Annotated in this window: 40 protein-coding genes, 1 tRNA gene and 2 pseudogenes (1 of these 43 running past the window's edge); 22 read left to right on the top strand and 21 right to left on the bottom strand. The window is 63.7% G+C overall.

Going from position 1 to position 57,671, the window contains the following annotated elements; all coding sequences use genetic code 11:
- Positions 1 to 116 precede the first annotated feature (116 nt).
- The 4 genes from XcyCFBP4188_RS06425 to XcyCFBP4188_RS06450 all read left to right on the top strand — a co-directional run bounded on the left by XcyCFBP4188_RS06425 (position 117) and on the right by XcyCFBP4188_RS06450 (position 4,920).
- The gene (locus XcyCFBP4188_RS06425; protein WP_428977229.1) at positions 117 to 3,299 is read left to right on the top strand and encodes an RHS repeat-associated core domain-containing protein; all 3,183 of its coding nucleotides are present in this window, start codon (positions 117 to 119) and stop codon (positions 3,297 to 3,299) included.
- Positions 3,300 to 3,936: 637 nt separating this feature from the next.
- Positions 3,937 to 4,338, top strand: coding sequence for a SymE family type I addiction module toxin (locus XcyCFBP4188_RS06440; protein WP_104591810.1), 402 nt, complete (start codon positions 3,937 to 3,939; stop codon positions 4,336 to 4,338).
- Between the two features lie 97 nt (positions 4,339 to 4,435).
- The gene (locus tag XcyCFBP4188_RS06445; RefSeq protein ID WP_006448358.1) at positions 4,436 to 4,621 is read left to right on the top strand and encodes a hypothetical protein; all 186 of its coding nucleotides are present in this window, start codon (positions 4,436 to 4,438) and stop codon (positions 4,619 to 4,621) included.
- A gap of 2 nt (positions 4,622 to 4,623) precedes the next feature.
- Positions 4,624 to 4,920 (top strand): type II toxin-antitoxin system RelE/ParE family toxin, encoded by a 297-nt coding sequence (locus XcyCFBP4188_RS06450; RefSeq protein ID WP_225306997.1) that lies wholly within the window; start codon positions 4,624 to 4,626, stop codon positions 4,918 to 4,920.
- Positions 4,921 to 5,055: 135 nt separating this feature from the next.
- Here the strand turns inward: XcyCFBP4188_RS06450 and XcyCFBP4188_RS06455 are convergent, their stop codons facing one another.
- The 3 genes from XcyCFBP4188_RS06455 to rimK all read right to left on the bottom strand — a co-directional run bounded on the left by XcyCFBP4188_RS06455 (position 5,056) and on the right by rimK (position 8,280).
- A complete protein-coding gene (locus XcyCFBP4188_RS06455) occupies positions 5,056 to 6,390 on the bottom strand; it encodes a sensor histidine kinase (RefSeq protein ID WP_167393506.1) in 1,335 nt (444 codons plus the stop codon).
- Positions 6,383 to 7,060 carry a response regulator transcription factor gene (locus XcyCFBP4188_RS06460; protein WP_006448355.1) on the bottom strand — a complete coding sequence of 226 codons (678 nt, stop codon included), beginning with the start codon at positions 7,058 to 7,060 and terminating at the stop codon, positions 6,383 to 6,385. The genes XcyCFBP4188_RS06455 and XcyCFBP4188_RS06460 overlap by 8 nt, the downstream gene beginning before the upstream one ends.
- A gap of 344 nt (positions 7,061 to 7,404) precedes the next feature.
- Positions 7,405 to 8,280 carry a 30S ribosomal protein S6--L-glutamate ligase gene (gene rimK / locus XcyCFBP4188_RS06465; protein WP_104591811.1) on the bottom strand — a complete coding sequence of 292 codons (876 nt, stop codon included), beginning with the start codon at positions 8,278 to 8,280 and terminating at the stop codon, positions 7,405 to 7,407.
- Between the two features lie 536 nt (positions 8,281 to 8,816).
- On the opposite strand from rimK, the gene glgX reads away from it, so the two are divergent.
- Positions 8,817 to 10,949: a glycogen debranching protein GlgX gene (gene glgX, locus XcyCFBP4188_RS06470; protein WP_104591812.1), complete on the top strand. Its 2,133-nt coding sequence runs from the start codon at positions 8,817 to 8,819 to the stop codon at positions 10,947 to 10,949.
- A gap of 383 nt (positions 10,950 to 11,332) precedes the next feature.
- Here glgX and XcyCFBP4188_RS06475 read toward each other — a convergent pair whose 3' ends face one another.
- The gene (locus XcyCFBP4188_RS06475; RefSeq protein ID WP_006448352.1) at positions 11,333 to 11,725 is read right to left on the bottom strand and encodes an H-NS histone family protein; all 393 of its coding nucleotides are present in this window, start codon (positions 11,723 to 11,725) and stop codon (positions 11,333 to 11,335) included.
- Positions 11,726 to 11,813: 88 nt separating this feature from the next.
- Positions 11,814 to 12,209, bottom strand: coding sequence for a hypothetical protein (locus XcyCFBP4188_RS06480; protein ID WP_046932215.1), 396 nt, complete (start codon positions 12,207 to 12,209; stop codon positions 11,814 to 11,816).
- A 332-nt stretch (positions 12,210 to 12,541) separates the two neighbouring features.
- On the opposite strand from XcyCFBP4188_RS06480, the gene XcyCFBP4188_RS06485 reads away from it, so the two are divergent.
- Positions 12,542 to 13,651 (top strand): PI-PLC domain-containing protein, encoded by a 1,110-nt coding sequence (locus tag XcyCFBP4188_RS06485; RefSeq protein ID WP_160113176.1) that lies wholly within the window; start codon positions 12,542 to 12,544, stop codon positions 13,649 to 13,651.
- Positions 13,652 to 13,814: 163 nt separating this feature from the next.
- A complete protein-coding gene (locus tag XcyCFBP4188_RS06490; RefSeq protein WP_006448349.1) occupies positions 13,815 to 14,084 on the top strand; it encodes a hypothetical protein in 270 nt (89 codons plus the stop codon).
- On the opposite strand, the gene XcyCFBP4188_RS06495 is transcribed toward XcyCFBP4188_RS06490, so the two are convergent.
- Positions 14,081 to 14,353, bottom strand: a complete 273-nt coding sequence (locus XcyCFBP4188_RS06495; protein WP_228996060.1) for a hypothetical protein — start codon at positions 14,351 to 14,353, stop codon at positions 14,081 to 14,083. The genes XcyCFBP4188_RS06490 and XcyCFBP4188_RS06495 overlap by 4 nt on opposite strands.
- Before the next feature lie 464 nt (positions 14,354 to 14,817).
- On the opposite strand from XcyCFBP4188_RS06495, the gene XcyCFBP4188_RS06500 reads away from it, so the two are divergent.
- The gene (locus XcyCFBP4188_RS06500; protein ID WP_104591814.1) at positions 14,818 to 17,064 is read left to right on the top strand and encodes a methyl-accepting chemotaxis protein; all 2,247 of its coding nucleotides are present in this window, start codon (positions 14,818 to 14,820) and stop codon (positions 17,062 to 17,064) included.
- 160 nt (positions 17,065 to 17,224) lie between these two features.
- Here the strand turns inward: XcyCFBP4188_RS06500 and XcyCFBP4188_RS06505 are convergent, their stop codons facing one another.
- Both XcyCFBP4188_RS06505 and XcyCFBP4188_RS06510 read right to left on the bottom strand, forming a co-directional pair.
- Positions 17,225 to 17,647, bottom strand: a complete 423-nt coding sequence (locus XcyCFBP4188_RS06505) for a YqaA family protein (RefSeq protein ID WP_006452193.1) — start codon at positions 17,645 to 17,647, stop codon at positions 17,225 to 17,227.
- Between the two features lie 98 nt (positions 17,648 to 17,745).
- Positions 17,746 to 18,666, bottom strand: a complete 921-nt coding sequence (locus tag XcyCFBP4188_RS06510) for a LysR family transcriptional regulator (RefSeq protein WP_104591846.1) — start codon at positions 18,664 to 18,666, stop codon at positions 17,746 to 17,748.
- A gap of 97 nt (positions 18,667 to 18,763) precedes the next feature.
- Here XcyCFBP4188_RS06510 and XcyCFBP4188_RS22505 point away from each other — a divergent pair, with 97 nt between their 5' ends.
- Together XcyCFBP4188_RS22505 and XcyCFBP4188_RS06515 are read left to right on the top strand one after the other, a co-directional pair.
- Positions 18,764 to 19,048, top strand: a complete 285-nt coding sequence (locus XcyCFBP4188_RS22505) for a hypothetical protein (protein ID WP_139051617.1) — start codon at positions 18,764 to 18,766, stop codon at positions 19,046 to 19,048.
- Complete coding sequence (locus XcyCFBP4188_RS06515; protein WP_104591815.1) at positions 19,045 to 20,259, top strand: MFS transporter; 1,215 nt, start codon at positions 19,045 to 19,047, stop codon at positions 20,257 to 20,259. The genes XcyCFBP4188_RS22505 and XcyCFBP4188_RS06515 overlap by 4 nt, the downstream gene beginning before the upstream one ends.
- Before the next feature lie 121 nt (positions 20,260 to 20,380).
- On the opposite strand, the gene XcyCFBP4188_RS06520 is transcribed toward XcyCFBP4188_RS06515, so the two are convergent.
- Both XcyCFBP4188_RS06520 and XcyCFBP4188_RS06525 read right to left on the bottom strand, forming a co-directional pair.
- Positions 20,381 to 20,454: transfer RNA gene (locus tag XcyCFBP4188_RS06520), tRNA-Gly, on the bottom strand.
- A 121-nt stretch (positions 20,455 to 20,575) separates the two neighbouring features.
- Positions 20,576 to 22,360 (bottom strand): autotransporter domain-containing esterase, encoded by a 1,785-nt coding sequence (locus XcyCFBP4188_RS06525; RefSeq protein ID WP_046932213.1) that lies wholly within the window; start codon positions 22,358 to 22,360, stop codon positions 20,576 to 20,578.
- Between the two features lie 190 nt (positions 22,361 to 22,550).
- Between XcyCFBP4188_RS06525 and thiS the strand changes: the two genes are divergently transcribed.
- The 4 genes from thiS to XcyCFBP4188_RS06550 all read left to right on the top strand — a co-directional run bounded on the left by thiS (position 22,551) and on the right by XcyCFBP4188_RS06550 (position 26,562).
- Positions 22,551 to 22,751, top strand: a complete 201-nt coding sequence (thiS, locus tag XcyCFBP4188_RS06530; RefSeq protein ID WP_006448448.1) for a sulfur carrier protein ThiS — start codon at positions 22,551 to 22,553, stop codon at positions 22,749 to 22,751.
- 49 nt (positions 22,752 to 22,800) lie between these two features.
- A complete protein-coding gene (locus XcyCFBP4188_RS06535; RefSeq protein WP_006448449.1) occupies positions 22,801 to 23,595 on the top strand; it encodes a thiazole synthase in 795 nt (264 codons plus the stop codon).
- 250 nt (positions 23,596 to 23,845) lie between these two features.
- Positions 23,846 to 24,631 carry a tRNA (guanosine(46)-N7)-methyltransferase TrmB gene (trmB, locus tag XcyCFBP4188_RS06545; RefSeq protein WP_006448450.1) on the top strand — a complete coding sequence of 262 codons (786 nt, stop codon included), beginning with the start codon at positions 23,846 to 23,848 and terminating at the stop codon, positions 24,629 to 24,631.
- A gap of 68 nt (positions 24,632 to 24,699) precedes the next feature.
- A complete protein-coding gene (locus XcyCFBP4188_RS06550; protein ID WP_104591816.1) occupies positions 24,700 to 26,562 on the top strand; it encodes an SLC13 family permease in 1,863 nt (620 codons plus the stop codon).
- Positions 26,563 to 26,696: 134 nt separating this feature from the next.
- Here the strand turns inward: XcyCFBP4188_RS06550 and XcyCFBP4188_RS06555 are convergent, their stop codons facing one another.
- A complete protein-coding gene (locus XcyCFBP4188_RS06555) occupies positions 26,697 to 27,038 on the bottom strand; it encodes a Rieske (2Fe-2S) protein (protein ID WP_104591817.1) in 342 nt (113 codons plus the stop codon).
- A 262-nt stretch (positions 27,039 to 27,300) separates the two neighbouring features.
- Between XcyCFBP4188_RS06555 and XcyCFBP4188_RS06560 the strand changes: the two genes are divergently transcribed.
- From XcyCFBP4188_RS06560 to XcyCFBP4188_RS06580, 5 genes are all read left to right on the top strand, one after another.
- A complete protein-coding gene (locus XcyCFBP4188_RS06560; RefSeq protein WP_104591818.1) occupies positions 27,301 to 27,576 on the top strand; it encodes a hypothetical protein in 276 nt (91 codons plus the stop codon).
- A gap of 88 nt (positions 27,577 to 27,664) precedes the next feature.
- Positions 27,665 to 28,378, top strand: coding sequence for a fumarylacetoacetate hydrolase family protein (locus tag XcyCFBP4188_RS06565; RefSeq protein WP_006448454.1), 714 nt, complete (start codon positions 27,665 to 27,667; stop codon positions 28,376 to 28,378).
- A 60-nt stretch (positions 28,379 to 28,438) separates the two neighbouring features.
- The gene (gene mscL, locus XcyCFBP4188_RS06570; protein ID WP_104591819.1) at positions 28,439 to 28,870 is read left to right on the top strand and encodes a large-conductance mechanosensitive channel protein MscL; all 432 of its coding nucleotides are present in this window, start codon (positions 28,439 to 28,441) and stop codon (positions 28,868 to 28,870) included.
- Between the two features lie 110 nt (positions 28,871 to 28,980).
- Positions 28,981 to 30,399, top strand: a complete 1,419-nt coding sequence (locus XcyCFBP4188_RS06575) for a M20/M25/M40 family metallo-hydrolase (protein WP_104591820.1) — start codon at positions 28,981 to 28,983, stop codon at positions 30,397 to 30,399.
- 194 nt (positions 30,400 to 30,593) lie between these two features.
- A complete protein-coding gene (locus XcyCFBP4188_RS06580) occupies positions 30,594 to 31,646 on the top strand; it encodes a LacI family DNA-binding transcriptional regulator (RefSeq protein WP_006448457.1) in 1,053 nt (350 codons plus the stop codon).
- A 238-nt stretch (positions 31,647 to 31,884) separates the two neighbouring features.
- Here the strand turns inward: XcyCFBP4188_RS06580 and XcyCFBP4188_RS06585 are convergent, their stop codons facing one another.
- Positions 31,885 to 34,821, bottom strand: coding sequence for a TonB-dependent receptor (locus XcyCFBP4188_RS06585; RefSeq protein WP_006448458.1), 2,937 nt, complete (start codon positions 34,819 to 34,821; stop codon positions 31,885 to 31,887).
- A gap of 140 nt (positions 34,822 to 34,961) precedes the next feature.
- Positions 34,962 to 38,429 (bottom strand): glycosyl hydrolase 2 galactose-binding domain-containing protein, encoded by a 3,468-nt coding sequence (locus XcyCFBP4188_RS06590; RefSeq protein ID WP_104591821.1) that lies wholly within the window; start codon positions 38,427 to 38,429, stop codon positions 34,962 to 34,964.
- 219 nt (positions 38,430 to 38,648) lie between these two features.
- On the opposite strand from XcyCFBP4188_RS06590, the gene XcyCFBP4188_RS06595 reads away from it, so the two are divergent.
- Both XcyCFBP4188_RS06595 and XcyCFBP4188_RS06600 read left to right on the top strand, forming a co-directional pair.
- Positions 38,649 to 40,613 carry a glycoside hydrolase family 97 protein gene (locus XcyCFBP4188_RS06595; RefSeq protein WP_104591822.1) on the top strand — a complete coding sequence of 655 codons (1,965 nt, stop codon included), beginning with the start codon at positions 38,649 to 38,651 and terminating at the stop codon, positions 40,611 to 40,613.
- 446 nt (positions 40,614 to 41,059) lie between these two features.
- A complete protein-coding gene (locus XcyCFBP4188_RS06600; RefSeq protein ID WP_006448461.1) occupies positions 41,060 to 42,409 on the top strand; it encodes a neprosin family prolyl endopeptidase in 1,350 nt (449 codons plus the stop codon).
- Positions 42,410 to 42,473: 64 nt separating this feature from the next.
- Here XcyCFBP4188_RS06600 and XcyCFBP4188_RS06605 read toward each other — a convergent pair whose 3' ends face one another.
- From XcyCFBP4188_RS06605 to cysD, 8 genes and pseudogenes are all read right to left on the bottom strand, one after another.
- Entirely contained in the window at positions 42,474 to 43,985 is a 1,512-nt protein-coding gene (locus XcyCFBP4188_RS06605; RefSeq protein WP_428977230.1) for a carboxylesterase/lipase family protein, read from the bottom strand.
- The gene (locus XcyCFBP4188_RS06610; RefSeq protein WP_046932217.1) at positions 43,985 to 44,908 is read right to left on the bottom strand and encodes a TrmH family RNA methyltransferase; all 924 of its coding nucleotides are present in this window, start codon (positions 44,906 to 44,908) and stop codon (positions 43,985 to 43,987) included. The genes XcyCFBP4188_RS06605 and XcyCFBP4188_RS06610 overlap by 1 nt, the downstream gene beginning before the upstream one ends.
- Before the next feature lie 243 nt (positions 44,909 to 45,151).
- Positions 45,152 to 45,312, bottom strand: a pseudogene (locus XcyCFBP4188_RS23545) (GNAT family N-acetyltransferase); the annotation flags it as partial.
- Positions 45,313 to 45,379: 67 nt separating this feature from the next.
- Positions 45,380 to 48,059, bottom strand: a pseudogene (locus tag XcyCFBP4188_RS06620) (M1 family metallopeptidase).
- 745 nt (positions 48,060 to 48,804) lie between these two features.
- Positions 48,805 to 51,930 (bottom strand): efflux RND transporter permease subunit, encoded by a 3,126-nt coding sequence (locus XcyCFBP4188_RS06630; RefSeq protein WP_046933692.1) that lies wholly within the window; start codon positions 51,928 to 51,930, stop codon positions 48,805 to 48,807.
- Positions 51,927 to 53,012, bottom strand: a complete 1,086-nt coding sequence (locus XcyCFBP4188_RS06635) for an efflux RND transporter periplasmic adaptor subunit (RefSeq protein ID WP_006450709.1) — start codon at positions 53,010 to 53,012, stop codon at positions 51,927 to 51,929. The genes XcyCFBP4188_RS06630 and XcyCFBP4188_RS06635 overlap by 4 nt, the downstream gene beginning before the upstream one ends.
- A 118-nt stretch (positions 53,013 to 53,130) precedes the next feature.
- The gene (gene cysN / locus XcyCFBP4188_RS06640) at positions 53,131 to 55,047 is read right to left on the bottom strand and encodes a sulfate adenylyltransferase subunit CysN (protein WP_172839274.1); all 1,917 of its coding nucleotides are present in this window, start codon (positions 55,045 to 55,047) and stop codon (positions 53,131 to 53,133) included.
- Between the two features lie 59 nt (positions 55,048 to 55,106).
- The gene (gene cysD, locus XcyCFBP4188_RS06645; protein WP_006450707.1) at positions 55,107 to 56,015 is read right to left on the bottom strand and encodes a sulfate adenylyltransferase subunit CysD; all 909 of its coding nucleotides are present in this window, start codon (positions 56,013 to 56,015) and stop codon (positions 55,107 to 55,109) included.
- 178 nt (positions 56,016 to 56,193) lie between these two features.
- Between cysD and XcyCFBP4188_RS06650 the strand changes: the two genes are divergently transcribed.
- A protein-coding gene (locus tag XcyCFBP4188_RS06650) for an assimilatory sulfite reductase (NADPH) flavoprotein subunit (RefSeq protein WP_006450706.1) crosses the window boundary here: on the top strand, positions 56,194 to 57,671 show its 5' portion. It continues 370 nt past the right edge of the window; the window shows 1,478 of its 1,848 coding nt (coding positions 1–1,478); the start codon lies at positions 56,194 to 56,196; the stop codon falls past the right edge of the window.

The raw sequence follows: 57,671 nt of genomic DNA on the forward strand, positions 1-57,671 counted from the left end.
AACTGGCGACCTGTCCCCTGTAGAGTTTGAACGGCGCTACGCGCAACGAGGGTCTTGAGTGTCTACGGAACCCTGGGCGTATCACAAGCGCGCTAGGCGCTTCCTCTTCGTTTGCCATGAACGTTAGCTACGGGCGGGCCAAATTTGCGTCGGCGACTGCCAATTGCCCCGCATGCGGTACCTCGCAGAGCATCAAGAGCCAAACCTACGATGTCTTTGGCTATGCCGATGTCAAGCAGTACTTCAATGGCACGAAGGTAGATGAAGATTACAACGCGCGCGGACTTCGCACCCTGGAAACAACATCGCGCGACGGCCTCACCATAAAAACTGTTGCAGTCGACTGGCATCCCACCCTCCCCACTCCTGTCGCCAGATCGATTTATTCTAGCGCTGGCGACCTCTATCAGAAGCAAGAGTGGACGCTCACCCAACGTGGACAGATCCTGACTTCCACTATCACGGATGGTAAAACCGGTACTGTCAGAAAGGATATGAGCAGCTTCTGCGAACAGTCAGATGTTGATACGGGCTCTAGTTGCCCACGCATCGGACTGCAGCTGACCGCTCAGCACTACGATAGTGCTCTATGGCAAACCACACGCTCCAACTATTACATGGCCGATGACGCAGGCTGCGCTTCTACCACCAACAGCTGCCCGCACCGCAAAGGCGACTTGTGGAAAGTCACCAATGCCCTCGGCCAGGTCAACGAATACCTCGCCTACGACGGCGCCGGCCGCCCGCTTTCCATCAAAGACGCCAATGGCATCGTCACCGACTACACCTACCACCCGCGCGGTTGGCTGACCACAACCAAGGTGCGTGGTGCCGATGCATCCAGCGAGGCCGATGACCGCATCACCCGCATCGACTACTGGCCGACCGGGCTGGTCAAGCAGGTCACCCAGCCCGATGGCGCGCTCACAGCCTTCACCTACGATGCGGCGCATCGGCTGACCGACATCGCCGACAACGCGGGCAACACCGTCCACTACACGCTGGACAACGCCGGCAACCGCATCAAGGAAGACACCAAGGACGCGGCCGGTACGTTGAAGCGCACGCTCTCGCGTGTCTATAACCAGCTTGGGCAACTCAAGACGCAGGCCACTGCGGGCAGCGACCCCACCGATTTCGAGTACGACGCCAACGGCAACGCCACCAAGGTGACCGATGCGCTGGCAACCGCAACGCAGAGCGAGTACGACCCGCTGAACCGCCTCTCGCGCACGCTGCAGGATGTAGCCGGCATCAAGGCCGACACCACATTCGACTACGACGCGCTGGACAACCTCACCAAGGTCACCGACCCCAAGGGCCTGGATACCAAATACGAGTACAACGGCTTTGGCGATCTGGTGAAGCTCACCAGCCCGGATACCGGCGTCACCAGCTACACCTACGACAGCGCCGGCAACCGCGCCACCCAGACCGACGCGCGCGGCAACACCACCGCCTACGGCTACGACGCGCTCAATCGCCTGACCAAGGTCACCTACCCCACCAGCAGCCTCAATGTCGCCTACACCTATGACGTGACGCAAACAGTGTGTGCGAGCGGGGAGACCTTCTCCATCGGCCGCCTGACCAAAATGCAGGACGGCGGCGCCATCACCCAGTACTGCTACAACCGCTTCGGCGATCTGGTGCGCAAGGTACAGACCAGCAACGGCAAGGCGCTGGTGCTGCGCTACGACTACACCGTCGGCGGCCAGTTGCGCCGCATGACCTATCCCGATGGGGCGGTGGTCGATTACGTGCGTAACGCGCAAGGCCAGACCACCGAGGTCGGCGTGACCCCGGCCGGCGGCAGCCGGCAGGTGCTGCTGGGCAACGCCAGCTACTACCCGTTCGGCCCGGCTGCCGGCTGGACCTACGGCAATGGCCGCACCCTCGCCCGCCGCTACGATCTGGACTACCGCCCGCAGGCAATCCAGGACACCCGCCCGGGCGGGCTCGAAGTCGGCTTCGGCTTCGACCCGGCCGGCAACCTCACCGCATTGACGCCAGCCGGCAATGCGACGCCGGAGATCGGCCTGGGCTACGACGCGCTGGGCCGACTGACCGGCCTAAAGGACGGCCGCACCGACACCCTGATCGATGGCTACAGCTACGACGCCACCGGCAACCGCCTCAGCGCCAAGGTCGGCACGGCCACGCAGGCCTACACCTACCCGGCCGACAGCCATCGCCTCAGCGCGGTGGCCGGCGTGGCCCGCAGTTACGACGCCACCGGCAACACCACCGCCATCGGCGGCACCGCGCGCCAATACACCTACGACACCACCGGCCGCATGACCCAGGCCCGCCGCACCGGCGCGGTCACCATGAACTACCGCTACAACGGTAAAGGCGAGCAGGTACGCCGCCTCCTCGGCACCACCAACACCTACACGCTCTACGATGAAGCCGGCCACTGGTTGGGCGACTACGACAACAACGGCGCGCCCAAGCAGCAGGCAATCTGGCTGGACGACCTACCGGTCGGCCTGCTGGCCAACGCCAACACCCTGTACTACATCGAACCCGATCACCTGGGCAGCCCACGCGTGGTGATCGACCCAACCCGCGATGTGGCGGTGTGGACATGGAGCTTGAAGGGCGAAGCCTTCGGCAACACCGCGCCGAATCAGGATCCTGATGGGGATGGTGCAGCGCTGGTGTTGGATATGCGCTTCCCGGGGCAGCGGTTTGATGCGGCGAGTGGATTGAACCAGAACTACTTCCGGGACTATGAGGCGACTACCGGGCGGTACGGGCAGAGTGATCCGCTTGGCTTGAGAGGTGGCATCAGCACTTTTGGATACGCATTGCAGGCTCCTTTTGTCCACATGGATTTTTATGGCTTGGCAACTTGGAAAGGCTCTACTTTTGGAGTTGGTGTCGGGGCAGGAAAGTTCGGCTTGAACATAGACTTCTATCAAGTCACCTCCCCCTGTCCGGGTGGCGGACTCGCATCTGCCTATGTGATGGCAGTCGGAGGCGCAGGTGGATTAGGGGTACCAATTTCAATGGCTGGTTCGCAAGTAGAACTCACGGATTCCAATGATGTGCCAGACCCTGATGTATTCAACGGTCCTTATGCGAAATTCTCTGCAGGATCAGTTTCATTTGGCTTGGGCTATCAGATGTATCAAAAGATATCGATTGGCGGAGCCTGGTGGAACTTCGGCGCTGGAGCTGAGAGCACAGGATGGCACCAGCGCCAAGGCGGATTTGACGCCACTATTTATGGCGCTGCTGCAGGCAATGCCGTTGTTATCCAGCAGAAAAAATGTTCATGTGAAGCGCAATGAAGCTGGCTTATATCCTAGCGATGCTTGCAGGTGGATTTTTTCTTGGGCTAGGGGGCCTGATTCGATGGGGGTCGTTCTTAGCTGCGCCTCAAGCGAAGCCTTTCCGATCAGCATGGGACAAGAGAGGTTTAATAATGGCAATTGCAGGCGCGTCGTGGATGATCCTTGTTACGGTAATTTACGAATCACTCCGCTAGCGTTTTAGTTCTGCATGTCAGTAAAAATGAACTATTCAATGGCTAACAGAAGTATCTATGTCTAGCCACTGTGGCGGCTAGACATAAGGCAAGACTGCTTGTCGTCCAACAGTTGACATCCCAAGCAACCAGTAGCAACCTCCACCTCAAGGAGCGTAGAAACTCCGTGCATAGCGGTACCCACCTCCGTCAAACCGGTGGGTTTTTTGTGCCTGCCTGCAGGTGCAAGCCGACGCGATGCCTGCGTCGGGAGGGCGGCTAATACAACACTCCTTCGGGAGAAATACGCCCGCCGACTATGCACGGTTTCTAACCTCCCGACATCCCGTCGCCGGCCGGCGACGGTGCCTGTTCTTCGAAGGAGGCGTTGTCATGGCAAATGTATCGATAGTGCAGGTTGGTGGGCGGCGTCGCCCCATGGTGCTGACGGAGGTGAGGCGATGAGCCGGGCGCGGTCTCCAACCTCGAAGCGGTCCAAGCCGGATGCCAAACGCACCGCTATCGCCAAGCAGCCTGAGCGCGCGATCGATGCACAGCCCGTGCGGCTGGTTCCATCGCCCACGTTCGATGTGGACAACCTCGACTTCGACCGTCGCCCCAAGCGTCGCGTGGACGATCTGCCGCCGCGCCCACCCCGCAAGGCGCGCACGCCCACGCGCTGCACGGTGGGCTATGCGTTCTACGAGGCCGAACCCGGCCGGCCACAGAGCCAGCGCATTCCCAGCGTGCGCTTGCGCGGGCTATGGCTGGAGCAGTTGGGGTTTGCGGTTGGCTGCAAGCTGCAGATCACCGCGCGCGAGGGAGAATTGGTTGTGACGGTTGTAGGCGCTCACACGTCATGAGCGACTGCCCTCTGCATACGGCGATCGTCCCTAGCGGTTCTGGTTCTCCCGCAGCTGGGGGACTAGAATCAAACCCACTCTTCGTGAGGTGCCTGCCATGTCCGCTCTCTTCAAACAGCAAGCTCACCAACTGGTGGATGCGTTGCCGGAAGATGCACGCTGGGAGGACCTGATCTACCAAGCTGCACTGCACCGGGCTATTGAAAAGGGGATCGAAGAGGCAGATGGCGGGCAGTTGATTGCTGCTGAGGATGTGCTTCGGCAGCTTGAATTGTCTGCGTGAGGGTGTATTGGACACCAAGCGCCCACGTCAGGCTGCTGGAAATCCAGGCCTATCTGAAAGAGCATTCACCATCCATGGCGAAAGCGGTGACAGTCGCCCTGGCGCGGCGTGCGTTGGAGTTGGGTCATTCGCCCGCGATGGGCAGAGCGCTGCCACGCTACGCACCCGCTGAAGTGCGGGAGTTGCTGGAACGCCCTTACCGACTGATCTACCGCGTTACGCCAACGCAGGTGGATATCCTGACGGTGCTGCACTACCGCCAGCTGATGCCATCGGACCTGACCGACCTGCAACGTTGAGTGCCTGTGGACTGGTCTGAACTGCCGGGCAATGCGTTGCGGGTCGAGTAGGGAAAGATATTATCTATTGCGTCGCTGGGCCATGCTTGTAAGGCTGTCGCGCCCGGGTGCGCTCCTACGCAAGCGGGTGGTTGGTTAGCGATGGAAGGCCAGTGTTGCGATGACGCCGCGCTCCTGGCCTGGGCGCACGCTGACGCGCCAGCCGTACAAGTCGCACAGCCGGCTGACGATCGACAGGCCGATGCCGCCGCCTTGCGAGTGGCCGGCGTGGGTGCCGCGGTAGCCGCGTTGGAACAGTTTGGCGGCATCCTCTTCGCTCAGGCCGGGGCCGGAGTCGATCACCTCTACTGCATCGCTTAGCACGCGCACACGCACCTGGCCGTCCTGGGTGTACTTGACCGCGTTGCCGATCAGGTTGCCCAGCGCCACCGACAGTGCTGATTCGGGCGCGTCGATGACCAGGTCGCGTTCGCCTTCCAGCAGCAGTTCCAGCGGCTTGCCGCCGAGCTGGGCACGGTGCGCGTCGATCAGTTGTTCGGCCACCTTGGCGACATTGCTGCTGCCCTGCCCGCGTTCGTTGCGCGAGAGCAGCAGCAACGAGCCGATCAGATCGCTGCACTGCAGTTCGGCGCGCTGGATGCGCTGCAGGCGTTGCAGCATCTTGTCGTCGAGATTGGGCTTGCTGAGCAGCAGTTCGGTGGCGCCGCGGATCACCGCCAGCGGGGTGCGCAGTTCGTGGCTGACGTCGGCGTTGAATTCGCGGTCGCGCTGGACGACTTCGGTGAGGCGGGCCGAGTAATCGTCCAAGGCCTCTGCGAGCTGGCCGACTTCGTCATCGGGGAAGTGCGCTGCCAATGGCTTGGGCTCGCTGGTGCCGCCACGGTAGGCACGCAGGCGCGCGGCCAGATCCGACACCGGGCGCATCACCTTGGACGCCGACCACCAGCCGATCACCAACGAAAACCCGCTGAACACCAGCACCGAAAGCATCAGCGTGCGCTTGAGCTGGATCTCGCCCTTGAGGGTCTGGGTCATGTCATAGGCGAGGAAGAACCACTCGCTTGGCGTCTTGCGCACCGCCAGTTTGTACGAGTAGGCGTTGCCGCCCTCGTCCACGCCGGAGATGGTGTGAATGCCGTCGGGCAGTTGGTACCACTCCGGCTGTTCCAGCCGCAGCGCATCGAACTTGTCGCTCTTGACCACGCGCCCGCGCATCTGCTGCACCGGCAGGTCGGGGTTACGCAGCGGGTCGGAATAGAAGCGCTGCGCGAAGGCGTCGATATTGCGGTTCATCACGTCTTCGACCAACTGGGTTTCCACGCGCGAGCGCGCCCAGTTGGTGGCGAAGGCGAACAGTGTGGTCAGGCAGAAGCCAAACAACACGAACGAGAGGATGATGCGGCTGCGCAGGCGCCGCCGGTAACGGCCACGCCTGCGGGCGGGCCGCGCGCCGTTATTGCTTTCAGGCATCGGGCGAGGCGATGCGGTAACCGATGCCGTGACGGGTCTGGATCATCGGCACGTCGAACGGCTTGTCGACCACCGCGCGCAGGCCGTGGATATGCACGCGCAGCGAGTCCGAATCGGGCAGTTCTTCGCCCCAGACGCGGGTTTCCAGCTCCTGGCGGGTGACCACGGCCGGCGAGGCTTCCATCAGCGACTGCAGGATCTTCAACGCAGTGGGGTTGAGCTGCAGCAGCTTGCCGCGGCGGCGCACTTCCAGGGTATCCAGGTTGTATTCCAGATCGCCGGTTTCCAGCACGCGGGTGTGCACGCCCTTGCCGCGACGCGACAGCGCGTTGAGCCGCACTTCCACTTCCTGCAGCGCGAACGGCTTGATCAGGTAGTCGTCGGCGCCGGAGTCGAAGCCGGCCAGTTTGTTGTCCAGCGAATCGCGCGCGGTGAGCATCAGCACCGGCGTCTGCTTGCGCGCTTCGTTGCGCAGCTTGCGACACACCTCGATGCCATCCATGCCGGGCAGGTTGAGGTCGAGCACGATGGCGTCGAACTCGTGCACCACGGCCAGATGCAGGCCGGTGACGCCGTCGGCGGCGAAGTCCACCGTGTGGCCGCGGTCTTCCAGATAGTCGCCAAGATTGGCGGCGATATCGCTGTTGTCTTCAATTACTAGAATGCGCACTGGAACCTCATTGTTGGGTCGTGTACCCGGCTGCGGGTGGCAAGGTGCCGCTGCAGCCGCGCTGTCGTCTTGGTTGTTTCAGCAGTTGGCGCCATTCGGCCGCCGAACGTACTGCGTGATGCTCAGCGTTGCTGGTCGTTCCGTCGCTGATTGAGCAAGGAAATGTAGACGTGAACCCCAATCCCGGCAAGCCATCACAAAAAGGCCCAGGTGCCGCTAAGCACCCGGGCCAAAAATGCATCCCGATCACCGTCACTGCCGAGAGCGGAGCTACGGTCGGGAGAGGCTAGCGGGGCAAGGATTAGAGTTTCGTTATTTTTTTGATAAAAATGTTAAATCCCCGATCAACGGGCCGTCTGCTCCAGGTGCTCGATGATTGCGGCGGCCACATCCACGCCACAGACACCTTCCACGCCTTCCAGGCCGGGGGTGGAATTGACCTCCAGCACCAGCGGGCCGCGGTTGGAGCGGATCAGATCCACGCCGGCCACCGCCAGGCCCAGCGCGCGCGCCGAGCGCACCGCCACCTCCTGCTCCTGCGGCGTGGCTTCGGCCACGGCGGCGGTGCCGCCGAGGTGCAGGTTGGAGCGGAAGTCGCCTTCGGCGGCCTGGCGGCGCATGGAGGCGACCACCCGGTCGCCGACCACGAGGCAGCGCAGGTCGGCGCCCTCGGCCTCGCCGATGAATTCCTGCACGATGAAGTTGGCATACAGCCCACGCAAGGCTTCGACCACGCCGCGCGAGGCGCTGGCCTTCTCGGTAAGGATCACCCCGGCGCCCTGGGTGCCCTCGTTCAACTTCACCACGTGCGGCGGCGGGCCGAGCATGGAGAGCAGGTCCTGGGTGTCGTCCGGGTTGTCGCCGAACACCGTCACCGGCATATCAATGCCCTGGGCGGCCAGCAGTTGATGCGCGCGCAACTTGTCGCGCGAGCGCAGGATGGCGTCGGAGGGATTGGGCGTGTAGCTGCCCATGAATTCGAGCTGGCGCAACACCGCCGTGGCATAGCGCGTGACCGAGGCGCCGATGCGCGGGATCACTGCGTCGAATCCGGTGATCGGCTTGCCCTTGTAGTGCAGGCTGAAACCATCGGCGGCGATACGCATGTAGCAGCGCAGCGGGTCGAGGATGCGCACCGTGTGCCCACGCTTGCGCCCGGCCTCGATGAGCCGGCGGGTCGAATACAGCTTGCTGTTGCGGGAAAGAATGGCGATTTTCATCGCGGAGGGTGCGCGGCGCGGCCTGGACATGGTCGGAGTCTAGTGACGAAGTGACCCAAGTCCGTACGTCTGCCGGTCGATCGCGCGTGCGGGCTGCAACCCTGCCCTGCACGCTTCGATCCAACTGGTGTGCGACGGCCCCGAGGAGGGAAAGGCGAAAGCTGCTCGGCAACGCTATTGAAGCGACGCGGGTGTTGCGCAACCTCAGTGGCCTGGATGCTAGCAGGGCGGCCGCGCGGCGCTCAAGCAATGCGCACATGCGTTGCACTAGATGCTGCGCGCATGCACCTTGTCTTTGCCTATGTCTGTGCCGAATGCGCCAACCAACACCGACGCCAGTGATGCTAAACCCAGTCGGCGCAGCATTGCGTGGGCACGCCCACGTCCAGCCGCGCTGCGCAGTGATCAGGCGAGCGCAGCGGCTGCCGCATGCTGCCCTCACGCCATGCCCCTGTGGCCGTGACGCGTTTTGCACAGGCAAAACCGCAATGCTTGAGTCCCCTAATGCCGGCATGCCGGCGCACCCGAGACTCTCAATGCGACGTCCAGCAAGCGCGGCCTATGCCAACCCCTCCCGCATCCGCCAGGGGCGCCCGTTCCCGCGTGGCACGCTCTTCGATGGAACAGGCACCAATTTTGCGCTGTTTTCTGCGCATGCCACGCGTGTGGAGCTGTGTCTGTTCGACGAACAAGGCACCGAGACGCGGGTCGATCTGCCCGAATACACCAACGAGATCTGGCACGGCTATCTGCCCGACGTCAAACCGGGCCAACGCTACGGCTACCGCGTGCATGGCCCGTACGAGCCGACCGAGGGACATCGCTTCAACCACAACAAGTTGCTGATGGATCCCTATGCGCGCGAGCTGGATGGCGATCTGGTCTGGGCGGACGAACTCTACGGCTACACCGTGGGTCACCCGGATGGCGACCTGAGCTTCGACGAGCGCGACAGTGCGCCCTTCATGCCCAAGTGCGTGGTGGTCGAAGACACCTACGACTGGGAAGACGACGCACGTCTGCTCAAGCCGTGGAACGAAACGGTGATCTACGAAACCCATGTGCGTGGTTACACCATGCGCAACCCGCAGGTGCCGGAGGCGGTGCGCGGTACGTTTGCCGGCCTGGCGCAACCGCAGGTGCTGCAATACATCAAGGACCTTGGCGTCACTGCCGTCGAGTTGTTGCCGGTGCATGCGTATCTGGACGACCAGCATCTGCTGGACAAGGACCTGCGCAATTACTGGGGCTACAACACCATCGGCTTTTTCGCATTGAAATCGCGCTATCTGGCCAGCGGGCATCGCGATGAATTCCGCGACATGGTCAAGGCCATGCACAAGCAGGGTCTGGAAGTGATTCTGGACGTGGTCTACAACCACACCGCCGAAGGCAGCGAGCTGGGCCCGACGCTGTCGTTCAAGGGCATCGACAACGCCAGTTACTATCGCCTTGCCGAAGACAAGCGCTACTACATCAACGACACCGGCACCGGTAACACGCTGAATCTGAGCAATTCGCGGGTGATCCAGATGGTCAACGACTCGCTGCGCTATTGGGCCGGCGAGATGCATGTGGACGGATTCCGCTTCGACCTGGCCACCATCCTGGGGCGCGAGCCGAGCGGTTTCGATCAGCGTGGCGGCTTCCTGGATGCCTGCAACCAGGACCCGCTGCTCACGGAAGTGAAGTTGATTGCCGAGCCGTGGGATTGCGGCCCCGGTGGCTATCAGGTGGGTCATTTCCCGCCGGGTTGGTCGGAGTGGAACGACAAGTTCCGCGACAATGCGCGCGAGTTCTGGAAGGGCGAAGAGGGCAAGCTCGCCGAATTTGCCACCCGCTTTACCGGCTCGGCCGATCTGTTCGATCGGCGCGGTCGCCGCCCATGGGCGTCGGTCAACTTCATCACTGCGCATGACGGTTTCACCCTGCGCGATCTGGTGAGCTACAACGAGAAGCACAACATCGCCAACGGCGAGGACAATCGGGACGGTTCGTCCAACGATGGCTCGTGCAACTACGGCGAAGAAGGCGATACCGACAACGCCGAGATCCTGCAGATTCGCGAGCGGCAGATGAAAAACCTGCTCGCCACCTTGCTGCTTTCGCAAGGCACGCCGATGCTGCTGAGCGGCGACGAGCGCGCACAGTCGCAAGGCGGCAACAACAACACCTATTGCCAGGACAACGAGATCACCTGGCTGGATTGGGGAAACGACCCGACCGACGGCCGTCTGACCGAATTCGTCAAGGCGCTCACCAGTTTGCGCAAGCGCTACCCGATCCTGTCGCGTGGTCGTTTTCTCAACGGCCAGTACAACGAAGAGGCCGGCCTGCGCGATCTGACCTGGCTCAATCCCGGCGGCACCGAGATGGACGACGCGCATTGGACCGATGCCGGTGCACGCTCGGTGGGCCTGCTGCTGGAAGGCAAGGCCCAGACATCAGGCGTCAAGGAACTGGCCAACGACGACACCTTGCTGATCGTCATCAATGCTTACCACGAAGGGGTGACCTTCACCCTGCCCTCGTCCGACGAGCCGGTGCACTGGAAGCTGGTGCTCTCCACCGACGAAGCATTGGAAGTGGACATGATGCCGGCCGGCGCCAGCGAGTTCCTGGCTCCGCCACGCAGCGTGTCGGTATTCGAGTGCAAGAGCGACCAATAACGTTGTTCAAGAGGCGACACACGCTCGCTGTCTGCTGATATCTGGCAGACAGCGAGCTTTTTTGTGCGCTTTAGAAACCAGCCATATCAACGATGCCAGGATCCAAATGGCTGGCGGACTTTTAGAACGACCGACAAAACTACTGCTACGTTTTGTCAGCCGCTCTCAGTCCTGCTGATACCGCGACGGCAGTTGGACCTGCTGATACTGCGACGGCAGTTGGATGAAGGCACGCGAGAATTCGGTGACGCGCTCTCTTTTGGCACTTTAAACAAAGCGGTCAAACTTTGGCGCAGCAAAATTCAATCAATCATTGCAACGACCAACAAGCTTTTATCGAAAAAACAGACAAATTCAGACAGCGCTCAAGCTGGAACAGAGCTTCAACCTGGATAGAGCGGAAACCGCTTGTCCGGATGATTGGCTTTCCATTCCTTGTACGAGCTGGTGCCCTCCCAGGCCTTGAAGGCGCGCGGGGTGCGACCACGCCCGGACCAGGTCTCGCCGGAATGCGGAATCCAGTACTTGGCCACGACTTCGCCGGTGGACGATAGCGGGCCCTTGGACTTGCCGGTCATTGCGAGGGACGCGATCTGGCTTTTCTGTTTTGCGTTGAAGCGGCCACCAAACTGGGTCAGCACTTGGACGACCTGGTCGAAGGCTTCCAGCGTCTGGGCATATTTCAGCTGGGCTTCTTCCTGTTCGAGCTTACGCAGCTCTTCCAGCAATTGGGCTTTGGCGGCGGCGGAGGGTGAAGCAGGCGGAACCTGGCGCATTGGCAAAACTGAGGTTGGGCGGATCAACGAGTATTGCCGTTGCGCCGGCTAGCGTAAAGCGCTGTGGCCTACGCGAGTCTGGAAGCGGTCAGCGAGGGCGCAGCAGAGCATGCTCCCGGGCCATGCTCAGCACCGGCCCGATCCGCCCGGCGCGGATCAACTCGCTGCAGTGCTTGCCCACGAACTCGACCCTGGGCGCGGAAAACCACTGCATTACCCGCTCCGGCTCCCCGGCATTGATCGACCAGGCGTGGCGCACCGTCTCGCCAAGCTCCTCCACCCCCACCAGGCCCAGCTCTCGAATCTGTTCCGGGTCGAGCGCAAACATCTCCAGCACCCTGCCCGCATCGGCCGGCGTGCCGTAGCCGCTATTCATCTGCCTGGCGATGCCGGCGCTGTAAGCGACCGATGCGGCGTGTGCGGACTCGGCGCGGCGCATGCCCTTGAGAAGTGCGCCGATGAGTTGAGGATGTGTCGTGGTCATGGTGCTCGCTCGATCATGGCCACAACTATGACCACCATCGGCGATGCGCTCAATCAGGAGGTTCCTGACCATGGGCAAGGAAATCACGAGGCGTGCTATCGGGGTTTTTCAGGAAGTTACTTTCTGCAATCGATGTCATTTCGATGTATGCCTAAACAGGCGTTTTCTAACGATCGATTACCAAAAGCCAGCCCCGACATCGAGGCCGATTCATGCGTAGAGTCGACCGTCCCAGCGTCACGGTGGAGATTCCCATGTCCAGCCCGGCCAAGGTCACAATCGACAACCGCACCAGCTACACCATCGTCACCCACGTAACCCGGGATTACTGGGTGGAAGGCGACGGCGACTCCATCGATGGCAAAACCATCGAAGCAGACTCGAAACAGACCTATACCGTGAAGGCCAAGACCGCCCACCATGGTGAGTTGGACATCGACCTCATCGATAGCGCGACCTCCACTGTCATCGCGACGCTCAAGATCAACAGCATCAAGGACCCGCAGGATGGCAGCGGCCTGGCCGGCACATCGAAAACGGCCACTCTGCAGATTGCGGCAGTGGGCCATCGCAGCTCGCCCGGCGACGAGGATCTGAGACGGATCGACGTCACCCTGGTGGATGTGAGCATCGGCCGGTTGCGTTACAACGACGTCTCCATGAAGGCCTCGCACAACAGTTATCAGCGCGACGAAACCTTGCGCGAGCAGATCACCTGGAACCCGAAAAATCACTACGACTGCGGGTGTGGCGGGTTGGAACTGGATATCGCCCAATCCGACGATGGTCTGGATTGGTCGGTTGGCCACAAGGGTTCCTACGATAAGCACTACCGTCAGCTCTCCGGCTTTTTGAGCGACCTGGCGGTGTGGTCGAAAGAAAATGACGGCCACGACGTGATCACCTTGCACCTGGACCTCAAACACACTGCGACCAAAGACTTCCCCGATCAACTGGATGCGTATCTCAAGGACAGGCTGCCGCGCATCTATACACCTGGCGAACTGATGGGGTCACAAGAGACGCTTGCACTTGGCGCCGAAAGGAATGGCTGGCCCTTCATTGAAGACTTGAAGAACACGTTTCTTGTCTGCGTGACCGGCAACAGACAGGACAAGCAGACCTATGCGGAGACCGCGCCGAAATCGCGGCTGTGCTTCGCCGACAAAGACATCGATGCCGACGAGAATCCCTCGGATCCTCACCGGGTCTTTTTCAACTTCCACATCTTCCACTCTGATCGCGATCAATGGATGAAGACATTCAAGGCCTGCGTCGGCAGACCCGAGGTCATCATCCGTGCGTATCTCGCCAATAGCGAAGACAACTGGAACGACTGTCTCGACAGCGGGTGTTGCGTGATCGCGACCAACAAGATCAGCGACCACGCCTGGGCACTGGTCGGCGCGCAGCGCTTCGCCAAGCGGGTGCCGTTGTTGTAGTGAAGGAATTCCCTTATGGCCCCGTCCGTAGTTCCTGACAGCGATGCGAGTGGTTTTCTGGCACAATCGGCGGCCTGCAGGCTGATGGACCATCGGCATCGGCCCGCAGCCATGGACGCCAAAAGCGCTAATTAACCAAGGTCAAGGAGGATCACGATTGGGAATGTCATCGATTCGGCACGTGGGCGACTATCAGCTCACCGCGCATGTCACGCCCGGCCAAGGGCAGTTTTCGGCTGAACTGCTGCTCAGCAAATCTGGCGGCATTACCTTGCAGCGATACCGTGTGCCGGGCGATGCGTTCGCCGACCGCACTGCCGCGCATGATCACGCCAGGCAGTGGATGGCGATGTGCGAGGTCTCCAGCGATGGGCACGTGCGCTTCGATGCGCATTGCCTCGATCAGGGCCGACGTGCAGTAGCCGCCGCCTAAGCAGGCGGGAAGCACCGGGTGAGCCGCTCGTTCCAGAAGGCGAGTTGCTCCAACGTGTGCGACTCAATGGGTTTTTCCACTGTCGACGACGCTTTGCGGTGCGCCACTGTGGCAATCAGCGATGCCGCCAGGCGATCCCAGCACAGTCTGAGCAAGGCCGGTTCGGGATGCGAAGCAAGCATGGCTTCCAGCATCGCCCCTTGCGCGACTCTTGATGCCTGCAATTCGCTCAGCGCATCGGTCACTGCCGTCATCCATTGCTCGGTCAACTGCTCCGTCATTTCCGCACGCGATCCCTTTCAAGATGCACAGGCTATCCGCAATGCACGGGTTTGTACCGGCTGCGCGCAAGATTCGCCAAGACATTACTGAACCATAGGGCAGAGGCGTTGCGCGAACCTCTGAAGCGATGCTTTTCGTCACCGAGCGCTGCCGACAGTGCATTGGCAAGATCGCTTTCCCTTGAAGTCGAGACGGCTTTCGACTCGATGAAACATCTCAGCTGCGAACTTGCCGCCACTAAAACCGATGCCCGGCCTGACGGAGCGAATTACTCAGCTCGTTGTCGAGTCAAGATTTTGTGAAATCTGCCGATAACGGATTGAGACACCTCGGCAAGCGCTAGCGAACCAGGCAAGCCGGTCGACGTTGGCGACAACGCCTCAGGTTGCTCGGGCAGGCCAGTCACTCGCCGGCTCCTCCCTACTCCTCCGCTTCTTCCCCAGGTCCCAGCATGCTATCCACGATCAAAAGCAAATTTATATTGGCATTGTTGGGAACGCTGATCCCGAGCATCCTGCTGTGTCTGTTCCTGCTGAACAGCCTGCACACCTCCAAGAACAATGTCGGCACGCTCTACAATCGCGACTTCACCGGCTCTGCGCTTGCCAGCAGCATCGACGGTCAGCTGACCCGGGTGGACATCAACATCCTGCGCATGATCGCCATCGGCACACCCGAGCTGATCACGCAATGGAAGCAGGAAAACCAAACGCGCTTCACGCAAGTCGCGGCCAGCATCGTGGAACTCAAGCAGTTGCTGAGCCAGGAAGCCGAGCACACCGCCCAGCTGCAAAAGATCACGGCAAGCTATGCGCTGATGCAAGCGGGGATGCAGCGCCAGATCGAGTTGATCGAAGCTGGCGATATCGCCGGCGGCGCCGAAGTCAATCGGACCCAGGTCAAGGACAACGCCAACGCCACCTTTGCCGGGCTTGCCACCTTGCGTGACGAGCTGGCCGCCTCCGCCAAGCTGCGCTATCAGCAGCAACAGGCCACCAACACGCGCGCGATCACCTTGTCGGCGATCGCGTTGGGGTTGATCGCGTTGGCCGGCGTGAGCATCGCGATGTTACTGGGGAACGCGATTTCACGCTCGATCCAGCGGGCAGTTGCCGCCGTCGAGCAGTTGTCGTGTGGCGTGCTCGACGTCGATATCAAGGTCAACGGCAAGGACGAAACCGTGCAGTTGGCCAGTGCGGTCTACCGCATCCGCGATCGCCTGCAAGGCGTCATCGCCGCGCAGCTGGAAATGGCACGCCGGCACGATGCCGGCGAGATCAGCTACCGCATGGACGAAAATGCGTTTCCTGGCGAGTTCGGTCACATGGTGCGCGATGCCAACGCCCTGGCCAGTTCGCATATCGCCATGACGATGCGCCTGACACAGATCATCGGGCGCTACGCCATCGGCGATCTTTCCGATGAAATGGATCGGCTGCCAGGCGAGAAGGCGGTGGTCACCGAGGCGATGAACCAGGTCAAACAGAATCTGCAGGCGATCAATCAGGAAATAAGCCGCCTGGCTTCGGCAGCGGCAGCCGGGGACTTCAGCGTGCGTGGCGACACCGAGCGCTTCCAGCATGATTTCCGCGCCATGGTCACCAGCCTCAATCACCTGATGTCCACCGCAGACGGCAACCTGCAATCGCTGTCTGCATTGCTGCAGTCCATCGCCGCAGGCGACCTCACGGCGCGCATGAGCGGCGAGTTCAATGGCGTGTTCGCACAGATGCGTGATGACGCCAACACCACCGCCGCGCAGCTGGCGGAAATCGTCGGGCGCATTCAGCACTCGGCAATCTCCATCAATTCGGCTGCCAGCGAAATCGCCGCCGGCAATCAGGATCTGTCGCACCGTACCGAGCAGCAAGCGGCCAACCTGGAAGAAACCGCCGCCTCGATGGAAGAGCTCACCTCCACCGTTCGCCAGAACGCCGAGCATGCACGCCAGGCCAATCAGCTGGCGATCGGTGCGGCAAGCGTGGCCTCGCAAGGCGGCGAGATCGTGAGCAAGGTCGTGGGCACCATGGCCGGCATCGAAGCCTCGTCCAAGAAGATCGCCGACATCATCAGCGTCATCGACGGCATCTCATTCCAGACCAATATCCTCGCGCTAAACGCTGCAGTGGAAGCCGCGCGCGCAGGTGAGCAAGGCCGTGGCTTTGCCGTGGTTGCCTCGGAAGTGCGCACGCTCGCTCAGCGCTCAACCGCAGCTGCGAAGGAGATCAAGGGCTTGATCGACGACTCGGTACAGCGCGTGACCGAAGGCTCCACCCTGGTGCACACCGCCGGCAACACCATGGCCGAGCTTGTGGCCAGCGTGCAGCGCGTGACCGACATCATGGGTGAGATCTCTGCGGCCTCGCAGGAGCAGTCGGTCGGCATCGAGCAGGTCAACATCACGGTCACGCAAATGGATGAGACCACCCAGCAAAACGCGGCACTGGTGGAAGAAGCCACCGCGGCCGCCCGCTCGATGGAAGAACAGGCCGGCCAGCTCACCGAAGCGGTTGCGGTGTTCAAGATTGCGCAGACGAGCACGCACAGCGCGCGTTCGGTACCAACCGCATCATCAAAGCTCAGCCTGGTCAGCGGCCGAACAGTAGCACCGGTCAAAGCCGCTACCCGCCAAGCGTCTGCACCGAAAAAACTGGTCACCGCGTCGTCCAGTGACGGAAGTAACTGGCAGGAATTCTAAGCCTCGACCGCATTGAAAGACCCGGCAATGCCGGGTTTTTTTTGCTTCATCGAGGCACGTTGGAATGCGGCTCACCAGGCGCCATGCGTCTACGTAATCGCCCCACGCTTGAAATTTATAACGCGCTGGCAAGTCGCTCGATGCTCAGATGTTGCGCTGTCTACGCAATACTCAGCGTCGCCCATGCGAGCAAGGCGTAACGGGTGGTCTTGGCGATCGCAACCAGCGGCAGGAACACGCGCAGCGGCTCGCGCATGACCCCCGCCGCAAGTGTCAACGGGTCGCCGATGATCGGCATCCAGCTCAGCAGCAGCGACCATTTGCCGTATTTGCCATACCACGCCTGGGCGCGCAGCAATGCAGACGCTTTGATCGGAAACCAGCGCTTTGCCTGAAAACGCAACGCCTCGCGCCCAAGCCACCAGTTGATCAGCGAGCCGAGCACGTTGCCGATGCTCGCAGCAGCCACAAGCCCCAACGCAGAATCGCCGCGTAACAGCAGCGCCACCAATGCCGTCTCCGACTGCGCAGGGAGCAAGGTGGCTGCGATAAGCGCAAGTGCGAAAAGCGAGAGATACGTCATCGGCTACGTTGCGCGTGTTGTAATGGTGCAGGAGGTTGGGCGATGCATCCGGCGCAACATCTGCGCCACAACCGACGCCAATGCGACATGGCGCAGCGTTACCGCTTGACCGGCTTTCGCCGCTTGATCTTTTCGTCAGGAAACACCTTGGCACACAGAAAGTCGACAAACGCCCGCACCTTCGGCGAAGGATGCTTGCTTGCCGGCCAAAGCACGTGGAACGCGCCGCTGCGCCGCACGTGCTCGGCCAACACGGGAAGCAGGCGCCCGTCTGCCAGCAGATCGCGGATAGCGAAATCCGGCAAGCAGGCTATTCCGAGTCCTTGCACTGCGAAGCACACGCGCGTTTCGATGTTGTTGCAGATCATCGAGGTGGGAAGCACCAGTTCGCCGCTGTTGCGCCGCGTATGCAGCGGCCAGGCTTCCAGTTTTCCCGAGTTGGGATAACGGTAATGCAGGCAGGCATGCTGCAGCAGATCGACCGGCACACGCGGCGTGCCGCGCTGCGCGAGATACTCGGGCGCAGCAACCAGCATCATCTGGAAGCCACCGAGACGCCTGGCCGAAAGGCGCGAATCGCTCGGCTCGCCGGTTCTCACCACCGCATCGAACCCTTCCTCGATCACATCGACCATCCGGTCGCTGAAGTCCAGATCCAGCTCGATCTCGGGATAGTGGCGCATGAAGTCACCCAGCACCGGCAATACCAACGCACTGACCAGCGGCAGGCTCACCCGCAAGCGCCCGCGCGGCGCGGCTGTGGCTTGCGAAAGTTCCAGTTCTGCTGCTTCCATCTCGGCGAGGATGCGGCGGCTACGCTCCAGGAACAACGTGCCTTCGGCTGTCAGCGTGACGCTGCGCGTAATGCGATGAAACAGCCGCACGCCAAGTTTTTCTTCCAGACGCACCACGCGTTTGCGGACCGCAGACGCCGACACGCCCAACAACCGGCCAGCCGCGACGAAGCTGCGCGTTTCGGCAACCTGCACGAACACCACGAACCCGCTCAGGCTTTCCACCACACGTCTCCATTGAGGACGTCTGGTTCCGCACAAAGCGGAACTCTACCCCAGTTTTTCTTTAATCGAAGGCTGTCTACGCTGCTTGGAATGTCTATTGACCAACTACTCCATGACGACGTCTCTCTCACAGCTGCGCGAAACCATTCCGCTCACAATGCTGAGCTGCAAAATTCAGCCCGTTGTTCAACATGCATTGGACGATCAGCGCACGGTCGTGGCGGTCGCTCCTCTAACACACAGCGGTAAATCGATGTATCGGCAATCATCCAGCCGTGCTGACCGGCAACGCCTTTGCACGATCGTGGATGCACTCCCTCACTCGACATTCGTCACCACGTCGCGCAGTGCAGCGTCTAACGCATTGGAAGCAAGGCAATGAGTTCGACTGCGAAAGACCGCTTGCCACTGGCACCCTTGCTCGCGCTTGCCATGGCCGCCTTTATCACCATCCTCACCGAAGCGCTGCCAGCGGGTCTGCTGCCGCAGATGGCAAATGGCCTGGCCGTCTCCGAAGCCTGGGTTGGTCAGACCGTCACCATCTATGCCCTCGGTTCCTTGTTGGCAGCGATACCATTGACCATCGCCACCCAGGGCATTGCCCGTCGCCCGCTGCTGCTGGCGGCCATCGCCGGCTTCGCCATCGCCAACACGATCACCACGCTGTCCAGCAGCTATGCGCTGACGATGGTGGTGCGCTTTCTGGCAGGCGTCTCGGCGGGACTGTTGTGGGCGTTGCTGGCCGGCTATGCGGCGCGCATGGTGCCCGAGCATCAGAAAGGCCGCGCCATCGCGATCGCCATGGTTGGCACACCGCTGGCATTGTCGCTGGGCGTGCCGGCCGGCGCGTTCCTTGGCAGCCTGGTGAGCTGGCGTGTGTGCTTCGGCATCATGAGCGTCCTGGCGGTGATCCTGATGCTGTGGGTGCGCCTGCAGGTACCGGATTTCGCCGGGCAGGGGCAAGGCAAGCAGCAACGTCTGGCACACGTGTTGAGGTTGCCCGGCATTCGGCCGGTGCTGTTCGTGGTGCTGGCTTTCGTGTTGGCCCACAACATTCTCTACACCTACATCGCCTCGTTCCTGGCGGAGGCCGGCATGGCGCAGCGGACCGATCTGGTGTTGCTGGTCTTCGGTGGCGCCTCGCTGATCGGCATCTGGATCGTGGGCGTACTGATCGACCGCCATCTACGCGCACTGACGCTGACCAGCACACTGCTGTTCTGCGCGGCGGCATTGGCACTGGGCCTGGCCGGCACGTCTCCCGCGATCGTCTACATCGCAGTCGGCGTCTGGGGGCTCGCCTTCGGTGGCAGCGCGACGTTGTTTCAGACAGCGCTCGCCAAATCGGCGGGAGACGAGGCCGATGTCGCGCAATCCATGTTGGTGACCGCGTGGAATATCGCCATCGCCGGTGGCGGGTTGCTCGGCGGCGTATTGCTTGACCAGCTCGGCGTCGGCGCGTTCCCGCCTGCGTTGCTGGTGCTGCTTGCCGCAACGCTGGTGGTGACGTGGACGGCCAAGCGACATGGCTTTGCGGCATCAACCGATGACAGCGACGTATCTCGGCCGGCTACGGTCGGAAGACAGGCATAAACGCTGGACGTAGGGAGCCGATGCCACTGCGCAGCACGGCTTGCGCAGTAAAGACGCATCGAATTGCGGAGCGGACTGAGGATTGCGGAGCGGTCAGATGTGCAGAAGCGCTTGCTGCATCTGGAGCGGGCGAAGGGAATCGAACCCTCGTCAGTAGCTTGGGAAGCTACAGCTCTACCATTGAGCTACGCCCGCGTGGCGTTGCGAGAGTTTAGGCGGGTGCGGGTGTCGGGCGCAATGCGCAGACGTGACGAGGGCCGGTTGCCCGGCCCTCGTGTCTTGCAGATCTACCGCGTGGACAGCTGTGCGGCGTGGATCAGAAGTTGCCGCTGAAATTCACAAACAGCGTTGCATCGCGGGCGCTGCGCTGGGCGGTGGTGGTGCTCAGGCCGATATTGCTCTGCAGGCCCCACAGGCCGGTGCGGGCGCCCAGCACGACGGTGGCGTAGTTGCGATCGAAGTTCTGGCCCGGCACGGTGTACATGCCCACTTCCGGCATCGACTGCAGCCAGGCGCTGGCCTCGGTGCCGTCCTTGAACTCGTGGTCGTAGGTCGCCTGCACGTACGGCTTGACCGCAGCACCGTCCAGACGGACCTGGAAGCCGATGCGGCCCACCAGCGAATCGATGTCCTGATCGGCATAGCCCAGCGCGGTGGAGCTTTCGTTGCTTTCGGTGTAGCCGTCGAGCTTGAGCTTCTGCCAGGTCAGGCCGACCACCGGGCCGTACTTGAGGTTGCCTTCGCCCAGCGAATAGCCGGCGTTGACCGCGGCGGTGAGGTTGCTGCCGTCGGGCGAGCCGCTGTGTACGCGCGTTGCCGGCCCGAGCTGCACTTCGCGGTCGACGTCGTAGCGCAGCGCGCTGTAGCTGACCTGCGCATTGACCCACACCGGGCCGGTGTACCAGCCGAAGAACCCGCCCAGGGTGGTGTCGTCCTGCTTGAAGCTGCCGTTACGGTTGCCGAAATCGGCATCCATGCTGCCGAAGCCGCCAAAGCCGCCGAACACCAGGTCGCCCGCAGTCCAGTCCACACCGAACAGGCCGGCCGGTGCCATGCCGTCGTACAGATCGGCGTGGTCGTAGCGCTGCATGTCGCCGCGCACGCTGCCCCACCAGCGCAGACCATCGGCGTCCGGCTTGCCGTCCAGATGCCACGCTACCTGGTCGGCGCGGGCGCGGCCAATGGCCTGCGCGGAATGCGTCAGCACCTGCTGCAACCGCGGCGCCTCCAGCAGCGAGATGGCGTACTGGCCCAGGATCTGGTGGGTGGCGGTGGTCGGGTGGATACCGTCGGCGAACACATAGGTGTTCTGTGCGTTGGCCGCGACCAGGCTGGTCGGGTTACAGGCCGGCAGCGGCACCGCCGGGTTGCAGGCGGTGCTGGTGACGTTGCTGAAACCGTAGGTACCCGGATCGGCAACCACTTCCTGCAGGATGTGGAAGGTGTCGACCGGAATCACGCGCAGGCCGGCCGAACGCAGGCCGTTGAACAATGCGGTGTTGTAGGCAGTGGCCGCGGCAGTGCCCTGCGCCATCGCGGCGGCACCGCCGGCACGGAAGCGCGGGGTGATGCCCACATCCGGAATGGTCGGCACCATCACGTAGCGCGCGCCGGCAGCCTGCAGCGCACCGACTGCGCCGACCTGCGCGGTGACCGCGTTGCCGATGATGGCCTGCGCCTGGGCCGGCGCCGCAGCGGCGGCGAGCAGATCGTTGGCGCCGCCCCACACGGTGTAGAGCGCATTCGGGTTGGACTGGCCGCCGTTGGCGCTCAGGTAGGTGTTGATCTGGCTGGTCACCGACGGCGCAGCGCCGAGTGCGCTGACCGAACTGGCCTGGATGCGGGCGCCACCGGCCGCGTAGTTGTCGCCGGTCTGGCCGTTGCCGTTGGGTGCGGCGTTGGTGCCGAAATGGTCGGCCACATATTCGGCCCAGACAAAACCGGGATTGGTGGTGAACTTGCCGGTGACCGCGCGCGAGGCGGCCGGCAGTAACGGGTTGTAGTAGCCGCTGTCGGTGAGGCTGTCACCGAAGAACACGGTCTGGTCGAACGCAGACGCGGCCATGGCCGGGGTGGCCGCAATGGCGATGGCAACGGCCATCAGGGAACGGATCGGGCGAAGAGATGTAGCCATGGGAGTGCCTGCTCAAAGGTGTGTGGAACTGGACCGGACCGGCATACGTACGCTGGCGAATGGCACATGGTTTCACCCTCGCCGCCCGCGCTCACGCTGCATTGCCGCATAACGCAAAAACGCGCGCTCCGGCGGCACGCGATGCAACAATGATGACATGAACATCCAACTCAACGGCACCCCGCGCGACGTTCCCGATGACTTGCTCCTGATCACCTTGCTTGAGCAGGAAGGTCTTGCACAACGACGCGTCGCGGTCGAGGTCAATGGCGAAATCGTGTCGCGCGGGCGGCATGCCACACACCAGTTGTGCGCTGGCGATGTGGTGGAGATCGTGCACGCGCTGGGCGGCGGTTGATGCTGCGCGCAAGCCGGCGCAGCTGCGCGCGATCGGTGATAATTGCCCGATGACGACTACTGCCCCCACTGATGCATTGATCATCGCCGGCAAGGCCTACCGTTCGCGTCTGCTGACCGGCACCGGCAAGTTCAAGGATCTGGACGAAACCCGCCTGGCCACCGAAGCGGCCGCCGCGCAGATCGTGACCGTGGCGATCCGCCGGGTGAACATCGGCCAGAACCCGAACGCGCCCAGCCTGCTCGACGTGCTGCCGCCGGATCGCTACACGCTGCTGCCCAACACCGCCGGCTGCTACACCGCCGACGATGCGGTACGCACCTGCCGGCTGGCGCGCGAGCTGCTGGACGGCCACAACCTCACCAAGCTGGAAGTGCTTGGCGACGAGCGAACGCTGTATCCGGACGTGGTGCAGACGCTCAAGGCCGCCGAGCAACTGGTCGCCGATGGTTTCGACGTCATGGTCTATACCTCCGACGATCCGATCCTGGCCAAGCGTCTGGAAGAGATCGGCTGCGTGGCGGTGATGCCGCTGGCCGCGCCGATCGGCTCCGGGCTGGGCATCCAGAACAAGTACAACCTGCTGGAAATCATCGAAAACGCCAAGGTGCCGATCATTGTCGATGCCGGCGTAGGCACGGCATCGGACGCGGCGATCGCGATGGAGCTAGGCTGCGATGGCGTGTTGATGAATACCGCCATTGCCGGTGCGCGCGATCCGATCCTGATGGCGAGCGCGATGCGCAAGGCGATCGAGGCGGGGCGTGAGGCGTTTTTGGCTGGGCGGATTCCACGCAAGCGGTATGCGTCGGCGTCGAGTCCGGTGGATGGTGTGATTGGATGAGTGGGTGTGCTGCGTTGACATTGCAGTCGAGGCGCAATGATTGGCAGTGCGGCGTGCCGGATGTTGCCGTTGCTAGATCGCGCGTTGCTGCGCGTGCGCCCTCACGCCGTACCCTCACCCCAACCCCCGCTCCGCGCCCCGGCCCGCGCCTGCGTCGCGGGCGCTCCTATGCACGCGCGCCCACGGCGCGCAAGCTGTGCATCCTCGCCCCGGTGGGAGAGGGGCTTTCGTTTTACTGATGACTTAATTCATGACCGATCCGTTTACCAGTGACGGCGCCAAGATGCCGCCCAAGCCCTTCACCATCGAAGAGGGCCGCCGGCAGGTGCGCAGCTTCGTGCTGCGGCAGGGGCGTTTTACGCCGGCGCAGCAGCGCGCGTTCGATGAGTTGTGGCCGCGCTTCGGTCTGGATTACCTCGGGACGCCGCGCGATTTCGATGCGGCCTTCGGCCGCGCCGCACCCAAGGTGCTGGAAATCGGTTTCGGCAACGGCGCAGCGTTGCGCTTTGCCGCGCAGCAGGACCCCAGCCGCGACTACATCGGCATCGAGGTACATGCGCCCGGCGTCGGCCGCTTGCTCAATGCCTTGCACGACGACGACAGCACGCATGTGCGCCTCTATCACCATGATGCGGTGGAAGTACTCGAGCACGAAATCGCCGATGGCGCGCTGGACGAAGTGCGCATCTATTTCCCAGATCCATGGCACAAGAAGCGCCACAACAAGCGCCGCCTGATCCAGCAGGCGTTTGCGCAGCTGCTCGTGCGCAAGCTGCGCGATGGCGGCCGCCTGCACGCGGCCACCGACTGGGCCGATTACGCCGAACAGATGTGGGACGTGCTCGACGCCACACCGGGCCTGGTCAATCGCGCCGGCCCACGCGGCCACGTCGAACGCCCCGCCTGGCGCCCGCAGACCCACTTCGAAACACGCGGCCAGAAACTCGGTCACGGCGTATGGGATCTGGTGTATGACCGGGAATGGGGAGTCGGGAATGGGGAATCGCAAGGGCAACTGCCTCCGGCATCCGGATAGCGTCCACCTGCGTCGGCCTTTCCCGCTTTTCCCATTCTCCATTCCCGACTCCCCATTCCCGGACCTCAATGGACACCGCGCTGACACTGACCAACGATATGAAGCTCGTCCTCGGGCTGGTCGGTTTCACGATGGCGATGTTTTTGTTCGAGCGCATCCGCGCCGATGTGGTGGCGTTGATCGTGCTGGTGGTGTTGGGCGTGACTGGGCTGGTGGCGCCGGAAGAACTGTTCGGTGGCTTCTCCGGTAACGCGGTGATGAGCATCATCGCCACCACCATTCTCGGTGCGGGGTTGGAGCGCACCGGTGCGTTGAATCGCCTGGCGACGTGGTTGTTGCGGCGCTCGCACGGCAGCGAACAACGCTTGATGATGATGACGCTGGCCATCTCCGGCTTGAACTCGTCTTTCATGCAGAACCCGTCGGTGATGGCGCTGTATCTGCCGGTTGCCTCGCGGCTGGCCGCACGCACCGGGCTCACCCTGCAACGCATGCTGCTGCCGATCTCGGCAGCCATCGTGATGGGCGGCGCGCTCACCATGGTGGGCAATTCGCCGCTGATCCTGCTCAACGATCTGCTGGTCTCTGCCAATAACAACCTGCCCTCGGGCATGGCCAGCATCGAGCCGTTGAAGATGTTCGCGCCACTGCCGATCGGCGTGGCCTTGCTGATCGCCGCACTGCTGTACTTCCGCTTCTACGGCGACCGCAAGCTGATCGAAGAAGAACGCCTGATCAACGAAGGCGTCACGCCCTCGCGCACCGAGAGCTATTTCGCCAAGACATACGGCATCGACGGCGATGTGTTCGAGCTCACCGTCAGCGCCGAAAGTCCGCTGGTCGGCATGACCCTGGGCGAGGCCGAAGCGCTGCACGACGCGCCCTTGCTGCTCGCCCTGAAGACCGGCAACGACACCCGCCTGGCGCCGCCGGCCGACATGCGCATCTGGGTCGGCAGCGTGCTCGGTGCGATGGGGCCGCGCCAGGAAGTGACCGACTTTGCGCAGAACCACTTCCTGCGCATGTCCTCGCGCTTGCGCAATCTGGGCGATCTGTTCAATCCCAGCCTGGCCGGCATTTCCGAAGCGCTGATTCCGCCCAACTCGCGGCTGATCGGTAAGACCGCTGCCGAGTTGCGTCTGCGTAAGCAGAGCGGCATCAGCCTGCTGGCGATCAACCGCGACAAGCAGGTGATCCGCGAGGACGTGCGCAATGTGCCGCTGCGTGGCGGCGACATGCTGGTGTTCCACAGCATCTGGCAGGACCTGGCGCAGGCGGCGGAAAGCCGCGATTTCGTGCCGGTGACCGACTTCCCCAAGGGCGAGCAGCGCCCCCACAAGTTCAAGATCGCCATGGCGATCTTCGCCTTCACCATTTTGATCGCGTTGACCTCGCGCCTGCCGGTGGCACTGACGCTGATGACCGGCGTGGCCTGCATGCTGGTCAGCGGCGTGCTGCGCATGGACGAGGCCTACGCCTCGATCAACTGGAAGACCATCTTCATGATGGCCGGCCTGATCCCGCTGGGTTGGGCGATGGACAGCAGCGGCACCGCAGCCTGGGTGGCCGGCCACACCATCGACCGCCTGCCCGAAGGCGTGCCGGTATGGGCGCTGGAAATCAGTCTGGCATTGCTGACCACTGCGTTTTCGCTGGTGATCAGCCACGTCGGCGCGACCATCGTGATGGTGCCGATCGCGGTCAATCTGGCGTTGGCGGCCAACGGCAATCCCACGGCATTCGCATTGATCGTGGCGTTGTCGGCATCCAACAATCTGATGACCGCCTCCAACCCGGTGATCTCGATGGTAGCCGGCCCGGCCAACTATCAACCGCGCGAGCTGTGGCGCGTGGGCGCGCCGCTGTCGCTGATCTACATCGTGGTGATGGTGTCGATGATCAACCTGATGTTCTGGTGGGCGGCGCGCTGAATCGGCGTAGCGGTTTTTAGCAGCACGCGAGTTGCAACGCGACCTGGCACGCAACCACCATAGATATCGCCGACACGCTGCACACACTCGCCCGCGGCTTGCAGGCAACGTCGCTGCCGAAGGAGCCGAGCGACCTAGGCCAGAAAAACCTGCTCGCCCTCGATGCGCACCGGCACCGCCAACAACGATTGACCGCGGCACGGGCCGCTGATGCATTCGCCGCCGGCCAGCTCGAAGGCCGCGCCATGCGCAGCGCAGACCAGATGGCCTTCCTTGGTCTTGAGGAACTGGCCGGGCGCCCAATCCAGCCGACGGCCGACATGCGGGCACACGTTCAACCACGCACGCACCTGCGCGCCTTCGCGATACAACACCAGCGATTCCGGGCCGTCATTCCACACCGCTTCGACTTCCAGAAATCCTGCATCGGGAATCTGCGCCAATTCGGCAAGCGTGGTGGGCGATGACGAAGACATGCGATCAGCCGATCGAGAACGAATGCCGATTGTGGCATGCACATGGATCGCTGCTGCACTGCACTATCGGCGGGATCAGCGCATCAGCGCACAGCGAATACCTCGTCCATCGCAGGCCGCAAGCGAAGACGGGGCGGGCCTATGCGCTAGGCCGAACGTGATGGCCGCCGCAAAACCAGAGTGCATTTAACGAACTTTTCACTCAATGACATGAAACCGCAACGATACTGCCTGCCTGTTTCCTGCCCGGCAACCCACCGCCATGCCTGCACGCATCTTCCAATTCGGCAACATTCACCACATGTTTGCACCGCGCAAACCGCGTCATCCGTTGGTGCGCGTTGCTGCGGGTCTGGCGGGTCTGGTCATTCTTGCGGTGTTGATCTTCTTTAGTGTGTTCGTCGGTGCGGCCATGATCCTGGGCGGTATCGCCTGGAAATTGTTGAGCAAGTCCAATCGACGTGCGCCGCAGCAAGCACGCGTGGTCGAAGCCGAATACCGCGTGGTGCGCAAGCCCGCGTTGCCCTTGTCGCACTGAGCGACGCTGCGCGCATGACGCGCAGACGGTGTTGTCGTACACCGCCAAACGGCTAGACTCACGCGTCCCGTTCTCCAAGGATGCGTGCATGACCCACGATGTGATTCCCGCCGCCGATGTTCCGCGCATTCCGGTGGTTGGTGGCGGCAACTTTCCGGTGCACCGCATCTATTGTGTGGGCCGCAACTTTGCCGATCACGCGCGCGAGATGGGCGCCACCGCGCCTGCCTCCAAAGCCGAACGCGGCCAGCCGACGTTCTTCATGAAGCCTGCCGACGCGATCGTGGTCGGTCACGGCGACCACATTCCGTATCCGCCCGGTACCAAGGAACTGCACCACGAAGTGGAGCTGGTGGTGGCGCTGGGCCGCGATGCGCCGGCCGGCGAGTTGCCGGTGGATCAGGCTGAAGCCCTGATCTATGGCTACGGCGTGGGCCTGGATCTGACCCGTCGCGATCTGCAGGCAGCCGCCAAAGCCAAGGGCCTGCCGTGGGACATCGCCAAGGGCTTCGATCATTCCGCGCCGGTCAGCGAGCTGGTGCATGCCGGTGAAGTGGGCGCGCTGGACGCGTTGAATCTGTCGCTGGAGGTCAATGGTGAGGTGCGCCAGCAATCGCTGCTGGATCAGATGATCTGGAATGTGCCGGAGATTCTGCATGAGCTCTCCAAGCTCTATGCATTGCGCGCGGGCGATCTGATTTTCATGGGCACGCCGGCCGGCGTCGGTCCGTTGCTGCCCGGCGATCAGTTCAGCGCCCGCCTGGAAAACGTCGCCGAGCGCCACGGCATCATCGCGGGCTGACACGCAGCCCGCTACGATCTCATTGCGGCAGTTGGTCCGCGACCGCATCTGGAGTGCGCTATGGGAATGGTCAGCGAATTCAAGCAATTCGCGATGCGTGGCAATGTCATCGACCTGGCGGTCGGTGTGGTCATCGGTGCGGCGTTCGGCAAGATCGTCACCGCGCTGGTGGAGAAGATCATCATGCCGCCGATCGGCTGGGCCATCGGCAATGTGGATTTCTCGCGGCTGGCGTGGGTGCTCAAACCGGCCGGCGTCGATGCCACCGGCAAGGAAATCCCGGCCGTGGCGATTGGCTATGGCGATTTCATCAACACCGTCGTGCAGTTCGTGATCATTGCCTTTGCGATCTTTCTGGTGGTCAAGCTGATCAACCGCCTCACCCAGCGCAAGCCGGATGCTCCCAAAGGCCCGAGCGAAGAAGTGCTGCTGCTGCGCGAGATTCGCGACTCGCTGAAGAACGACACGCTGAAGACGCCAGGCGTGCCGTAAGCGGACACATCCACTGCGCAACTTCGCGCAGGAGGATGACCTTTCGCACGCAGACGGGGGACCTCGCGCTGATAAGCTCGGGGTCCCCCTTGTCGTTGGAGCCGCCCTGCATGCGTCGCCTCGCTGTCGCCATCTCTGCCCTACTCGCTTGCGCGCCCGCGCTGGCCGCACCAACCACCATCGCCGATAGCGCGCTGCGCACCGCCGCACAGCTGCGCGAGCAGGCGTTGGCCGACAGCACCGGCTTTGCAGTGGTGGAATCGTTGACCACCGAAGTGGGCCCGCGGATTGCCGGCGGCGAAGCCGATCCGCGCGCGGTGGCCTGGGCCAAGGCCAAGTTCACCGCGCTGGGTTTCGACAAGGTGCGGACCGAGCCGGTGACGTTTCCCAAGTGGCAGCGTCGCAGCGAGCAGGCCACGGTGATCGGCGCGCATGCGCAGCCGTTGCACATCACCGCGCTGGGCGGCAGCCCGGGCGGCACCGTCGAAGGCGAGGTCGTACGCTTCGAAAATCTTGCCGCATTGCAGGCTGCACCGGCCGGCTCGTTGACCGGCAAGATCGCGTTCGTCGATTACCAGATGACCAAGGCGCGCGACGGCCAGGATTATCGCAATGGCGGCGCGGTGCGCAGCAAGGGGCCATCGGAAGCGATCCGCAAGGGCGCGATCGGCTTTGTGATGCGCTCGGCCGGCACCGACTCGCATCGCGTGCCGCATACCGGCATCACCCGTTTCGATGAAGGCGTGACACCGGTGCCGGCAGCGGCGTTGTCGGTACCGGACGCCAACCAGCTCGCACGGCTCACCGCGCTGGGCGGCACGCGTCTGCGGCTGGCACTGGATTGCGGTTGGGACGGCACGGCGACCTCGTACAACGTGATCGGCGAAATCACCGGGCGCAGCAAGCCGAAGGAAGTGGTGGTGATCGGCGGGCATCTGGATTCGTGGGATCTGGGCACCGGCGCGATCGACGATGGTGCAGGCGTTGCGATCACCATGGCTGCAGGCCATTTGATCGGCCAACTCAAGCAGGCGCCCAAGCGCACGATTCGCGTGGTGGCCTTCGCCAACGAGGAGCAAGGCCTGTATGGCGGCAAGGCGTACGCGGCCGCACACGGCAAGGATGCCAAGGATATGGCACTGCATCAGATCGGCGCAGAGAGCGACTTCGGCGCCGGGCGCATTTATGCGTTCAACACCGGCTCGGCGGCGCCGGAAGAATCGCGCGCAGCGACCCAACAGATCGCCGAGGTGCTCGCACCGTTGGGCATCGCGTATGAGCCGAGCAAGGGCGGCCCGGGCCCTGATGTCGGCCCGATTTCGGCCAAGGGTGGTGCGTGGGCATGGCTGGCGCAGGACGGCACCGACTACTTCGATCTGCACCACACCGCCGACGACACCCTGGACAAGATCGACCCGAAGGCGCTCGCGCAAAACGTGGCTGCCTACACGGTGTTTGCGTATCTGGCGGCCGAAGCGGATGGCGATTTCGGCAGTCGTGCGAAGGTCGTGCAGCCGCCGAGCGAGTAAGCGCGGCTGAAGACGGCCGCACGCGCACGTCGGTTGAGCGTAGGCGGCACAGGTGACGCACACGGTGTGCGTTATCGGTGCCGATCCCGAACATCGACAGCGCCGATTGCCTGCGGCGACGCATGTTTTGAGTCGCTGCAGGCTTCAAGCCCACCCCCTGCCCTTTCGCTTCCACTCCAGGACGAGCACACACAATGGCGGCCAAGCGGCAACGCAGTGCGAATACTGCAGCGACTCTGCTGGATGTCGCCAAACACGCTGGCGTCTCGCCGATGACCGCCTCGCGCGTCATCAACCGGCACCCGCATGTCGGTGAAGACATGCGCGTGCGCGTGGAAGCCTCAGTGCAGGCATTGGGCTACCGGCCGAACCTGGCCGGCCGCTCGTTACGCACCAGCGGGCTGTTGCGCATCGGTGTGCTGTACAGCAATCCCAGCGCCGCCTATCTCAATCAGTTCATGCTCGGCTTGCTCGAACAGAGCAGCCTCAATGGCAGCCAGGTGCTGGTGGAAAAATGCGGCGCCATCCGCAGCCAACGTGCCGCGACCGAGCGTTTGCTCGCCGCAGGCGTGGACGGCGTGATCCTGCCGCCACCGTTATGCGATTCGCGCCAGACCATCGCCGAACTCGATGCACGCGGCATCCCGGTGGTCGCTGTGGCCAGCGGCGCGCCGATGGCGCAAATCAGCTCGGTGCGCATCGACGATTATCAGGCCGCGCGCGCCATCGTCGATCATCTGATCGAACTGGGCCATCGCCGCATCGCCCTGATCAAGGGCGACCCCAAGCACACCCCGAGCGCGTTACGCGCCAATGGCTATCTCGACAGCTTGCAGGCCGCAGGTTTGACGGTGGCCGAGGAGTTGATCGCCGAAGGATTATTCACCTATCGCTCCGGCCTGCTCGCCGCACGCAGCCTGCTCGCACAAGCGCAACCGCCCACCGCCATTTTCTGCAGCAACGACGATATGGCCGCTGCGGCCGTGGCAGTTGCACACGGGCTGGGCTTGCGCGTGCCCGAGGACGTGTCGGTCGCAGGCTTCGACGACACACCGGTGGCCACCACCATCTGGCCCGAGCTCACCACCGTGCATCAACCGGTCACCGCGATGGGACGCGCCGCAGTGTCGCTGTTGGCCGATGCAATCCGTCAGCGACGCAAGGGCGATACCGCACCGGGCGTGCATCAGGTGATGAAGTACACCGTGGTCAAGCGCGGATCCACCGCGGGGCCGCCGGCACGGTAACCGCTACATCGATCCGCAGCGTGTAACCCCTGTGCCATTACGCACAAAAAAGCGGCCGCATCGCTTCCCGACGATGCAGCCGAATGGGAGGGTGCCCGACGTTTCCATCGGGCGTACTGCAGCGCCGCATTCAACGGCGACGGGAAGAAAGCGCAATGACGGCTTGGAGAGTAGACAACAAGCAAACATGTGCGACACAGCGCGTGGATGCGCCGTGCCGCACAACGGTGCAAGCGAATCAGAAGCGCAGACGCAAACCCGCGTAGTAACGACGCTCGAAGATGTTCTGGTCGTAGTAGTGATTGGTCCACTGCGCGTAACGGCGTTCGCTCTCGCCGGTGAGGTTGGTGGCCTGTGCGTAGAGCGTCAGGTGATCATTGACGTCGTAGCTGAGCGATGCATCCAGATAGCCCACATCGTCGTTCCAGATCGCCAGTTCATCGCCCCAGGCTCCGCTGTTGACCTGGCTGAAGCGCTTGCTGCGCCAGTTGTAGGCCACGCGCGCCTGCAGCTTGTCCTTCTGGTACCACAGCACCGCATTGGCCTGATGCTTGGAGTTGTCTCCGATCGGCAGCGTGTTGCCTTCGATATCGGTGTTGTCGGTGTCGGCATCGGAGAAGGTGTAATTGATGTTGGTGCCGAAGCCGCTGAGCCAGCCGGGCAGGAAATCGAACGCCTGTTGGTAGCCGATTTCGAAACCCTTGATCTTGCCGCCACCGCCGTTGACGATGCGCTCGACCGTACCGCCCTGACGCACCACGCCATCGGCGTCAGGCAACAGTTCGATATTGGTCACGGTGGTGGGAAACGACTTCACATCGATCAGGAACGCGCCCACGCTGATCAACGAGGCATCGGCGAAATACCATTCCCACGAGGCGTTGTAGTTGGTGGCGCGGTATGGATCCAGATCCGGATTGCCGGAACGGCCGTTGAGGAACAGCACTGCATCCGAGGGCAACGACGGATTGCGCGGCGGTGTGCCGTTGACCGCATAGAAGCTCACCAGGCCGCGACCGAGATCGGGCAGATCCTGGCGCGCCACCGCCTTGTTGTAGGCAAAGCGCAGCTTCTGCGCGGCGGTGATATCCAGCGACAGGTTGGCGGTAGGCAGCACATCGGTGTATTGGCGGTTCAATCGATTGGTACCGATCGCCGGGCTGACACCGTTCCATTCGACATTGCCGATAAACACATTGCCGCTGCTCAGATACTGATCGATCGCCAGCTTGGTCTGCACGATGCGGGCGCCGATGTTCGCCGTCCACGGCACCGCACTGCCGGTGCCGCCTTCCAGATTCGCCAGGAAGTATGCCGCGGTGCTCTTTTCGGTGACCTTGTACGAATCGGCTGCCTGCTGGTAGGCCACGTTGCCGGGGTACAGGCTGTTGAGATAGCCCACCGGGTCCTTCATGACCTGCGGGTTGATCGCCGGCAGGCCCTGGCTGCCCAGGCCGGTGACCTTGAGCGGATCGAAGTCGTTGAAGTACGCCCAGTAACCGGGGATCGAATTGAACGGCAGCAGGCGCGCTTCGGAGACGCCGCTGCAGGTATCCACGATCAGCGGATCCTTGAAGTAATACAGCGAGCGGTTCGGGTCTGCGCAGCTGCTCGACACCGGCGACAGGTAGCGATAGGTATCCAGCTTGACCTCGCGCTCGCCGTAGCGAATGCCGAACTGGAAACCGCGCACCACGCCCTCATCGAACTCGAAGGTACCGTCGGCGCGGAACGCGTCCATCGTCGCTTCGATCTTGTTGCCCTGCGCCCAGGTCGACATCAGCTGCCAGTTGTCCGGGTTGGACACATCGGTGCCGAGGTTGACTGCCGGATAGGTGCCACGGAAATCCACCGAGGCATCCACCGTTGGCAAGCCATTGGCGTTTGCCCATTGCGTCACGCCACCGGCGCGGGTGATCTGGTCGCCGCGCGTCACTACGGCGTCGGCACGCGCCTCGTCGTAGGTGCGCTCGGCATCGCCGTGCACCCAACGGAACGACGCGCGAAACGGGCCGCCATCGTCGAAGCGGAGTTCCAGATTGGTGTTCAACGCATTCGAATCGGCCACACCGGCCATGGAATGCGCTTGAAAGCGGTTGTAGCGGAACTGGCCATATTCGAGCACGCCATTGGAATCGACCACCGATCCCGGCTGCAGCTGATTGGTTGCCCAGCCGGTATGCAGCTGCGCGGCCACCGAGGTGTCCTGGTCTTCGAGCTTGGTGTAGGCCGCATCGGCCAGCACCGTCCACGACTCGTTGATGTTGAACTGGAACGAGCCATTGATGCCGGTGCGCTGGCGATCGGTGCTGCGGTTATCCAGTTCGGTGGCCACCCAGTTGTAGAAATAATCGCGCGGCAGATTGCTCGGGTCGGTATTGCTGCCGATGCGTCCGTCTCCGTTGAAATCGAAGCCCACGTTCTGCTCGGTGGATTTCTGCGCGCCGTTGGAATACACGCTGGGGTGATTGTTTTCCAGCGTGGCATCCGAATACGACACCGCCAGCAACGCCCCCCAACGCTCGGTGCGGAAGCTGGCCAGGCCCGAGTACAGTTCATTGAGTTCCTGCACGCGATCGCCATAGGAGCCTTCGGCCTGGCCGCTGAAGGTCCAGCCTTCCGGCAGATCGAACGGGCGGCGCGTCTTCAGCGACACGGTCCCGCTGATACCGCCATCCAGATCGGCGGCGGTGGGCGACTTGATCACATCAACGCCACTGAACAAGGTCGGCGGAATGTCGACGAAGTCCGGCTGCGCACGGCCGATATTCGGCTGGCCGTATTGATCGCCGCCGCCGGCGCTCAAGTACAACTCACCGTTCATGGTGGTCTGCACCTGCGGCATGCCGCGGATATTGAGCTGCGAGCCTTCGCCGGCCGAGCGCCGGATCTGCACACCGGGCACGCGCTGCAGCGAATCGGTGATGGTGACATCGGGCAACTTGCCGATGTCTTCGGCAGAGATCGAATCGATGATCTGCGCGGCGGTGCGCTTGTTCTCGATGGCCTCGGCCTGCGCGCCGCGCACGCCTTTGACCATGACCTTGTCCAGTTCGGTGACGCCAGGAGTGGTGCCGGCGTCCTGCGCGTTGACGCTGCCGGCAAGCAAGGTGAGCGCCGCCGCGAGTGCGGCAACCAATGGGGTGTGACGGGTGTTCGCATGCAGCTTGTTCATGGTCCCCTCCCAGGGATGACGACAATCCACGACCGTTTCGAATGGCATTGCAGGCACGGCAATGCGGTATTGGCTGACGTGCGATCGGCACGTCAGTACGAGCGCCGTGCAAGGCACGGCGCGGCAACTTGCTGGCGCCGCTACGGAAGCCCGTTGGCAGCACCTGTTGATGGTTCGACATTCCAGCCACGCACTTGCAGCGTGGCATTGCGCAAGCTCGCCGCAGACGGACCGCGAATCTCGATCTCGCGCTGCTCGCCCGGCACCAGACTGAGATAGTTGTCGCTGTAATACGCCGGCAGGATGCGCTGGCCTTGCGCGTCCACCAGGGTCAGCTTGGTGTTGAGCGCAACCTGCTGCGATGCATTGCGCACGGTGGCGCGCAGCACCGGCTCCGCACCGTCCTGCAACTGCGTGCTGAGCTGCACCGGCACTGCCGCCAGCGCATCCAGGCCGCGCATGGCAACCGCATCGCGCGCCACCCAATAGAAATTACGTGAGCGCACGACGGCGTCGCGGTCGAGCAATTGCAAGCGCACAAAGCCAAGCCCATTGGTGTCCTTGAGCAGCGGCGCCAATTGCAGCACCGGTGCCGAGACCGCAACCGCCGCTGCATCAACAGCTTGCTCGCGCTGTTGCAGCAGCTTGCCATCGGCACCATAGATCTCCGCACGCACACGCAAGCCGCTGACCGGCTCGGCCGCGTTGTTGACCACCACCACCTCGTGGCCGGGCAGGTTCATCTGTACATGCAGCATCTCCGCTGCATTGCGCACACCGTAGTAAGCGGCATGCGTATCGTAGTCGTGGCTGTAGATCTGCCACATGTTGCTAGGCCATGCTGGATGGCTCATCCATAGCAAGCGCCCGCTGTTCTTGCTCCACAGCTGCGCGTTGAACCCTTCGAAGATGGCGCGGTGGGTGTCGTAGTTGAGCAGCTGCGCCTTGCGCTCGAAATCGGCCAGGCTGGTCGGCGCGCCGAGCTTGTCGGTGAGCGTGCGCATGAAGCTGCCGGTGTCGCCGTTACCGGACTGGTGCCAGTCGTGGTACGCCCAGGCATCACCGATCGGCCACTGATCCTGCACCGCAGGTACCGACGCCTTGAACGACTCCAGCGTGGAGAACGAAGGCGTGCCCACTTCCACCGAAAACCCCTGCGCCAGCTTGTTGAAGTACGCCACCGGCTCGCGATAGTTGTATGGCCCACTGACCTGCAGATTGATCTCGTTGGAACTGCCGGTGTACCAGCGTGTGCCATCGAGTTCGGCAACCAGTGTGTCCAGGCCTTCGTTGAGGATGGGAGCCGGCACGCCTTCGTTACGCCCGAACCACAGCACGATGGAAGGATGATTACGGAAGCGCTTGATCACCTCGGCGGCATTGTCCAGAAACAGCGCCGCGTCGGCCGGCTCGAGGTTGTAGTTCTGGGTGGACTGCCAGAAGTCGTTGAACACCAACATGCCGTATTCGTCGGCCAGCTCGAAGAAGCTGGCTTCGGTGTTCTGCCCCACCCAGTTACGCACCACATTGAAATGCGCATCGCGTTGCAGACGGAAGTACGGCTCCAGCCGCTCGCGCGAGACCCGCTTGCGCCAATCGTCCATGCCCCAGTTGCCGCCCTTCACCGCAATGCGCACGCCATTGATGCGCAGCGCCAGATGCGGGGCCAGACTGGTGTCGTCGAGTTGCTGCACGGCCGGCGAAGACAACGCGCCGGGATACAGCGACTGTGCATTGCCACCGGGCACCGGCCGGATCGCGTCATGACGCACGTCGATAATGCGCTCGCCACGTTGCCGCGCCTGATTGAGATCCACCAGCACCCGGCGTAGCGCGCCATCGTTGTCGAACAACGACAGTTCGTAGGTCACCTGACGAATGCCAAAACGCAGCTGCTGCGCGTCCGAGCGCGCGCCGGCGATATCGAAACCGACCTGCAAGGTATACAGCGCAGGCTCGCCATAGCCGTTGGGCCACCACAGGCGCGGATTGGCGATGATCAACTGCGGCGTATCGGCAGCGCTGAGCCTGAGCGTGCTGCCACCGGCCGGCACCGTGACCTCGCGCTGGATGCGCACATCGCCGAAGGCCAGCTGCAGGGTGCCCTGCACTGCTGCGTTGCTGTCGTTGCGCAGTGGCACGCTGACCTCGAGTTCCGCGCGGTGGTGATCCGGTGCCAGCCGCGCGGTGACCACCTGCGTATCACCGAGCGCCACGGGACCTGTTGCATGCAACTGCACGTCCTGCCACAGACCGGCATTGCGATCGCGCACCGCCGGAATCCAGTCCCAGCCTTCGCTGGCGATAAAGGTCGGCCCGTCCAGCGCCTGCATACCGCCATTTTCGCCGACGCCCGCCGTCATCGATTGTTCGTGTGCGATGCCCGGATGCGGCGGCGGCGACACGCGCACTGCGATGACATTCCTGCCCGGCTTGAGCTGCTTGCTGACATCGAAGCGGCCGCGCGCGAAGGCGCCACGGGTGCGCCCGACCTGGGTGCCGTTGACCCAGATTTCGCCGGCATAGTTGATGCCGTTGAACAACAATTCCAGCCGCCTGCCTTGCAGTGCCGCAGGCACATCGAAACTGCTGCGGTACCACCAATCCTGCCGGCTCAACGATTCGGGAATCGCCATGTTGTTGAGGCCGATATCCGGATCCGGATACACGCCGCGATCCACCAGCGTGGTGAGCACTGTGCCCGGCACGGTCGCGGCGCGCCACGTGGTCTTGCCCGCTGCGTAATCGCTGCGCGACAGCGTTGCACCGGTGGCTTGACCAAGTTCCGGTGCCGCAGCCAACAGCCATGCCCCGACCCGCCATGACGCGGCATCCAGCGGCTGCAGCGCCGGTGCGTCCGGCACCGGCTTGGCAACCGGCGTCGAGAAGGCCGCCGCACTGCGTGGCAAGGTCGCCGCAGGCTGCGGCGCAAGCTGCCCAGCCATCTGCTTGACCTGCACACGCCAGCCAGGCGACGCGTCTTCAAAGCGCTGCAACGCAGGATCCGGCGCCTGCCTTGCAAGCCGCGCGATGGCTGCCGCCTCCAGTGCACCCGCCTGCGCGGTAAAGCCCGCGATCTCCCCACCGAAGTGGTGTGTATACGCAGCCGGTTGCTGACGCGGGCCGAATACCAATGTTGGCGCAACCGCGAGCTGCTGCACCTTGCCGCTGGCAACCTCACGGCCATGTGCATACAGCGTCAGACGCGTGCCTTGTGCAACTGCGGCGACGTATGTCCACGTCCCTGCGCGCAGCGCCTGCTTGCTGCGCAGCACGTTGTCGCCACCCTGCACAAAGCCGAGCTTGCCGTCGTCGACAACAAAATAACGGCCAGTGCCTTGCGGATCGCCCAAACCGGCGATCAACGCAGGGCCTGTCGTTGCACTGGATAGGCGCACCCAACCGGACACGCTCCAATCGGCGTTGGCGGCAAGCAACGGCGTATCGGCGGCGAGCTTCTTGGTCAGCCCCACCCCGCCCGCAAGCACGCGCACATCGTAAGGACCCGGCGGATCGTCGGCAGGCGCAGCCTCCACTGCAGTCCAACCGATGCAACCACACAACAACCACAGCGCTCCACGGCGGAACGCCTTGCGAACCATCAGCATTAGAGGCCTCTCCCAAGCTCTACTGCCAAACAACGGTGCACATCGCCGGACGCAACCAACAAGACGACTTGCAACTGTCTTGTCGCTTTGCTTCCAAGTGATGCCGCCCGTGGCTGCCGCCCCTGTTTCAGCGGCCATGGTGCGAGGTAACGTTACCCCAGGTAGATACCGACAACAACCTTTCTGCGTTAGGGTTGGCGCTCCCAGGAGGAGGGACTCATGCGAAACCTGATCCAGTCCGCATTACCGGCGGCGTGCGCGTTGCTGTGTGTGATCGCTGCGCCGGTTGCAGCACAGAGCTTGCGTGTGCAATCGCCCGACGCACGTACGCAAGTGGAATTCACCTTACGCGAGGGCGGCGTTCCAACGTATCGCGTGCTGTATCGCAACAAAGTGGTGCTCGACGATGCACCGCTTGGGCTGGATCTGGGCAGGGCCAATAAGCTCGGCCGCGATATGACGCTGCAAAGCAGCACCACCGAAACGCATGACAGCCAGTTCGCCCTGAGCGTGGGCAAGACGCGCCAGGTACGCGATCACTATCGCCAATTGCGCGTGCAGTTGTCCGATGCGCAACAGCGGCGACTCACCATCGAGTTGCGTACCTACGACGATGGCGTAGCACTGCGTTACGTGCTGCCCGACGCCGGTGAAGTGCGTATTCGCAATGAGCTCACCAGCTTTGCATTTCCGCGCGATTACGCATGCTGGACCTTGAATCTCGGTCGCTTCGGCACCAGCCACGAGGGCGAGTACGATGCGATCGCCGCCTCGAAGTTGCGCCCGCACAATCTGCTTGAATTGCCGCTGGTGTGTCAGACCGATGCGAGCGGTAACACGCTGGCGATTGCCGAGGCCAACCTGCGCGATTACGCCGGCTTGTATCTCACCGGCCGCGAGGATGGTGGGCTGGGGGTGTCGGCAAAATTATCGCCACGCCTGGACGACCCCAAGCTGGCGGTCGATTTCGATGCCAAAGGCCACGATTTCGCCACGCCATGGCGGGTGATCATGCTCGGCGACAGCCCGGCAAGCCTGATCGAATCCAATCTGATTTCCACACTCAATCCACCGCCTGACTTCGATGCCAGCTGGGTGCGCGCAGGCAAATCGGCGTGGGATTGGTGGTCGGGCAGCCTTGCCAGCGGTGTGGCGCACCCGGGCATGAACACCGCCACCATCCAGCGCTATATCGATCACGCGCAGCAATTGAAACTGCAATACATGCTGATCGACGACGGCTGGTATTTCGGCAGCACCGGCGATGGCCAGTACAACGTCGATGCCGATATCCGCAGGCCGGTGGAGCAACTCGATCTTCCGGGCCTGGTGGCCTATGCACGGCAGCGCGATGTCGGGCTGTGGCTGTGGGCGCACTGGCGCGCGCTCGACGCGCACATGGACGAAGCGCTTGCCTGGTATCAACAGCTCGGCATCAAGGGCATCAAGGTCGACTTCATGGACCGCGACGATCAGCAGATGGTGGATTTCTATCACCGCCTGCTCGCCAAGGCCGCCAAGCACACATTGCTGGTGGATCTGCATGGCGCCTATCACCCCACCGGCTTGACCCGTACCTATCCCAACTACCTCACGCAGGAAGGCGTGCTCGGCGCCGAATACAACAAGTGGACCACGCGCATCACCGCCACGCATAACCTCACGTTGCCGTTTACGCGCATGTTGCTCGGGCCGATGGACTACACACCCGGCGGCTTCCGCAATGTGCGCCCGGCAGACTTCAAGGCGCAGCACATCGCGCCGCAAGTGATGACCACGCGCGCGCAGCAGCTGGCGATGTATGTGGTCTACGAAAGCCCGTTCGCGGTGGTGGCCGATAGCCCGGAGCAATACGAAAACGTGCCGGCAGCGCAGTTCCTGCGCGATGTGCCGGCAAGCTGGGACGAGACGCGGGCATTGGACGGTGCCATCGGCCAACACATCGCAATAGCGCGGCGCAGCGGCAAGGACTGGTACGTGGGCGCGATGACCAACGAGCAGGCACGCACGCTGACCTTGCCGTTATCGTTTCTGGGCAAGGGCACCTGGACCGCGACAATCTACGCCGATGGCGAGGCGCCGACAGAAGTGCGTATCGACACGCGCGAGCTCACACGTAACGACACGTTGCAGCTTGCGCTGGCTGCAAGCGGCGGCGCTGCAGTGAGGCTGCAAAAAAAGTAAGAACAGCCATGCTTATGGCGGAGTGACCGTGCACACCTTTGCGCAGTGGCAATACGCCGTACGCAAGGGTGTGCATGACCATCGACATGGCATCCGCTTAGCGCATTGCGCTTGGCGTGTGCCTGATGTCACGCAATGCGTGTTTGCCGATATATTCCCTTTTTAGACAGTTAGGATGCGCAAGCCTTCAACGCAGGCGTGCCACCGAACGAACCTCGGGACGCAACTGCGACACTGAGAGCACTGTGCTGCATGGTGCGCCACGTGCAGGCAGTTTCGTTCCGGCGTCAGGGGAAACACACATGACCTTCCGTTCCAATCGGCCGATAGCGATAGGCCGCGCCGTTGCTGCGCTCTGCGTTTGTGCATTGGCTCCCGCCACTCACGCCGCCGCGTTGCTGCCACCATCGATTTCGGCAACCAGCGATCGCAGCGTCGACACACTGATGCCACCGCTACTGCGGACGCCTGCCACGGCAAGCGTCGCACCCGTCCAGCGCGATGCACTGCGTGCCTCGCTGTCGGTGTCGGTGTCGCGCGCATTTCCGCACGTCACGCGCGACTTCAAAACTTTTCTGGATACGCAGGCGCAGCTCAGTTACGCCACGCGTGGCGCAACTGCCAAGGTCACCGACCCCACCGCATTCGCCGAAATGCAGCGCTATGTCTTCAATCGCTACAACGGCTTGACGGTACTGCGCAGCGTGCAACAGGACGGCAAGATCTTCGACTGCATTCCGCGCGAGCAGCAGCCGGCACTGCGCGATGGCAGCACGCCAGCCATGCCGCCGACGATCTCAAGCAACACGGGTACGGTGACACCGATCGATGCGGCGCAACGCTGCGATACCGGCAGCGTACCGCTCGAACGCATCGGCCTGGCCGAGATGAGCAAGCATGCGGATCTGCGCAGCTTTCTGCGTGGCACCACTCCCAGTGTGATCGCGCCCAGGCAGGCTGACGCTGCGCCAGCGGCGCAGGAGGCCACATCGGTGGTGCATTACTACTCCACCATTTATCTGGACACCGCCGGCTCGCCGGTGACCGGCGCTGGCGCCGATCTCAACACCTGGGTGCCGACAGTCACCGCCAACGATGCGCAATCGATCAGCCAGATCTGGTTGGGCGGTTACACCCGCCAAGGCGTGATACAGACGCTGGAAGCCGGTTGGCAGACCCAGCCAGGCGCGGGCTGGGGCACGCGGCCGATCCTGTTTATCTACTCCACGCAAGATGGCTACATCACCACCGGTTGCCACAATCTGGATTGCGCCGACTTCGTGCAGACCAGCACCGCCAATGTGCTCGGTGCAGCACCGGCCGGTGGCTTCAGTACCGCAGGCGGCAAGCAGGCGATGCTGCACGTGGAATTCCAGCGCAATGCCGATGGCTACTGGTGGTTCGGCTTGAATGGCGAATGGATCGGCTACTACAAGGCCGAACTTTACGCAGGCGATATCGCCGAGGGCAGCGCGAACATCTTCATCTCTGCGGGCGGCGAAATTTCCACCTGGGATGGTCGTCCCAGCGCACCGATGGGCAGCGGCCGGTTTGCGAACGCCGGCTATCGCCAGGCCGCATTTCAGGCCAACCATTTTTATCGCGATGCGGCGATGGCCGCGCATCCCGCGCAACGCCTGTCGAGCTTGAATGTAGCGCAGCCGTCCTGCTACACGCTGGCAATGGCCGGTTACACCTATCCGTATGCATTGGGCGCGGGCGTTACCCGCACCACGTTGTCGCCGGAAATGCAGAACGGCGGCTTCTACTTCGGCGGGCCGGGCTGCGCACGCTGAGTGAGTTGAGGGGAGTCATCGCGCGTACCGTTTCGGTGCGCGCGATTTCAGTGCGCACGATCGCTTACGGCAAGTCCACGCCTGCACACACGGGCGGGCGCGCATCCTTGATTTGCCGCACGCCGTTGGCATCGAACTGCAATGCCGCATGCTTGGGCGCGAACGTAGGCCAGGCCGGCAATCCCTTGGCGTTGGGATTGCCACGCTGCACAAAAGCGGCCCAATAGCGCTGCAAACTCACCGGCGGCTGGCCGATCGGCAGATCCTTGAACAAGAACGGCAGCTCCGCGCTATGCGTTACCTGCCCGCCCGGTGCGGCAGTATCGAACACGTAATGCCACACCGGCACGCCCAGCGCGGCCTGCTGCTGTGCGACGGTCACTGCAGGGCAACGGAAGGTGAGATCGGTGGACAGCTGCATCGCCGCATCGCCTTGACGCGCGGCACGCTGCGCCGCATGTGCACGCTGTACTTGCAGCACTGCATCGGCCTGCGCGGGATAGTCGCGACGCAGCCTCGCCTGCGCACCCCGCTTGCCGCCATATTCCAGCTCCTGCACCACGTAGCCGATCAACAGCGGCACCTTGGCCTGAGCACCTTCGGCCAGTAACGCGGTAGGCGCACGTGGCAGCACGCGTCCGTCGACGACCGCCTGCAGCCAGATGTAGCCATCGTCGTCCAGGGCCGGCACATCGACACCCTGCCCAGCCTTGATCACTTGCTCCACCGGCAGCGCACGTAGCTGCGCCAGACGCGTTGCAGGATCATCGATGCCTGCATGCCTGGCGATATTCACACCCAGCGCGCGGTTCTCTTCCAGCGAGCGCGCTGGCAAGCCGAAACCGGCCGTGCCGCTCTGCTCGATCGCTGCGGAAAACAGGCCACGTGCGAGCGGGCTGAGCATCAACAAGCCCACGTCCTGACCACCCGCCGACTGCCCGGCGATGGTGACTCGCGCAGGATCGCCACCGAACTGCGCGATGTTGTCGCGCACCCACTGCAGTGCGGCGATCTGATCGAGCAAGGCGTAGTTGCCGGCGGCTTCGTTATCGCCATCGCGCAGTTCCGGCAGCGACAGAAAACCGAGGGCGCCAAGCCGGTATTGCAGCGTCACCACCAGCATGTTCTGTGCGACCAGATTGGTCGGCAGATGGCCATCCGCGCCGCCAGCCACATTGGCGCCGCCGTGAATCCATACGAACACCGGCAGCGGCTTGGCCGGTTGCAACTTTGGCGTCTGCACTTCGACATACAGGCAATCTTCGGTGCCGCGCTTGGCCATGGCGTTGTTCCAGCCCAGCGCCGGCTGCACGCACGGCGTGGCCGCCCGGGTGGCATCGCGCACGTCCGACCATGCCGCAGCCGGCTGCGGTGGCCGCCAGCGCAATGCGCCCAATGGCGGAGCAGCGAAGGGAATCGCGCGGAACACCGCACTGCCGTCGTCCTGCCATTGCCCGCGCAGCATGCCGTGATCGGTACGCACCTGGGGGGCGGCAGCCGCTGCGGGGGGAGCTGCCACAGCAGTGCTGGCGCTCAGCACCCCGCCAATGGCGAGCAACCAGGCAGACGCACGCATCAGGACTGCCCGCTGAGCGTGCGCGCGCGCCAGGCGGCCTGGAACACCGCCGTGGCCGAGGCCACGTTGAGGCTTTCGACCTTGCCACTGCCGCGAATCGACAACTGCAGGTCGCAATCGCGTGCGAACTGGCGGTCCATGCCTTCGCTTTCTGCGCCCATCACATACACCAGCCGCTGCGGCAAAGCTGCGGCGAACACGTCTTCACCACCGTCCGCCAGCGTGGCGGCCACTGCGAAGCCGGCCTGACGCAGTTGCGCCATTGCCAATGCAGTGTCGGGCAGTTGCACCAGCGGCACCGCTTCGGCGCCACCTTCGGCCACACGTGCCGCCGCGCCGGACAAGCCCAGCGTGGAGCCGGCCGGCAGCAACAAACCGGCCACACCGAAGTGCGCGGACGAGCGCAAAATCGCGCCGAAGTTGTGCGGGTTGCCCACGCCGTCCAGCCACAGCGCCAGCACCGGCCCGGCCGGCAACGCGGCCAGCCAGTCCTGCAAGGACTGCGGGGTGACGCGCAGCACTTCGGCCACCACGCCTTCGTGGTGGGTACTGGCGGCCAGCTTGCTGAGATCGGCGTCCTCGACCACGCGGTAGCCGATGCGCTGGGCGACGCACCAGGCCAGCAGGGCCTTGAACTGCGGAATGCGCGCCTCGCTCAGATACAGCTTGCGCAACGCCTCCGGCCGCGCCTTGAACACCGCCTGCACCGCATTGATGCCGTACAGCCGCACTTCGCGCGCGTTGCCGCCAGAGGTTGAAGACGCAGCGGGCGTGGCCGAGGGCGCGTACTGCGCAGGCGCCTGCGGTGCCGGCGGACGCGCTGCAGGTGCACGCGGCACGGCGCGGCCCCAAGGGTTGTGCGCGGCGCCGGAGGTGCCGCCATCGCGCGGCGGGCGTGAGCCCCGTCCATCATGCTGTGTCATCGTCGTATCCAGTCGTTCGTGTTTCTTGCAGTGCGGAACAGGCCGTTCTCGACCCCTCCCGCGATTGCTGTATTGGTCATCCTGCAGCGCCACCAGGGCCGCTGCCGCAGGAACAGTGACGACGATGGTAAGCCACTGGCGCGATGGGCCGTGTACGGCGGTTGGGATGAAGCCGATTTCCAGAGTCCCAACTTCTCCGGCGGGACCGACTTCTGGCGCGCAGGATCGGCGTGCCTCCATTTGGAAGGCTTCGCCATCGGCGTGTGTAAAAGGGTGCGGAAATTGCGCGCTCAACCCGCGCGGCATCAGCGGGTCATGGCGCGCCGCAACAAGGCATCCAGGTCGTCCTGGCGCCAACGGCGCAGCACGACGCCGGCTCCGTGCTGCGTCGGTGAATCGTCCATCGCTCCGGCCCCTATGTGCGCAGCATCGACACTGCCGATACTGCGCACCCGGGTCGCACGCTGCAACTCAGCGCTTGGCGGTTTGCGCCTGCTTGAGTGCGGCGCACAGGCGGATGGTTTCGCCGGTCTGGGCGAGGCCGCGGTCGGCGCCGCTGAGCTTGGCCAGGCGCGGTTTGAAGAACGCATCCAGGCGATCGGCGTCTTCCACGCTGCAGCTGCCGGTTGCGCCCATTGCCGGCAAGCCGCCGCCGTCGAACGAGCCGCTGCGCTGCACGATGCGATCGAAGTTGGCGGTGAACCATGCCCACATCGAAGCGTGCGAGGCCTCATAACTGTGCCCGCGCGACAGCAAGCCCTTCATCTCGCCGACCTTGATCGCATCGGTGAGCGCGAAGTCGCGCGCCTGCTTGAGCAATGCCGGGTCCTGCAGCGTGCCCAGCGCGGTGATCATGGCGTTGCGCTGCGCAGGGTCGGCGTGCGTGCGCAATGCGCCGATCAACGCCTGCACGGCGGGCGCACCACGTTCCTGTGCGGTCACCGCCAGCACGGTGCCGAGCAGATCCGGATTGGCCTTGGAGAAGTCCAGCGCGCCACTGCCGCCGGCCAGCACCGCATCGCCTTGCGCGAGCAGCGCGTTGCGCACCTGCGCGTTCTGCAGCCGCAGCGCGAACAGGCCGGCCAGCGACGCGCGCAGCGTGGTGTCGTCGATCGATTCGCCGCTGCGCCGCGTGTAACCCAACTGCTGCAGACGCGGCAGGTAGGCCTGTTCGGCGACCTTGCGCAAGGCGCCGCGCTGCGCCTCGGTGGAGGCCTGGTAACGCCAGATCCACACGAAGCGATCCAGCAGTGCGGTCGAGACATCGGCCGACTCGGACGGCGCCAACTGCTTGATCGCTGCCAGCACCGCGTCGCTGTCGATATCGCCGTGGCGGTAGGCCGCATCGATCGCATCGGCGTAGGCGAGCTGTTCGTTTTCGTCGAGCTGGCCGATCTGCTTGCCGAGCGCGGCCAGCTGTTTCTTCGGCAGGCTGAAACGGTAATAGCCGGCGCCGCGCGCGTTCGGGAACACCCAGGTATTTTTACCCGCGCCTTCCAGTACGATGCTGCCGCTGCCGTCTTCGAGCATCTGGCAGGCGGTACCGACCTGGTTCTTGCCCTTAGCGTACTTCACACACACCGGCACGCCCCATTGCTGCGCGGTGGAGCCCAGCGGCAGGTAGCGCTGCTGCTGCAGTTTGACCACGGTCTTGCCGCCTTCGCGCGCAACCTGGGTCTGCAGATACGGCACGCCCGGCTGATTGAGGAAGCTGCGGAATGCGGCCTTGAAATCCTCACCCTTGCCGGCGGCCTAGGCGATCGCATCGACCAGATCGTCGGCGGTGGCGCTGCCGAATTTGTGCTTGGCGATATAGGCGCGCATGCCTTCGCGGAACACGTCTTCGCCGACGAAAGCTTCGAACATCGCCAGTACCGCCGCACCCTTCTGATAGGTGATGCCGTCGAAGGCGGTTTCGATATCGCCATTGCCGGTGATCGGCTGGCGGATCTTGCGCGCGCTGACCAGGCTGTCGTTGTCCATCGCGTGCTGTGCGCCGGTGATGCGATCCAGATTGGCGCGGTATTCCGGGTGCAGCTGCATGGTGATCTTCTGCTGCATCCAGGTGGCAAACGCTTCGTTCAACCACAGGTCGTCCCACCACTCCATCGTGACCGCATCGCCGGTCCATTGGTGGGCCAGCTCATGCACGTTGGTGTTGAAGGAGCGCTGCACGTTCTCTGCCGGCGACTCCTTGTCCAGCAACAGCAGCCAGTCGCGGAAGGTCACAAAGCCAGGGTTTTCCATCGCACCGGCGCTGAAATCCGGGGCGGCGACCAGATCGAGCTTGTCGAACGGATAACCGAAGGCGTAGTAGTCCTCCAGCGCGGCGATGATCGCCGGGGTCTGGTTCAGCGCAGGGGTGATGCGCGGGCCCTGGCCCTTGGCGGCGATGCCACGCAACGGCGTGGCGTTGGGGCGCTGCGGGGTGGCCGGCATTGCCGGCACATCCACCACGTCCCACGGGCCGGCGGCGTAGGCGACCAGATAGGTCGGCAGCGGCACGGTCGGGGCGAAGGTCACCGTTTTCCAGCCCTTGCCAGCCGGCTTGGTCGAGGTGGCGATGGTGTTGGCCAGTGCCTGGTCGTCGGTGGGCACGGTCAGGCTGAGGTCAAACGGAGTCTTGAACGCGGGCTCGTCGAACCGGGGAACGCGTAGCGTGCGCTGATCGGCTCCATCTGCGTCATCGCATAGGACTGGCCCTGATACTTCACCTGGTACAGGCCCTGCAGTTGCTGATTGAGCGGCGCGCTGTAGACGATGTCCATGGTGAGCGTCTGCGGCTGCAGCGTGCGGCCGAAATCCAGGCGCACCACACCGGCCTGCGCATCGGCTTCCACGTAGCGTGCGGTCAGCGGCTTGCCTTTGCCCTTGACTCTTGGCCGGCGTGATCGTGACCTTGCTGACCTTCAATTCCTTGCCATGCAGCCAGAGGTGATCGGACGCCTGCTTGAGCTGCACGCGGATGCTGGTGCGGCCGCTGAACTCGGTCTGGTCCGGGTCGATCTTGAACGACAGGCTGTAGCGCTCCGGCACCGCCCAGGCAGGCAGCCGGCCATTGGGCACCGGCTCGCCGGAGGATTGCGCCAGCGCGGTGCCGCAGCACAGCGCAAGGAGAGAGGGGGGCAAGCAGGCAGGCAAAACGACGCATCGGCAATTCCGGTCAGGGTAACCGCAGAAGTCGACCACAGCCGGGCATGCCTGTCATGTGACCTTAGTCATTGCGCGCGCTTAGCGCGTTGATAAAGGTGCATGCGACCGCTGAGCCACGCAATGGCGCCGAGGCCAGTCGGGTTGGAGCGGTCTACGGCACCGGCCACAGCACGAACATATCCACGACCAGCAGCACCAGCGCAATGGTGCCGAGCATGGCAGCACGCAGGATCGGGCACTGCCATGGAGCGATGTGTTGCGGTGGTTCGCCCGAGCGTGGCCGGTGCGTGGCTGGCTGCGCAGGCGCTATCGCAGTGGTGTCGGGCAGTTGTGCTGTGCACGGTGTTGCAGCGCGTGTAGCGAGATTGCCAGCGCGCGACGCACCACAATGCGGACAGTACGCCTGCGCGGCGTGCCCTCCGGCAGCCCGCAGTGCGGATGGATCGCCCTTGGCGAAAGGCAGTGTCTGCATCGCATGCACTCCTGGACTGGATTGCGGCGTCTGGCTCGATCACGCGGCAGTGCTGCAGGCCGTTGCGAAGACACTCCCGGCAAGGCGCCGGGGCTGCGCTGCGTCATTGCGTCAATGATGCTGGCCTTGCGCTGATGCGCTCGATGGACCCAGCGTGCGCCCCGATGTTTGGGTTTTGTTTGCGCTGCAGGCGCATGCACGCAGCGATCAACACCGATGCCGCAGCATCCCCGCGTCTTCGACAACAGGCAGCACACACTACCGGTATCACTCAGGCGTGCCCACCCACCGAAGGCGTCTGCGCCTCCAGGGTCTCCAGCTCGCGTGCCACCGCTTCGGGCGACTTGGTCAATGGCGCGATCAAACTGTAGAACGCCGGCACCACGTACAGCGACAACAGCGTGGACAGCGACACGCCGAAGATCACCACCACACCGATGGTGGCGCGGCTGGCCGAGCCCGGCCCGCCGGCCACCACCAGCGGAATCGCGCCGACCACGGTGGCGATCGAGGTCATCAGGATCGGGCGCAAACGCACCGATGCCGATTCCACGATGGCCTCATGCACGCTATGGCCCTCATCGCGCAGCTGATTGGCGAACTCCACGATCAGGATGCCGTTCTTGGCCGCCAGGCCCACCAGCATCACGATGCCGATCTGACTGAACAAATTGAGCGTGCCACCGGTGAGCCACAAACCGACCAATGCACCCAGCACCGCCAGCGGCACGGTAAGCATGATCACCAGCGGGTGCACGAAGCTTTCGAACTGCGCGGCCAGCACCAGATACACCACCAGCAAGGCCATGCCGAAGGTCAGCAATACCGCGCTGCCGGATTGCTGGTACTCGCGCGATTCGCCCTTCCAGTCCACCTGCGCGTACTCGGGCAATTCCTCGCGTGCGGCCTGCTGCGCCCAGGCGATCGCCTCGCCGAGCGGGTAGCCCGGCGCCAGGCCGGCACTGATGGTGATCGCACGCAGGCGATTGAAGCGATTCAAGGTGCCGGCTTCGGCCACTTCGCTCAAGCTCACCAGGTTGGACAAGGGAATCAGTTCGCCACGGATCGAACGCACGCGGATGGCGGTGAGGTCTTCCGGCGCCATGCGGCCTTCGCGACCGGCCTGCAGCATCACGTCGTATTCCTCGCCGTTTTCGACGAACGTGGTCACGCGGCGCGAGCCCATCATCGCTTCCAGCGCCCCACCGATCGCGGTCACCGGCACGCCCAGATCGGCGGCACGCAGGCGGTCGATATTGACGCGCATCTGCGGGCGGGTTTCCTTGTAGTCGGAGTCGGGACCGACCAACCCGGGGTTGGCTTCCATACGCTGCAAAATACGGTCGCGCCACTGCGCGATCTCGGCATAATCCGGCCCGCCCAGCACCAGCTGGAACGGCTGCCCGCGGCTGCGCACCAATCCACCGCTCACCTGCGTGCGCGCGCGCACGCCACTGAGCACGTTGAGTTTCTGCTGCAGTTCGTCGGCCACTTCGGTGGTGGGGCGCGTGCGCTTTTCCCAATCCTGCAGGAACACGCTGACCCGGCCGGTGTGCATTTCCTCGCTGCTGCCAAAGCCGCCGGGCACGCGCGGATTCGCCCGCACGATCGGCTTGTCCGGCCCCACGTAGGGGCCAAGAATCGCTTCGACCTGATGCATCTGCCCCACGGTGTAATCGAAACCGGCGCCTTCGGGCCCATCGATCATGATCTGGAAATTGCCGCGGTCTTCGGCCGGCGCCAGCTCGGAGGGAATGCGACTCATCAACCACGCGCTTGCACCAAGCGCCAGCAACATCAGCAGCGCGAAGATCCAGGTGCGATGCACATGCCGCTCCAGCGAGCGCCCATACGCGCCGGACACCGCCTGCATGCGGCCATCGAACCAGCGATGGAAGCGATTGGGTTTGGCCTGCCCGTGCGAGCGCAACAATTTGGACGACATCATCGGCGTCAGCGTCAGCGCCACGAAGGCCGAGATCGCCACCGCCGCCGCCAACGCCACCGCAAGCTCGCGGAACAGGCGCCCGGTATTGCCTTCCAGAAAGCCCACCGGCAAAAACACCGCCACCAGCACCGCAGTGGTCGCGATCACCGCAAACGCCACCTGCCCGGTGCCGCGCTTGGCGGCCACCAGTGGCGGCTCGCCCAGGTCGATGCGGCGCTGGATGTTTTCCACCACCACGATGGCATCGTCCACCACCAGGCCGATACACAGCACCAGTGCCAGCAGGGTCAGCAGATTGATCGAAAAATCGAACGCGTACAGCGCGATGAATGCGGCGATCAGACACACCGGCACCGTCACCGCCGGAATCAGTGCCGCACGCGCGCTGCCCAGAAACACCCAGATCACCACCAATACCAGCACCACCGCTTCGACCAGCGTGTGATAAACGCGTTCCACCGCCGCATCGATGAAGGTGGTGGTGTCGAAGGCGACGAAGATGTTGGTGCCCTGCGGCAGCGATTTCTGCACTTCCTCGGCCTGCGCGCGCGCCTCGCGTGCAACGTCCAGCGCGTTGGCAGTGGAGTTACGCACGATGCCCAGGCCCACATTGGGCACGCCGTTGCTCTGGAAATACGCGCGGCGCTCGGCCGAGGTCAGCTCGACCCTGGCCACGTCGCCCAGGCGCACCACATAGCCGCCCTCGCCCTTGCTGAGCGGCAGCTTGGCGAAGTCCTCGGGCTTGAGATAACTGCGCTCCACGCGCAAGGTGAAATCGCGCTGCGCCGATTCGATGCTACCGGCCGGCAGTTCCACGTTCTCGTTCTGCAGCGCCGCTTCCACATCGGCCACGGTCAGTTCGCGCGCGGCCAGTTGATCGCGGTCCAGCCAGATGCGCATCGCATAGCGCTGGCGCCCGCCGATACGCACCTGCGCCACGCCGTCCAGGCTGGAGAAGCGGTCCACCACATAGCGCTCGGCATAGTCGGACAGCTGCAGCGTGTCCATCGTGCTGGAGCTCATGTTGAGCCACAGGATGGGGTCGGCGTCGGCTTCGACCTTGGAAATTTCCGGCGGGCGCGCCTGGTCCGGCATGCGATCGGACACGCGGCTGACCGCATCGCGCACATCGTTGGCGGCCGCTTCCACATCGCGCGACTGCACGAATTCGATACTGATATCGGAAGAGCCGTTGCGGCTGCGCGCCTCGATGGTCTCGATGCCTTCGATGCCGGCGAGCGCATCTTCCAGCACCTGGGTGATGCGGCTTTCCACCACCGCCGCCGAGGCGCCGGTGTATTCCACGTCCACCGACACGATCGGCGGGTCGATCGCCGGCAACTCGCGCAAGGTCAGCCGGGTGAACGACATCACCCCCAGCACGATCAGCAGCAGGCTCATCACCACCGCCATCACCGGGCGGGTAATGGACAGATCCGAGAGTTTCATCGCGCTGCCTGCGTGGGCGCCACTGCAGATGTCGATGCAGGCGCAGGTGCGGCCTGATCGACCACCTTCAGGCCCGGACGCAGCTTGCCGGTGCCGTCCACCACGATGCGCTCACCGGCCTTGACCCCTTCGAGAATCTCCACCTTGCCATCGCGCCGCTCGCCCAGCCGCACATCGGCGCGCTCCACGCTGCTGTCGGGCTTGACCCGGAACACGTAAGACTCGCGCCCCACCTGCACCACCGCAATCTCAGGGATCACTACCGCCTGCCGCGCCGGCTGGAACAGCCGCACATCCAGCAACATGCCCGGACGCAACCGGCGATCGCCGTTGGGGAAGTCCGCCCGCACCGTCACCGAGCGGGTGGTCTCGTCGATCCGCGAATCGATCGCCGCCACCACGCCTTCGAACTGCGCGCCCGGATACGCCGCTGCCGTGCCATTGACCGCATTGCCGAGTTGCACCAGGCCGAACTGCGACTCGGGCACCTGAAAGTCCACGTACATGCGCTCCACATCGTCCAGCGTGGCGATCACCGTGCTGGAGGTGATCAACGAGCCCGGGCTGATCTGGCGGATGCCGAGCACACCGGAGAACGGCGCGCGCACCTCGCGGTCGGTGATCTCCGCGCGCATCTGCTGCACGCGCGCCTGCGCCGCATCGCGCAAGGCGCGTTGCGTATCGACAGTGGACTTGGCCACCAACTGCTGGCCAACCAGACTCAACTGGCGCCGATACAACTGATCGGTTTCTTCGAAGGTAGCCTGCGCGGCCGTCAGCGCCGCCTGCTGCGAATTGCCGCGCAGGCGCAGCAGCAACTGCCCGGCCTTGACCTCGTCGCCGCTATCGAAATTGACCTGCTCCACCACATCGCTCACCGCAGCGGTCAGCGCCACCGACTCGCGCGCACGCACGGTGGCGATCGACTGCACGGTCGAGTTCCAGGGCTGGGTGGTCACCGCCTGCACAGAGACCGGAATGGGTTTGGCAACGGCGGGCGCCGCAGCCTGGCGGCTGCAACCGGCCAACGCAGCGGCCAAGAAGAGCGCGGCGCAAAAGCGCGCGCTGGGCAGAACAAGCATCAGGACATCCTGGCGAGGTACGTCGAAAGTTTAACGACCTAGCCGCCAGGGTGTTGACAGAAAGGCGTGCTTTGCACCATGACCAAAGACCCTTGCCGTCGTCAGCGCGATGCGCTGGTCAACGTTCCAGTTCAAGAAACTCGAGCACATGGCGCGCCAGCGCCTCTACATTCTCACCATCGGCGTGAAGATGGACCTCCGGCGACTCCGGCGCCTCATAGGGCGAATCGATGCCGGTGAAGTTGGGAATCTGCCCGGCCCGCGCCTTGCGGTACAGCCCCTTCACATCGCGCGCCTCGGCGACCGCGAGTGGAACGTCCACAAACACTTCGACGAATTCACCCTGGTCGAAGCGCTCGCGCGCCAGCTGCCGCTCGGCGCGGAACGGCGAGATGAAGCTCACCAGCACGATCAGGCCGGCATCGGCCATCAAGCGCGCCACCTCGGCCACGCGGCGGATGTTTTCCACGCGGTCTTCGTCGGTAAAGCCCAGATCGCGGTTGAGCCCGTGGCGCACGTTGTCGCCGTCCAGGATGAAGGTGTGATAGCCCAGCGCGTGCAGGCGCTTGTCGACCAGATTGGCAACGGTGGATTTGCCTGCGCCCGACAAGCCGGTGAACCACAGCACGCGCGGGGTCTGGCCCTTGATGCGCGCACGCGCGGCGCGATCCACGTCCAGATGCTGCCAGTGCACGTTGCCGGCGCGGCGTAGCGCAAACTCCAGCGTGCCGGCGGCTACGGTGGCATTACTCTGCCGGTCGATCAGGATGAAGCCGCCCAGCACGCGGTTGCGCGCATACGGCGAGAACGCAATCGGCTCGTCCAGCGCCAGATTGCAATAACCCACCTCATTGAGCTCCAGCCGCTTGGCGGCCAGCCGTTCCTGCGTGTTCACATCGACCTTGTGCTTGATCTCGCTGATGCTCGCGGTGACCGTGCGCGTGCCGATCTTGAGCCAGTACGGGCGGCCCGGCAGCAACGCGGCATCGTCCATCCACAGCAGGTGCGCGGCGAACTGGTCGGCCACTTCCGGCGGGTCGTCGACCGCGGCGATGATGCCGCCACGGCTGATATCGATCTCGTCGTGCAAGGTCAGGGTGACCGCCTGGCCGGCGCGTGCGCTGTCCACGTCGCCATTGGCATCCAGCACCGATGCCACCTGCGTGCGCCGCCCGGAGAGGACCACCACCACGGCATCGCCAACCCGCACCTGCCCGGCCGCAATGGTGCCGGCATAGCCACGGAAATGCTGGTTGGGACGATTGACCCACTGCACCGGCAAGCGGAACCCGCTGCCTGCTTCCGGCGCCTCCAATTGCACGGTATCGAGATGCTGCAACAGATGCGGGCCGCCGTACCACGGCATCCGCGTCGAGGCGCTGGACAGATTTTCGCCATCCAGTGCCGAGAGCGGAATGCACTGCACATCGGCAATGCCCAGCTGCGCGGCCAGCACGCGATAGGCATCGGCGATCTCGGCGAAGACCTGCGCGTCGTAGTCCACCAGATCCATCTTGTTGACCGCCAGCACCACATGCCGGATGCCCAGCAACGACACGATGTAACTGTGCCGGCGCGTCTGCGCCAACAATCCCTTACGCGCATCCACCAGCACCACCGCGACATCGGCGGTGGATGCGCCGGTGGCCATATTGCGCGTGTACTGCTCATGCCCGGGGCAGTCGGCGACGATGAACTTGCGCTGGTCGGTATCGAAATAGCGGTACGCCACATCGATGGTGATGCCCTGCTCGCGCTCGGCGGCCAGGCCATCCATCAACAACGCATAATCGATGCCCTCGCCTTGCGTGCCATGCCGGCGACTATCGCTTTCCAGCGCTGCCAGCTGATCGTCGAACAAGCGCTTGCTGTCGTACAGCAAGCGCCCGATCAGCGTGCTCTTGCCATCGTCCACGCTACCGCAGGTAATGAAGCGCAGCAGCGGTTTGGATTCGTGTTGATGCAGATAGGCGCCGATGGCGCCGGGATTTGGGAGTGGGGAATCAGGAATCGCAACGGCGGTCTCCTCCCTCATCCCGTGCGCGGTGAACTGCTGTTTCGATTCCCCATTCCCGACTCCCCATTCCCGGCCCACTAGAAATACCCCTCAAGCTTTTTCTGCTCCATCGATGCACCCGGCGCATGATCGATCATGCGGCCCTGGCGCTCGGAGCTGGTGCTGACCAGCATCTCGGCGATCACCGCTTCCAGCGTGTCGGCGGTGGATTCGATCGCACCGGTCAGCGGATAGCAGCCCAGCGTGCGGAAGCGCACCGAGCGTAGTTGCGGCGTCTCGCCTGCGTGCAACGGCAGGCGATGGTCGTCGACCATGATCCACGCGCCGTCGCGCTCCACCACCGGGCGCGGTGCGGCGAAATACAGCGGCACCACCGGAATGTGTTCGCGGTAGATGTACAGCCAGATATCCAGCTCGGTCCAGTTGGAGAGCGGAAACACGCGCACGCTTTCGCCCGGTTTGGTGCGCGCGTTGTAGAGATTCCACAACTCGGGGCGCTGGTTCTTGGGGTCCCAGCGGTGTCGTGCATTGCGGAACGAGAACACGCGCTCCTTGGCACGCGATTTCTCCTCGTCGCGGCGCGCGCCACCAATGGCCGCATCGAAGCCGCCCTGCTCCAGCGCCTGCTTCAGTCCCTGGGTTTTCATGATGTCGGTGTGCACCGCCGCGCCATGGCTGATCGGGCCGATGTCCTGGGCGATGCCGTCCGGGTTGATGTGCACGCGCAGGTCCACGCCGGTCTCGGCCGCACGGCGGTCGCGGAAGGCGATCATCTCGCCGAACTTCCAGCGCGTGTCCACGTGCAGCAGCGGAATCGGCGGCGGCGACGGCGCGAAGGCCTTGAGCAGCAGATGCAGCAGCACCGAACTGTCCTTGCCCACCGAATACAGCATCACCGGGGCCCGGAACTCGGCGGCGACTTCGCGCAGGATGTGGATGCTTTCGGCTTCGAGCCGGTCGAGGTGAGACAGGGGCTGCAGAGTCATCGGGGTGTCGTGGCGTCGGCGGGCAGACCAGCCGATGGTAGGGCAAGGCGCCGCAGTGTGTGGCGCAGGCAGCCCGCACCCAAATAAGCGGCCGGCATAACGCGATAACGGCTCATCCTTTCTGGCCGCCGCAACGTTTCCATAACATCACTGGTCTCATCAACGCCCCCGGATCCAAATGACCGCCGCCAGTTCCGCGCTACCGCCCAGCCCCTTGCCCGACGAGCGCAAGGCGCTGCTGGAACGGTTGGTGGACGGCCTGGATTCTGCGTCACTGTGGTGGCTGTCTGGTTACACCGCCGGGCTGGCACAAGGCCAGCCGCCGCGCTCGCTCGCGGTCCTGCCGGGCGGGCAGCCCCACGCGATCGCGCAAGCGAGCCAGCGCCTGACCGTGCTGTATGGCAGCCAGACCGGCAATGCCCGCCGCGAAGCGGAGCAACTGGCCGCCGAGGCCGAGGCGGCGGGCTTGAGCGTGCGCTTGCTGCGCGCCGACGCCTACCCCACTCGCGAGTTGGCCAGCGAACGCTTGTTGTATGTGGTGATCAGCACCCAGGGCGAAGGCGACCCACCGGACGATGCGATCGGGCTGGTCGAATTTCTGGCCAGCCGGCGCGCGCCCAAGCTGCCCGAGCTCAAGTACGCGGTGCTGGGGCTGGGCGATTCCAGCTACGCGGATTTTTGCGGCATTGCACGCCGCATCGACGAGCGCCTGGCCGAACTCGGCGGCAGCCGCGTGCAGCCGCGTGGCGAAGCCGATCTGGATATCGACAGCGTCGCCGCGCCCTGGCGTGCGCAGGCACTCACGCACGCACGCGAGCACCTCAAGAGTGGCCCGCCTTCGGCCACCATCACGCCATTGCGCAGCAGCGCGGCCGCAGCAGTGTGGTCGCATCAGCACCCGTTCGCTGCAGAGGTGCTGGCCAACCAGATCATCAGCGGGCGCGACTTCAAGGGCCCGCAGTTTCGCGTCTATGCACTGCCCGGCAAGCGCGTGCGTCATCTGGAACTTTCGCTGGAAGGCAGCGGGCTGAGCTACGAGCCCGGCGATGCGCTGGGCATCCGTCATCGCAATCCGCCCGCACTGGTGGATGCAGTGCTGCAGACGCTGCGCCTGGATGGTCATGCCGCGGTCACCATCGGCGAAGAGACTCTGGCCTTGAACGAGTGGCTTGCCACCCGGCGCGAACTCACCAAGCTGTCGCGGCCGCTATTGGCCGCACATGCCGAGCGTGCGTGCGCCGAGGAGCTGCAGACGCTGCTCACCCCGACCCAGACTGCCGGCCTGGCGTCGTTGCTCGCCGATCACCAGTTGATCGACGTGCTGCGACGCTGGCCGGCGGATTGGGACCATGGCGGCCTGCTGGCCGCCCTGCGTCCGCTCACCCCACGCCTGTACTCGATCGCCTCCAGCCGCAAGCGCGTGGGCGAGGAAGTGCACCTGGTCGTGGACGAACTCACCTACCAGGCGCACGGCCATGCGCATCTGGGCTCGGCCAGCGGCTTTCTGGCCGCCCTGCGCGAAGGCGACACCGCACCGGTCTATATCGAGCCGAACGAACGCTTCCGTGTGCCGGCCAATCCGGACCGCGACATCCTGATGATCGGCCCGGGCACCGGCGTGGCACCGTTCCGCGGCTTCGTGCAGGAACGCGCCGA

Origin of the sequence: Xanthomonas hortorum pv. cynarae (assembly GCF_002939985.1) — a bacterium.
GTDB lineage: Bacteria > Pseudomonadota > Gammaproteobacteria > Xanthomonadales > Xanthomonadaceae > Xanthomonas > Xanthomonas hortorum_D.

What these genes read in the sequence shown, in the direction of transcription:
- XcyCFBP4188_RS06425 (WP_428977229.1), top strand. Translation starts at nt 117, where the DNA reads ATGAACGTTAGCTACGGGCGGGCCAAATTTGCGTCGGCGACTGCCAAT.
- XcyCFBP4188_RS06440 (WP_104591810.1), top strand. Translation starts at nt 3,937, where the DNA reads ATGAGCCGGGCGCGGTCTCCAACCTCGAAGCGGTCCAAGCCGGATGCC.
- XcyCFBP4188_RS06445 (WP_006448358.1), top strand. Translation starts at nt 4,436, where the DNA reads ATGTCCGCTCTCTTCAAACAGCAAGCTCACCAACTGGTGGATGCGTTG.
- XcyCFBP4188_RS06455 (WP_167393506.1), bottom strand. Translation starts at nt 6,390, where the DNA reads ATGCCTGAAAGCAATAACGGCGCGCGGCCCGCCCGCAGGCGTGGCCGT.
- rimK (WP_104591811.1), bottom strand. Translation starts at nt 8,280, where the DNA reads ATGAAAATCGCCATTCTTTCCCGCAACAGCAAGCTGTATTCGACCCGC.
- glgX (WP_104591812.1), top strand. Translation starts at nt 8,817, where the DNA reads ATGCGACGTCCAGCAAGCGCGGCCTATGCCAACCCCTCCCGCATCCGC.
- XcyCFBP4188_RS06475 (WP_006448352.1), bottom strand. Translation starts at nt 11,725, where the DNA reads ATGCGCCAGGTTCCGCCTGCTTCACCCTCCGCCGCCGCCAAAGCCCAA.
- XcyCFBP4188_RS06480 (WP_046932215.1), bottom strand. Translation starts at nt 12,209, where the DNA reads ATGACCACGACACATCCTCAACTCATCGGCGCACTTCTCAAGGGCATG.
- XcyCFBP4188_RS06490 (WP_006448349.1), top strand. Translation starts at nt 13,815, where the DNA reads ATGTCATCGATTCGGCACGTGGGCGACTATCAGCTCACCGCGCATGTC.
- XcyCFBP4188_RS06500 (WP_104591814.1), top strand. Translation starts at nt 14,818, where the DNA reads ATGCTATCCACGATCAAAAGCAAATTTATATTGGCATTGTTGGGAACG.
- XcyCFBP4188_RS06505 (WP_006452193.1), bottom strand. Translation starts at nt 17,647, where the DNA reads ATGACGTATCTCTCGCTTTTCGCACTTGCGCTTATCGCAGCCACCTTG.
- XcyCFBP4188_RS06515 (WP_104591815.1), top strand. Translation starts at nt 19,045, where the DNA reads ATGAGTTCGACTGCGAAAGACCGCTTGCCACTGGCACCCTTGCTCGCG.
- XcyCFBP4188_RS06525 (WP_046932213.1), bottom strand. Translation starts at nt 22,360, where the DNA reads ATGGCCGTTGCCATCGCCATTGCGGCCACCCCGGCCATGGCCGCGTCT.
- thiS (WP_006448448.1), top strand. Translation starts at nt 22,551, where the DNA reads ATGAACATCCAACTCAACGGCACCCCGCGCGACGTTCCCGATGACTTG.
- XcyCFBP4188_RS06535 (WP_006448449.1), top strand. Translation starts at nt 22,801, where the DNA reads ATGACGACTACTGCCCCCACTGATGCATTGATCATCGCCGGCAAGGCC.
- trmB (WP_006448450.1), top strand. Translation starts at nt 23,846, where the DNA reads ATGACCGATCCGTTTACCAGTGACGGCGCCAAGATGCCGCCCAAGCCC.
- XcyCFBP4188_RS06550 (WP_104591816.1), top strand. Translation starts at nt 24,700, where the DNA reads ATGGACACCGCGCTGACACTGACCAACGATATGAAGCTCGTCCTCGGG.
- XcyCFBP4188_RS06555 (WP_104591817.1), bottom strand. Translation starts at nt 27,038, where the DNA reads ATGTCTTCGTCATCGCCCACCACGCTTGCCGAATTGGCGCAGATTCCC.
- XcyCFBP4188_RS06560 (WP_104591818.1), top strand. Translation starts at nt 27,301, where the DNA reads ATGCCTGCACGCATCTTCCAATTCGGCAACATTCACCACATGTTTGCA.
- XcyCFBP4188_RS06565 (WP_006448454.1), top strand. Translation starts at nt 27,665, where the DNA reads ATGACCCACGATGTGATTCCCGCCGCCGATGTTCCGCGCATTCCGGTG.
- mscL (WP_104591819.1), top strand. Translation starts at nt 28,439, where the DNA reads ATGGGAATGGTCAGCGAATTCAAGCAATTCGCGATGCGTGGCAATGTC.
- XcyCFBP4188_RS06575 (WP_104591820.1), top strand. Translation starts at nt 28,981, where the DNA reads ATGCGTCGCCTCGCTGTCGCCATCTCTGCCCTACTCGCTTGCGCGCCC.
- XcyCFBP4188_RS06580 (WP_006448457.1), top strand. Translation starts at nt 30,594, where the DNA reads ATGGCGGCCAAGCGGCAACGCAGTGCGAATACTGCAGCGACTCTGCTG.
- XcyCFBP4188_RS06585 (WP_006448458.1), bottom strand. Translation starts at nt 34,821, where the DNA reads ATGAACAAGCTGCATGCGAACACCCGTCACACCCCATTGGTTGCCGCA.
- XcyCFBP4188_RS06590 (WP_104591821.1), bottom strand. Translation starts at nt 38,429, where the DNA reads ATGCTGATGGTTCGCAAGGCGTTCCGCCGTGGAGCGCTGTGGTTGTTG.
- XcyCFBP4188_RS06595 (WP_104591822.1), top strand. Translation starts at nt 38,649, where the DNA reads ATGCGAAACCTGATCCAGTCCGCATTACCGGCGGCGTGCGCGTTGCTG.
- XcyCFBP4188_RS06600 (WP_006448461.1), top strand. Translation starts at nt 41,060, where the DNA reads ATGCCACCGCTACTGCGGACGCCTGCCACGGCAAGCGTCGCACCCGTC.
- XcyCFBP4188_RS06605 (WP_428977230.1), bottom strand. Translation starts at nt 43,985, where the DNA reads ATGCGTGCGTCTGCCTGGTTGCTCGCCATTGGCGGGGTGCTGAGCGCC.
- XcyCFBP4188_RS06610 (WP_046932217.1), bottom strand. Translation starts at nt 44,908, where the DNA reads ATGACACAGCATGATGGACGGGGCTCACGCCCGCCGCGCGATGGCGGC.
- XcyCFBP4188_RS06630 (WP_046933692.1), bottom strand. Translation starts at nt 51,930, where the DNA reads ATGAAACTCTCGGATCTGTCCATTACCCGCCCGGTGATGGCGGTGGTG.
- XcyCFBP4188_RS06635 (WP_006450709.1), bottom strand. Translation starts at nt 53,012, where the DNA reads ATGCTTGTTCTGCCCAGCGCGCGCTTTTGCGCCGCGCTCTTCTTGGCC.
- cysN (WP_172839274.1), bottom strand. Translation starts at nt 55,047, where the DNA reads ATGAGGGAGGAGACCGCCGTTGCGATTCCTGATTCCCCACTCCCAAAT.
- cysD (WP_006450707.1), bottom strand. Translation starts at nt 56,015, where the DNA reads ATGACTCTGCAGCCCCTGTCTCACCTCGACCGGCTCGAAGCCGAAAGC.